The organism is Microbacterium sp. sgz311019 (assembly GCF_056135325.1).
Genome location: NZ_JBWAXO010000003.1, coordinates 230687 through 287576, shown reverse-complemented (window position 1 = coordinate 287576; position 56890 = coordinate 230687). Strand labels below are relative to the sequence as shown.

The window sequence follows — 56890 nt, the reverse complement described above, 5'->3', positions numbered from 1 at the left end:
CGCCCGTGAGTCCCACGACCGATCCGGGCGGGATCATCTGTGCGGCCATGCGGGCGATCCGCTGCTTCTCGGCCGTGCGCTGGTGGTTCTTGTAGCGCAGCGGGAGCTCGTACGCGACACTCAGCGGCGCCGCCCCGCCGCGGGTGCGGGTCAGCAGCCGCTGCTCGGCGAGGGCATCGAGGTCGCGACGCGCGGTCGCGGCCGAGATGCCGAGGGTGTCGACGAGCTCGTCGACCTCGACGCCGTCGGAGGCGGCGAGCAGCTCGATGATCGCCGCCAGGCGCTCCGCGCGCTTCACGAGGCCACCCGCAGCGGTGCGGTCTGAAGCGCGAAGAGCCGCATCATCCGCTCCGCCTCGCCGGCGACGGCGGCGCGCCCGGCGGAGACGTATCTGCGCGAGTCGACGATCGCGGGGTCGTCGTCGAGGGATGACCGGATGGCCCGGGTGAAGAAGCCGTTCAGGTGCGTCGACACATTGATCTTCGTCATGCCGGCGCGGATCGCGCCCGCAAGCACGTCATCGGCGACGCCGGACGACCCGTGGAGCACCAGTGGCACGTCGAGGGCGGTGCGCAGGCGCGCGATGCGCTCGAGGTCGAGGTGGGCGGTGCGGCTCGTCATGGCGTGCGATGATCCCACGGCGACGGCCAGGGCGTCCACACCGGTCGCCGCGACGAAGTCGCGGGCCTCGTCCGGATCGGTGCGGACGCCGGGAGCGTGGGCGCCGTCCTTGCCGCCGATCTCGCCGAGTTCGCCCTCCACCGAGACGCCGGCTGCATGGGCGGCGGCCACGACGCGTGCAGTCGAACGTACGTTCTGCTCGTAGGGCATCGTCGAGGCGTCGAACATGACCGAGCCGAAGCCCAGCGCGATGGCTTCGGCGACGAGCTCTTCGCGCTCGGCGTGATCGAGGTGCACCGCCACCGGGACGGAGGCCGCCGCGGCGACGGCGAGCGTCGCCGCTCCGATCGGGGCGAGCGCGCCGTGATAGTCCGCGCAGTTCTGCGAGATCTGCAGGATGACGGGCAGACCGGCCGCCTCCGCACCCCGGACGAGAGCCTCAGCGGTCTCGAGGTGGATCACGTTGAATGCGCCGATCGCGGTGCCGCGGTCACGGGCTTCCGCGACGAGGTCGCGGGCGTGGGCGAGGGTCATCGAGCCTCCGTCAGGGGAACTGTCTTCGAAAGTGAGAGCACGCCGATGCGCTCGGCGAGCTCGACGTGCAGAGGGGAGATCTCGCCGGCGACGGGCTCCAGCACCGCCGCGGCGGACCACGCGACCGCAGCCCGCAGGAGCGACTGCGGGTCGTCGACCCCCTGCGCGAGGAGGACGGATGCGGCGGCCACCGCCGCATCCCCCGCGCCGGTCGGATTGCCCGCGAGCACCTCGGGAAGGCGCGCGTGCAGCGGGTCGGCGTCCGGCCTCACGGCGAGCATGCCGTCCGCGCCGAGCGAGAGCAGGACGAGCCGAGTCCCGTACGCGAGCAGTGTGCCTGCCGCGGCGACCGGGTCATCGATCCCTATCGCCTCGGTCAGCTCGGCGCGATTGGGCTTCAGCACGGTGGCGCCGGCGCGGGCGGCGGCGAGGAGCGCGGCACCGGAGGTGTCGACGATCGAGGGGATGCCGAGCGCCGTCGCGATGCCGATGAGCTCGGGTATGAGCGTGCCGGGAGCGCCGGGCGGCAGGCTGCCGGAGACGACGAGGACCGCGGCGCGGGCCGCGGCATCCGTCGTCGCATCGAGGAGAGCGCGCCATCCGGCGCTTCCGGGATCGGTGCCGCGTTCGTTCAGGACCGTCGCGTCGCCCGTCGCGACATCCACGATCGCGACACTGCGCCGCGTCGGCGGGTCGACCGGGACGAGCACGTGGGGGATGCCACTCGCCTGCAGCTCCGCGGCGAACTCGGCGCCAGTCGGGCCGCCGACCGTCGTCACGGCGACGACCTCGGCACCCTGCTGCGCGGCCACGCGCGCCACGTTCAGGCCCTTGCCCCCCGCACGCGCACGCCCTGTGCCGACCCGGTGCGACTCGCCGACGGACAGGCTCTGGACGTGCCATGTCATGTCGAGTGCAGGATTCGGCGTGACGGTGACGATCAGCCCGGTCTGCGCGCCGCTCATGCCGCCGCATCCGATCGCTCGCGGGCGATGATCGCCGCTCCCAGGAGCCCCGCGTCCTCGCCCAGCTGGGCGGCCAGCAGCTGCGGTCGGCGATGGAAGCTCAGGCGCGCGTCGAGGCGCGTGCGCAGTGGTTCGAAGAGTTCGTCCCCTGCCCGTGAGAGCCCCCCGCCGACGACGACCGCCTGCGGCGCGAGCATCGCGGTCAGCTGCGCGAGCGAGAGCACGAGGGCGTCGATGGCGGCATCGACGACCGCGCTCGCGGTCGGATCTCCCGCGGCGGCCCGGGCGAAGACCTCCCGGGCTCCCTCGACGTCGCATCCGGAGAGCTCCGCATAGCGGCGCGCGATCGCGCCGGCCGAGGCGACGGTCTCCAGGCAGCCGTACGCGCCGCACGGGCACGCAGAGCCGCCGGCGACGGGGGAGTGGCCGATCTCGCCGGCATAGCCGCCGGCGGGATGCAGCCGTCCGTCCACGATGAGCGCGCCGGCGATGCCTGTCCCGATCACCATGACGAAGACGTCGTCGAACGCCCGGGCGCCGCCCACGAGATGCTCGGCCCACGCGGCCGCGCGCACGTCGTGGTCGAACGCGACGGGCATGCCGAGGGCGCTCGAGGCGAGCTCGCGGATCGGCGCATCGTGCCATCCCAGGTTGCTCGCGTACACGCCGATGCCGCGCGTCGAGTCGACGATGCCCGGCACGATGACCCCTGCCGCGGTCGGAGTCGCGTCGGGGAAGCGCGACGTCAGGTCTGCGGCGAGCTCGGCGAGCCGTGCCGCCAGCGCGACCGGCGTCTCGGAGCCGGCGAGGGGAGTCGGCGTGCGCTCGATGCCGAGGGCCCGCCCGTCAGCGTCGAAGAGGGCGGACTTGATGTCGGTCCCGCCGACGTCGAACGCGAGGATCGGCCGGCCGTCGCCGAGCGAGAGAGTCATGGTTCGAGGATGACAGAACGGGTCAGGGAGCGGGGCTGGTCCGGGTTCAGGTCCGCGGCGCGGGCGCGCTCGAGTGCGACGCGCTGCGCGCGCACGAGTTCGGCGAGCGGATGCAGCGACCCCTGCTCGAACCGGGCGCCCGTCGCCGACACCTGCGCGGCCAGGCCCTCGGGCGCGTCACCGAACTGCCAGGTCACGCGACCGGGGGCGGCGATCGAGATGGGTCCGTGCCGGTACTCCATCGAGGGGTACGACTCGGTCCACGACTGGGATGCCTCGCGCATCTTCAGCGCGGCCTCGTGGGCGAGACCGACCGTCCAGCCCTGCCCGAGGAAGGTGTACTGCTGGGCGCCGACGAGCTCCGGGTCGAGCTCCTCCGCGATGGCCCGCTCCGCATCGGCGATCGCCGGTGCCAGGTCGACGCCGAGCGACGAGAGCATGAGCGCGAGTGCCGTGGTGGCGAAGCGCGTCTGCACCACCGACTGCTCGTCGGCGAACGCCAGCAGGAGCGGCGTCTGGACGGCGGAGACGAGCGGGGACGACGCATCCCCGACGATCCCGATGGTCGACGCGCGGCCGGCGAGGCGGTCGGCGAGCTCGAGGACCTCGGTCGTCGTACCCGAGCGCGACAGCAGCACGACGTCGTCGTATCGCCGGTCGAGGACGAAGGCTTCGGATGCCGCGAACGCGTCGGTCTCGCCCAGCCCGGCGGATTCGCGCGCGGCGGCGTACGACTGCGCCATGAACCACGACGTGCCGCAGCCGACGACCGCGACGCGACGGCCGGCAGCCGGCATCCCCGCACGGGCGTCGTGGAGACCCGCGACCCTCGCCCACATCTCGGGCTGCGAGGCCAGTTCCCGCGCCATGTGCTCGGCGGGCCGGACGACGGTCTCTTCGTGGGTCATGTCTCTCCTCGACGGGTTATGGTGCAGGAACGAGCATACATTGTGCTTCAAAGTGATTGTAGCAATCCGGATCAATCACTTCTATGATCGAAACCTGCGCTGGTCGCCAGAGCCTTGGCAATATGCGCAGAGTCCTAACAAAATGGACTATAGGCAACGACGTCTCGCGACTGCACCTGCAGGAGGACGGTGACGGCGTCCCAGCACCACTCCCTTTGCCGAAGACAGTGAGGATGCAGCACATGAAGAAGACCCACCTGCTGGGAGGTGCCGCGATCGCGGCCACCGCAGCGCTCGCGCTCACCGGGTGCGGGTTCGGCGGCGGGACGGCCGGCAATGCGTCCGGCGGCGCCACGACACTCAACATGCTCGTTCCGAGCTACTCGGACAAGACGCAGCAGAACTGGGAGACCGTGATCGCGGGCTTCGAGAAGAAGTACCCCGACATCACCGTCAAGCTCCAGGTCGAGTCGTGGGACAACCTGCAGACGGTGATCACCACCAAGATCCAGGGCGGCCAGACGCCGGACATCTACAACGGCGGTCCCTTCGTCGGCTTCGCCTCCGACGGTCTGCTCTACAAGGCGTCCGACGTCGTCTCGAGCAGCACGATGTCGGACTTCCAGGAGGCCTTCGTCAAGAACGAGGAGTACAAGGGCACCGCGTACGCGCTGCCGTTCATCGCCTCGGCCCGCGCGCTCTTCGTCAACAACGACCTCCTGAAGCAGGCGGGCGTCGCGACGCCTCCGAAGACGTGGGACGAGGAGCTGGACGCCGCGGTCAAGATCTCGAAGCTCGGCAACGGCGTCGCCGGCTACGGCATGCCGCTCGGCTCGGAGGAGGCTCAGGCCGAGGCGGCCGTCTGGCTGTGGGGCGGGGGCGGCACCTTCGGCAACGCCGACAAGATCATGGTCAGCGACCCGTCCAACCTGCCCGGCGGGAACCAGATCAAGAAGATGATCGACGCCGGTGCGACCGAGAAGGACCCGGGCTCGACGAACCGCACCCCGCTGCTCGACATCTTCATCCAGGGCAAGATCGGGATGCAGGTGGGCCTGCCGCCGACCGTCGGCCAGATCAAGGCGAAGAACCCCTCCTTGAACTACTCCATCGTGCCGATCCCGACGCAGGACGGCAGCGCCATGACCCTCGGCGTCGAGGACCAGCTGATGGCGTTCAAGAACAAGACCGACAAGAAGGCCGCCATCCAGAAGTTCTTCGACTACTTCTACTCGCAGGATGTCTACGTGCCGTGGGTGAAGTCCGAGGGCTTCCTGCCCGTCACGAAGTCGGGAGCCACGGCCCTCGACAACGAGCCCGACCTGAAGCCCTTCCTCGAGGTGCTGCCGAGCGCGAAGTTCTACCCCTCGACGAACCCCAAGTGGGACGCGACGGATGCCGCGTTCAAGTCGCTCTTCGGGCAGATCCAGACGAAGCCGGCCAAGGACGTCCTCGACGAGATCCAGGCCGCGGCGGACAAGGGCTGACAACCGGAAAGGTTCGGTGACACGCGAATGAGCACCTCCACCGAGACGTCGCCGAACCAGGCGGGGGCGGCCGTCGGCCGCCCCCGCACCGGCAAGGCCGAATCCGCCGACCGGGTCCGCAAGCCCGGCGCGCGCGACCTGGTCGCGGCCCTCCCCTGGCTCGCCCCGGCCCTGATCCTCATCTTCGGCGTGGTGCTCTTCCCCGCCGGAGTCATGTTCTTCAACTCGACGCGGCGCATCGACATCGCCGGCATCGACAAGGGCTCCGTGGGCATCGACAACTACGTCGAGGTCTTCACGTTCCCCTACTTCTGGCCGATCTTCCTGCGCACGATCGTGTGGGTCGTCGTGGTCGTCGGCGTCACCGTCGTCCTGTCGCTCGGGCTCGCCCAGATCCTCAACAAGGCGTTCCCGGGCCGCCGCTTCGTCCGGATGATCGTGATCATTCCGTGGGCGGCATCCGTCGTCATGACGACGATGGTGGTGTTCTACGGTCTCGAGCCGTACTTCGGGGTCATCAACAAGCTGCTCTACGACATCGGGCTCATCGGCGACTCGCAGGGCTTCGGCTGGACCAAGAACCCGACGACGGCCTTCGGATGGTCGATCGCCGTCGCCGTCTTCGTGTCATTGCCGTTCACGACCTACACGATCCTGGCGGGACTCGCGACGGTGCCGACGGAAACGCTCGAGGCCGCCCGCGTGGACGGCGCGAGCCCGGTGCGCACCTACTTCACCGTCGTGCTGCCGCAGCTGCGCGCGGCGCTCGCGGTCGCCATCCTCATCAACATCATCAACGTCTTCAACTCGCTGCCGATCCTGCGGGTGATGACCGGCTCGATACCGGGTTACGACGCCGACACCTTCATGACCCTCATCTTCAAGTACATCCAGAACCAGCATCGCGTCGACGTGGCGAGCGCTCTGTCGGTGGTCGCGTTCCTGATCGTGATCGGGATCGTCGCGCTGTACGTGAAGATCGTCAAGCCGATGCAGGAGGCCTGAGCGATGACCGCCACCACTCTCCCCGCCCCCGCGGCGGGCGTCCCCCTGAAGGCCCGCAAGAAGCGGTACACGAGCGATCAGATCACGCTCTCCCGCGTGCTGTGGCGGATGCTGGCCGGTCTCGTGGTCGCGCTGTTCTTCATCCTCCCGTACCTGATCATGTTCTTCGGGTCGGTGAAGACGCAGGCGCAGATCCGTTCGGTCACTCCCACCTACTTCCCGACGGAGTGGCACTGGGAGAACTACCTGACGATGTGGTCGACGCCCGAGACGCCGCTCTTCCACAACCTCGTCTCGACCATCGTGATCTCAGTGAGTGCGACGATTCTCGTGCTGTTCGTCTCACTGCCGGCCGCGTACTACACGGCGCGCTACCGGTTCCCGGGGCGGCTCGTGTTCCTGTTCCTCGTGATCGTGACACAGATGCTGCAGCCGGCGGTGCTCACGTCGGGCCTGTTCCGCCAGTTCTTCGCCATGGGCCTGATCGACACGTGGACCGCGATGATCGTCATCAACGCCGCCTTCAATCTCGCGTTCGCGGTGTGGATCATGCACGCCTTCTTCGCCGGCGTCCCCAAGGAGATCGACGAGGCCGCGCAGATCGACGGCGCCGGGCGATTCACCGTGCTCTTCCGGATCAACCTGCCGCTGGTCTGGCCGGGCATCGTGACGGCCGTGGTCTTCACGTTCGTCGCGTGCTGGAACGAGTTCGCCGCATCCCTCGTCATCCTGCAGACCGCCGACAACCAGCCGCTGTCGGTCGCGCTGACCAAGTTCGTCGGTCAGTACGCGACGTCGTGGCAGTACGTGTTCGCGGTGTCGGTGGTCGCCGTCGTGCCGGTCGTCGTGCTCTTCATGCTCATCGAGAAGCGCCTCGTGGGCGGTCTCACCGCGGGCAGCGTGAAATAGCGACGCGGGCGTTCGGCCGGCCGTCGACGATCAGGCGAAGCGTCGGCGGCCGGCGAGCACACCGACGGTGATCGCGATCACCGCGAAGACGAGTCCCACCCAGGCGAGGCCCATGCCCCACCACGCGAGAGTCGCGGCGAGGTAGACGAGCAGTTCGACGACGGCGCGGACGAACGGATGCACGGCGAGCACGGCGCGCGGTGACACGAACAGCGCCCACACGAGGATGGCGAGCACGGGCGCGCCGATGCCGATGATGATGTTCCACGGCAGCGCGAACGCGGCGAAGCCCCAGAACGCGAGCGTGCCCAGCGCGAAGAGCTCGCAGAAGAACGCGAGCACATCCACCGCCGACAGCGGCGGGCGGGTGCCGGCGGGCAGGGCGCTCTCGGGCGGGTTCTCGGGCATCCCCCGATTCTACGGCGCGCCGCTGAGAGCGCCGATCGGAGGTGGCTGCCCGGTCTGGGCGTGCGGCGGGCTCCGGCGCGGTGGGCTCCCGGCCGGCAGGCTCCGGCGCGAGAGGCTCCGTGCGGCCGCTCAGGCCCCGCGCAGGAGATCGCCGATGGCGACCTGCAGCGTCGTCGCCCCCGGCACCAGGAAAGACACGGAGGCGTTCTGCACGACGTCTGCGACCTTGGGCGTGACGACGATCGTCGCGATGCCGTCCGCGCCGGCGACCCCGGTGCCGCGCACGAAGCCGCGGGCCATCGCGGTGACCGTCGCGCCGGGCGTCGTCCGGATCGTCGTGGTGAGGGTGACCGCGTTGCCGCTGTCGAGCGCGACCCGCACGCCGATCAGCGACGGGGCGACGGCGGTGGGAGGCGTCACCGGCGGTGTCGTCACCGGCGGTGTCGTGGGTGTGGTCGCCGGGGGAGCGGTGGGCGTCGCCGAGGGGGGCGGTGCCGCAGCGACCGGTGCAGATGCGACAGGCGCCGACGCGACGGGGGTCGTCGTCTTGGGCGTCGGTGCCACGGGCGCAGAGGGCGGGGCGACGACGACGGGCACGACGGGTGCGACCGGGGCGGTCGCCGTATCGGCGGGCGCCGTATCGTTCTCGGCCGATGCGGCAGGGGGAGCCGCGGCCCGAGCCTGATCCGCCGGAGCGGGATGAGGCTGGTTCGCCAGCACGAGGCCGAAGGCGACGGCGCCGGCGACCGCGACCCCCGCGGCGATGGATCCGACGGTCATGAACGACCATCCGGCTCGCGCCGTCGTGCCACCCGCCGAAGCGCCGGCGCCTGTTCCCGTCCCGGCATCCGCCAGCACCGCACCCGGGATGACGGCTGACGGCATCCCCGCCAGCGCGACGACCGACGCGCCGCCGCTCTGCAGTGACGCGAGGTAGGCCGTCGCTCCGCCGGCGCCGACGACGAGCGGGAGCACCACGAGCGCGAGCCGGCGCGAGACCTCCTTGGCCTCCGAGGCGACGATGGCGCAGCGCGCGCAATCTGCCAGGTGCGCCTCCACGCGGTTCCTCGCACGGATGCCGAGGTTGCCGCGGGCGTAGGTGCCGAGCTTCTCGATCGTGAACTGGCACTCCGAGCCGTCCTCGACGGACCTCAGGTGCGCCTGGATCCACGCCTCGCGCAGGCCCTCGCGTGCGCGCACGGCGAGCTGGGCCACGGCATTCGCGCTCATCCCGAGCAGTGCAGCCGCCTCGGCCGGCTTCAGCTGTTCGATCTCGGTGTACCAGAGCACCTCCTGCCATCGGGTGGGCAGGCTCCGGAACGCCTGGTTCGTGAGGCCCCGGTCGAGCGCCTCATCGGTCGCATGCGCGCTCGCCTCGGGATCCTCGACGGCGTCGAGCTCGTCGATCGCCGTCTCCCTGTTGGTGCGTCCCCATCCGGCGGCGGTGTTGCGGATGCTCGTGAAGAGGTAGGCGCGGAAGGCTCCGGTCGGCCCGCCGCCGCGCGTGATGGCCTGGAAGATGCGCGCGTACGCCTCCTGGACGAGGTCGTCGGCGTCGATGCTCGACGTGATGGCGCTCGCCGCGACGATGCCCGATCGGTAATGCCGGCGCCAGAGCTCGCCGTATGCGGAGGCGTCGCCGGAGCGTGAGCGCAGCACGAGATCGCCGTCGCTCATGTCGGTGAGCTCGGGCGCGGCGGGGCGGGCGTCCTCGGGTGACATGGTCCTCTGCGCGTCGCGCTGTTCGGGTGACGCGACCCCATCGATTCTGCCGTCGAAGGGATGCCGCAGCAAACCACGATGCCTGTATTCACGGGGGTTTGGGGGCCCGGCGAATTCTTTTTCAACTTTTTTCGAGAAGTCGCGTCATGGATCGCGAAGTTCCCCGTCTCATGGGGTGGAGACCGCACCCCGGAACGGGGGGATTCGTTTGGGGGCGGAGTGCGGAGCGGCGAGGTCACACGACACGTCCGCGGGGGCCCGGCCGGGCTCGGGGGGAGAACCGGCCGGCCCCGACTCCATCGCCGGGGACCCGGCAGAGAGCCCGGCGGATCCCCGGTTCGCGCACCCTGTACGGGCGCTCAGGCAGGGTCGCCGGCGACCCACACCGCCGTCACCCCGACCTCGGCGTCGAGCAGCACGGCGTCGGCGACGAATCCGGGATGCAGCGACCCGAGGTCGTGGCCGCGGCCGATGGCACGCGCGGGCACCCGCGTCGCGGCCTCGATGGCGTCGGCGAGCGGCACGCCGACCTCCTGCACCACGCGGCGAACGGCGGCATCCTGCGTGAGGGTCGATCCGGCGATCGACCCGCCGCCCTCGAGTCGGGCGACGCCGTCGACGACCTCGACCGTGAGCCCGCCGAGGACGTAGCGACCGTCGCCCGCGCCTGCTGCGGCCATCGCGTCGGTGATGAGCGCGATGCGCCCTCGCCCGTCCGCTGTCCGTCCGCCGGCGAAGGCGAGGCGCATGACGGCCGGGTGCACATGGATGCCGTCGGCGATGAGCTCGAGCGTGACCCGGTCGTCGGCGAGCGCCGCGGCGACCGGTCCGGGGGCCCGGTGATGGATGCCGTCCATCCCATTGAAGGCGTGCGTCAGGATCGTCGCGCCCGCGTCGAAGGCGCGCTGCGCGGTCTCGAAGTCCGCGCCGGTGTGGCCTACGGCGACCGCGACGCCCGCCTCCACGAATCGGCGCACCGCGTCGAGTCCGCCGTCGAGCTCGGGGGCGAGGGTCACCTGGCGGATGGTCCCGCGGCCCGCCTCGAGCAGCGTGTCGATGTCCGCAGCCGTCGGCGCGCGCAGCAGCGACTCGGTGTGTGCACCCTTGTGCGCGGGATCGAGGAACGGCCCCTCGAGATGGGAGCCGAGGATGGTGGCATCCGTCTCGGCGAGGTCGGCGACCATCGCGGCCCGCTCCGCCAGCGCGGGGATCGTCGCCGTGACGAGCGAGAGCACGGCGCGCGTGGTGCCGTGCGAGCGGTGGAGGGCTCGCGCCGCGGCCACCGCATCCGGTCCGTCGTCGAATGCGGCGCGCGCGCCCCCGTGCCCGTGGATGTCGACGAATCCCGGGGCGAGCAGTGCGCCCCGGCCGTCGACGGCGTCGTCGGGCCCGAGCGCGCGCCATCCGTCCCCGGACCCGGTCTCGACGACCAGCCCGGCGTCGAACGCCACCCAGCGATCGGCCCGGTCAGCCCGCCTCGCATCGTCGCGGCCGTCCTCCGCGAGACGGACGGAGTGGATGACGCGGTCCACCGTCACTTCGCGGCCCACTCGATCTCGGGCGAGACGAAGAAGTGGATGCCCTCGCGCGTCCACAGCGGGCCGAGCCGCCCGACCCGCGCGCGGAAGCCGTCCCACGTGCGTTCGCCGTGGCCCGCGGGCGCCGGCGACCATGCGATCTCTGCGGCCGAGGCCAGGCGGGGGAAGGCCATCTCGTCGATGTCTTCCGCGGTGCGCAGGGTCTCCGACCACAGCGGCGCCTCGACGCCGAGGATGTCGTGCTCGCCGATGCCGTCGACGATCTTCGTCGGCTCCCACGTGTACGACCGCTCGACACTGGTCGGGCCGTCGGCCCACGTGAGGCCCAGTGTCGTGGAGGCGTCGTACTTCATGTCGAGGTACGCGGCATCGGCCGGAGACATGATCACCTTCGCGCCGTTCTGCACGAAGGTGCGCGCCTTCGCGTCCGCGCCGTCGGAGGGCGTGGTGAAGCCCCAGTACTGCCCGACGGTCGTCGGCGCGAGTCCGCTCGACGAGCCCGCCTCGTGCCATGCGAGGGGGGTCTTGCCCGCGGCGGCGACGATCTTCGTCGCGCGCGCCATGAACGACTCGTAGTCGGCGGGCGCGATGCTGTGCGGCTCGTCTCCGCCGACGTGGATGTACGGCCCCGGGGTCATCTCGGCGAGCTCGCGCACGACGTCCTCGACGAATGCGTAGGTCTCCTCGTCGTGGATCTTCAGCGACGAGAAGCCCACGGCGTCGCCCGTGTACGGCTGCCCGGCGACGGGGATCTGCTGGTTGAACTTCTTCATCTCATCGGTGACGACCGGTGCTTCGGCGAGCTCCGGATAGGCGAGGCCGATGGCGTGGGTGTGGCCGGGCAGGTCGATCTCGGGAACGACCGTCATGTGCCGGGATGCGGCGTACGCCACGATGTCGGCGTAGTCGGCCTTCGTGTAGAAGCCGCCGGGGTCGCCGCTCATCGACGTCGTCGAGGCGAGCTCGGTGAGCGTCGGACGCGAGTCGATCCGGATGCGCCAGCCCTGGTCGTCGCTGAGGTGCAGGTGCAGGACGTTGAGCTTCAGCGACGAGGCGCCGTCGATGTAGTGCTTGACGACGTCGACGGGGAAGAAGTGTCGTGCCACGTCGAGCATGGCCCCGCGGTACGCGAACCGCGGGTGGTCGGAGATCTCGGTCGCCGCGGCCCGCCATGCTCCGTCGTGCTCGTGCAGCAGCTGCGTGAGCGTCTGCACGCCGTAGAAGAGGCCGGCCTCGTCGGCCCCCGTGATCGTGGCGCCGGCGGCGCTCACGTGCAGGGTGTACGACTCCTTCGCTCCACCCGGTGCGATGCGGAGCACGACATCGTGCGCGGACCCGCCGCCCGTCGTCGCCGTCAGCTGCAGTCCGGTGGCGGTGCCGAGCAGCTGGGCCGCGAGGCGGGCGGTGGTCTCGGCATCCGTCGTCTGCGCCCGGACCGACGAGGATGCGTCGAGCGTGAAGGGCGGGGCGGACGCATCCGCCTTCTGCGATGCCGGGAGGGGGACGACTGCGGTCACGGAGGTTCCTTCTTCGGAGGGCGTGCGGGATGCGGCGGCACCCGGTGTGCAGGCCGCCAGCGTCACCGCGGTCATGGCCAGCACGACGATACCGACCGCCGCGGCGCGCTTCATGTAAGGAAACCTAACAAATAGGCCCCGCGGCGGACAAGTGGCCTATCGACTATGCTCGGCTTGTCGCGACTGGCGTATGAGGTGGCCACCACCGGGGAGCGACTTCACGGCATTCGACCGCGCGCCTGGGCCGATGTGTTCTTTTACCGATCGCAGCCGTGAAGGGAAGCCATGACCGACCAATTCTTCAACGCCCCGCTCGCCGAGGTCGATCCCGAGATCGCCCAGGTGCTCGAGCGGGAGCTCGAGCGTCAGCGCGGCTACCTCGAGATGATCGCCTCCGAGAACTTCGTGCCCGTCTCGGTCCTGCAGTCGCAGGGCTCCGTGCTGACGAACAAGTACGCCGAGGGCTACCCGGGCCGCCGCTACTACGGCGGCTGCGAAGAGGTCGACGTCGCCGAGGAGCTCGCCATCCAGCGCGCCAAGGAGCTCTTCGGCGCCGCGTTCGCGAACGTCCAGCCCCACTCCGGTGCAACCGCCAACGCCGCGGTGCTGCACGCGATCGCCCGCCCCGGCGACACGCTGCTCGGTCTCTCGCTCGACCAGGGCGGCCACCTCACCCACGGCATGAAGATCAACTTCTCCGGCCGGCTGTACAACATCGTCGCCTACGGCGTGGACCCCGAGACCTCGGTCATCGACATGGACGAGGTGGCCCGCCTCGCCCGCGAGCACCAGCCGAAGGTCATCATCGCCGGCTGGTCGGCCTACCCGCGTCAGCTCGACTTCGCGCGGTTCCGTGAGATCGCCGACGAGGTCGGCGCCCTCCTGTGGGTGGACATGGCCCACTTCGCCGGGCTCGTCGCCGCAGGCCTGCACCCGAACCCCGTGCCGCACGCGCACGTGGTCTCGTCGACGGTGCACAAGACGATCGGCGGCCCCCGCTCGGGCTTCATCCTCACCAACGACGCCGACATCGCCAAGAAGATCAACTCGGCGGTCTTCCCGGGCCAGCAGGGCGGCCCGCTCATGCACGTCATCGCGGCCAAGGCGACGGCGTTCAAGCTGGCCGGCACGCCGGAATTCGCGGAGCGTCAGGAGCGTGTCCTGCGCGGCGCGCACATCATCGCCGAGCGCCTCGCGCAGCCCGACGTCGTCGAGGCCGGCATCGCCGTCCGCTCGGGCGGCACCGATGTGCACCTCGTGCTCGTCGACCTCCGCGACGCCGAGATCGACGGCAAGCAGGCCGAGGATCTTCTGCACGAGATCCACATCACCGTCAACCGCAACGCCGTGCCCAACGACCCGCGTCCGCCGATGGTCACGTCGGGTCTGCGGATCGGCACGCCGGCACTCGCGACCCGCGGGTTCGGGGATGCCGAGTTCACCGAGGTCGCCGACGTCATCGCGCTCGCGCTGCAGCCGGGGGCCGACGTCGAGGCCCTGCGCGCGCGTGTGGCCGCGCTGACCGCGGCCTTCCCGCTGTACCCGGGCCTGCAGCAGTAATGACGGCGCAGGTTCTGGACGGCCGTGCCGCGGCCGCGCGGATCTCGGCCGAGCTCACGGAGCGTGTGGCCGCACTCCGTGAGCGGGGCGTGGTTCCCGGCATCGCGACGGTGCTCGTCGGCGCCGATCCGGCATCGCAGCTGTACGTCGGCATGAAGCACCGGCAGTCCGTCGCGGTCGGGATGAACTCGATCCAGCGCGAGCTGCCGGCGGATGCGACGCAGGCCGAGATCGAGGCGCTGATCGACGAGCTGAACGCCGACCCGGCGTGCCACGGGTACATCGTGCAGCTGCCGCTGCCGAAGCACCTCGACACGGATGCGATCCTCGAGCGCATCGATCCCGCGAAGGATGCCGACGGCCTGCACCCCGTGAACCTCGGGCGGCTCGTCCTCAACGTCAACGGGCCGATCGACACGCCGCTGCCGTGCACGCCGCGGGGCGTGATCGAGCTGCTGCTGCGCAACGACTACGACCTGAAGGGCAAGCACGTGGTCGTCGTCGGCCGCGGGGTCACGATCGGACGCTCGATCGGGCTGCTGCTGACCCGTCGCGAGCTGAACGCGACCGTCACCCTGACGCACACGGGGACGGTGGATCTGCCGTTCTACCTGAGGCAGGCGGACGTCATCGTGGCCGCGGCCGGCGTGAAGCACCTGGTCCGCGCCGAGGACGTCAAACCCGGCGCCGCGGTGCTCGACGTCGGCGTCACGCGAGAGACCGATCCGGAGACGGGCAAGGCGCGCGTCTACGGAGACGTCGGGCCGGGAGTGGGCGACGTCGCGGGCTGGATCTCGCCGAACCCCGGCGGGGTCGGCCCGATGACGGTGGCGCTCCTCATGACGAACGTGGTCGAGGCGGCCGAGCGCACGCTCGCCTGATCGGCGGGGGTGGACCCCGTCAGTCCTGCGCCTCGACGGCGGCGAGCGCCTCGAGGGCTCCGCGCGTCGGTGCGACCTGGACGAGGCCGCGGTAGAGCGTGCGCAGCGCGGCGCGGTCGAGGACGCCCGTGCGGGCGCGATCGCAGTGCACGGACTGGATGGCCGCCTCGAGCTGGAAGCGGCCCGGCGGGCGGGCGCCCTGCGCGCGCGCAACGCCGTTCGCTCGATGGGCTCTGCGCAGGAGCGCCTCGCCCTCGGCGATGAGCTCCCGATCCCACAGCGCGGTGTCCTGCCGATCGAGGCGCGGCCAGGGATCGCCGACGCGCGCCGGCGCGCGCGACTGCGCGAGAGTCAGGAGCGCCGCCAGGCCCCAGGCCTCGGCATCCGTCTGCAGCAGGGTCGCGGTGAGCACGGCGAGCCAGCGCGCCTCGTCCGCGAGCGACGTGCGGACGTCCTGCTGGTCGAGCCAGTCCAGCGCGTACGCGCCGTAGATCGCCTCGAGGACGGCGGTCGTGCGAGCGGGCATGTCCGTGCGCGTGGGGAGGATGAAGGGGATGCCGGCATCCCGGATCTTGCGTTTCGCGCGCACGAGCCGCTGTGCCATCGCGGCGGGCTCGACGTCGAAGGCCGCCGCGATCCGCGCGGCGTCGAAGCCGAGCACCGCCTGCAGCATCAGGGGCGTCCGGATCGCGGGGTCGATCGCCGGGTGCGCGCACGCGAACATCAGCTCGAGGCGCCGATCGGGGATCGTGTCGCCCTGCTCGAGCAGCGCGGCCACGTTCACCCCGTCCGGGAGCGCAGCCGCCGCCTCGTCCAGCGGTGAGCTCGTGCGGCGCGCGGCGGAGCCGAGCACGTCGCGCAGTCGGTTGCGGGCCACGGTGAGCAGCCATCCTTCCGGATTGTCCGGTACCCCGGTACCGGGCCAGAGCTCCAGCGCGCGCTCGAGCGCGTCGCCGAGGCAGTCCTCCGCCAAGGCCAGGTCGCCCGTGCCGCCGGCCAGGAGGGCGACGAGCCGGCCATACGACGCGCGAACCGCGCGTTCTGCGGCGGCCGCCGCATCCACTCCGGCCGTCACCATGCGGTCAGTGGACGGGTGCGGCGCCCCGCCAGGCGCCGTCGGCGAAGCGCGTGGCCACAGGGCGGACCTCGACGCCGCCCCACGCCACCGCGGGCGCCTTCGACGCCCAGTCGATCGCCGCGTCGAGGTCGTCCACCTCGATCACGAACGAGCCGCCGAGCTGCTCCTTCGTGTCGGCGTAGGGACCGTCCTGCACGACGAGCTGGCCGTCGCGCAGCCGGACGGTGGTGGTGACGGCGGAGGGCTGGAGCACCTCGGCGCTGCGCAGCACGCCCGCGGCGTCGAGCGCCTTGGCGTACTCGTCGAACGCGCGCATGCCCTCGGCCAGGGCCTCGGGGCCGAGCTCGTCGCCCGTCATCTCGGCGTACTGCAGGAGAAGCGTGTATCGCATGATCCGTCCTTCCATGGGGATGCTGACGCGATGATGACGATCCAGGGAACCTCTGATCGACACGAGCTTCTCATGAAAGTGCGGGCCGGCCGAGGGGGGTCGGACCGGCCCGCTGCGACGGCGACTCTCCGGGGAGAGCCGCCGCCGCATTCAGCCGCGGGAGGCGGGGCCGGTCGCTGGGGTGACTTCGATGGCCCGCTCGATCTCCTGGCTGAAGCTGTTGCCCGCCGTGTCCGTCGCGGTCGTGCGGAGGTCGATCCATCCACCGGCGTCCGAGACGGGCAGGGCTGCGGAGTACGTGGCGACGTACGCGCGCCCTTCGGCGAAGATGTCGCTCGGCGGCTCACCCGGACCGGACGTGTCGCGTGACGTGAGGGTCAGGGGCACCGCGACCCATGCGCCGCCCGCGGCGCGCATCTCGATCGTCGTCGTCTTGATCGCGCCGCTGCCGGCGGCGCCGGCGAGGTGGCCGACCTCGAGGTGCAGCGGCAGGGCGGCGCCCTTCTTGCGGTTCGCGCCCGCGGCGCCGGCGGCATCGAGGTCGACGCCGTAATACGCCTGGATGAGCGGCTGCAGCACATTCGACCAGTCGTCGGAGGTGCCGGTGGAGGTGAAGTTCCACTCCGTCACCGTCTTAGTGGACGACGGCATCAGCGCACCGTTCTGCGTGGTGGTCACCACGGCGCGCACCTTGCTCGACCCGTCGGGCATGTCCCAGTAGTTCGTGTCGGGCCACGGCGACTGCTTCACGAGCACGCCGTCGACGTAGAGGTCGGTGTCGATCGTGCCCGACGGCACCGGTTCGGACATCTCGAGCACCCCCGTGTGCTGGACGTCGCCGCCGTCGCTCCAGGCGGGGATGTTCAGCAAGAGGCCCGACCCGGCGCGCGCCGGTGCCCAGTACCCCTGGCCGACATACGGACGGATGATGGGTCCGAAGAAGGCGGCGGTCGTCCGCTCGCCCGCCGTGTAGTGCCGCAGCACGTCACGGATCACCCAGCTCCCCTCGAGGGTCGCCGTGCTCTGCGACCACCCGACGGACGGATCGATCCAGTCGGTGCGGACCAGTCCCCGCGCCATCGGCATGGGCAGGCCGAAGCCGTACACGCCGGTCGGCTCGAAGTCCCACCGGAACTCGCTGATCTGATCGCCCTTCTTCCCGTAGAACGTCGTGTCGACGCGCGCGAGCTTGCCCGGCCGGTAGGCGAGGTCGTTCGGGACGCGGCCGTCGCTGTAGCGGACCAGATCCCAGACCTCGCTCGAGTACGGCTCGCCGGTGGCATCCACCGATCGTCGCGGGTGCTTCGCGAGATCGGCGAGCAGCGCCCGGCCCTGGACCCCGCTGATGCCGGCGACGGGGATGCCGACGGTCGTCAGATAGTCGTCGGCGCCGACCCACTCGCTGAACTCTCCGTCCGCGTCGTCCGCGATGACGAGGAGCCTGACCCCCGCGGCGGCGGCATTCGCCGCCTGCTGCATCGTCGACATGCTCGACGACCGGGTCACGACGGCCACCTGTCCGCCCGCGTGTGCGGCTTCCAGAGCAGCGGGGCTTCCGTCGCCGGCGGCGACGGCGGTCGACTGGAGGCGACCATCGAGCGGCGTAGAGCCGTTCTGCGGGATCACATCCAAGGCGGTGCCGCCGACGGTCAGATCGAGTCGGGCGTGTGACAGGCGCCAGCGCGTCGTGAAGTCGAAGTGCTTCGCGCCCGGCGCATCCATCGGCTGCGCCCACATCTCGTCGATCCACACCGGCTCGAGCGCGCCGTTCTTGAAGTCGTCGATCGAGACGTCCATGCGCCGGACGAGCTGCTCGAGCCCCTTCTTGCCGACGTCGACAGTGACCTGCTTGGCCTTGCGCGCGTCGAGCGCGACGGTCTTGTCGCTCGTGAGAGACACCGACGGGTCGCCCACGTAGACGTTGGCGAGCGTGTCGGGCGTGCGGTTCACGTCCATGAACGTGGTGACCGCATAACGGCCTGCGGGCAGCCGCAGGGTCGTCTTGCCCGAAACCTCCGGGAGGTAGTACTCGCCGGTGTCGAAGTCGTAGATGGTCGGGAAGACGTCCAGCGGCTCGCCGGCGAAGCCGGTCGCCGTCAGCGTGAGGTCGTAGTGCGCGGACTCGGTGACCAGGCCGAGGGCCGTGCGGGCGACGGGTGCGCCGCCGACGGAGGCGATCAGCATCCCGGAGTGCTGGGTGCCCGCCTTCACCGCGCCGGGGTCGGCGGTGATCGAGACGGAGCGCGTCTGGCCGGCGGGGATGTCGAGCGTCTTCGCGTCGAGCGCGAGCGCGGCGGAGTCGTCCGACCCCCCGGCGCCGGGCGTGCTGTCGAGGAAGGATGCCGAGAGGGCGACCGTCACCGGCTGCGCCGTGCGGTTCGTGTACTCGACCTTGCGCGTGACCGGCGTCGGGGTGGCGCCCCAGGAGACCATCCCGAAGTCGCCGGATCCAGAGGCGATGACGGGCGTGTCGACGGCGGTGGCGACATCCAGCGCACCCGTGCCCGCCTGGTAGGAGCTCAGCCCGACGTCCTTGGCGCTGCTCACGACCGCGGCGCGCAGCTGCGCCCCGGTGTACGCGGGATGCTGCTGCTTGACGATCGCCGCCGCACCGGCGACGTGCGGCGTCGCCATCGACGTGCCGCTCATCGTGGTGTAGAAACCTTCGCCGGCGGAGTCGGCCGACCGCGCGGCCGTGATGTTGTTGCCCGGCGCGGCGATGTCCGGCTTGAGCGCACCGGAGCCTGCGAGCGGGCCCATGTTCGAGAACCACGAGAGGGCGCCGCTCGGGTCGTCGACGGAGCCGACGGTGAGGGCGCCGGCGGCCGAACCGGGCGAGCCCATGCGCTCAGCCGCGCCGTCGTTGCCGGCGGCGACGACGAACAGGGTGCCGGTGGACGCCGAGATGTCGTTCAGGGCCTGGTCCATGAGGTCGGTGCCGTCGGAGGGAACGGAGGAGCTGAGGCTCATCGACACGATGGGGGCGTGTGCGGCGGCCCATTCCATGCCCGCGATCACCCACGAGTCCTGGCCGGAGCCGTCTGCGCCGAGGACTTTGCCGACGAGGAGGTCGGCGCCGTCCGCGACGCCGCGATGCGTGCCGCCGTCGGCTGCACCGGTGCCCGCGATCGTCGACGCCACGTGCGTGCCGTGTCCGTTCGGGTCGGACGCGACCTCCTCGCCGGGAACGAAGCTGGTCGACGTGCCGAGCACGCGACCAGCGAGATCAGGATGGGTGTCGTCGTAGCCCGTGTCGAGCACGGCCACGGTGACGCCCGTTCCGGTGAGTCCCTCGGCCCAGGCGTGCGGGGCGCCGATCCACGGCACGCTCGAGTCGAGCGTGGCCTTGACCTTGCCGTCGAGGTGGATCGCCGCGATGCCGCCGCTCAGGGTGGGCTTGGCGCTGAATGCCGAGGGGCCGGTCGTCAGGGCCGTCCACGTCGCCGCCGCGGCGGCATGGTCCGCCGTCGCCGCCGCGCCGTCGATGCTGTGGAGGGGCACGCCCACGTCGATGCCCGGCACGGCGGCGCCGGCTTCGAAGAGCTGCGGGCCCTTGTCGAGTTCGAGGATGACGGGGGTGGCCTTCACGTGCGCGTCGTCGTACCCGTCGGCGATGAGCCGGGTGACGTCGAACAGGTCGTGGTCGAGCACGCCGGCGGCGAGGTAGCGCTGGGCGACGTCGGGGATCACGAGCAGGTCGCCCTTGACGACGATCGTGCGGTACCCGGCACCCGGGGTCACGGTGTCGACGTCCACCGTCTGCTTGCCTCCTGCCAGCGTCTTCACGTGAACGCGATCGCCGGTGATCAGCGTGACCGTGTGATCGGCGGGCGCGCCCGCGGTCGCGGCGGAGTTCTTCGCCGGCGCCGGGGCGCTGCCGCCGGGTGCCTTCGCTGTCGCGGCCGTGGCGGGGGAGGACAGGCCGATGCCGCTGACGGCGATGGCGAGGGAGCAGACCAGCGCGGCGATGGCGCGCGGTCCGCGCGGGTGGGATCGGGATGCTGATGGCATGGGGATCGGGGGGCACCTCTCGTCGGGATGGTTCCACCGTCACACGGCGGTGGCATAAAGTACTGGCGGGGATATGCCCAGGCGGTTATCCGCCACTCGACCTATGGAAAGGCCGACATGCTGGAGGCCATCGGGCTGGGGGACGACCACACGGCGGTGTACCGCGGCGTGCTCGGCCTGCCGTCGGCGGATGTGGAGCAGATCGCCCAGACGGCATCCCTCTCGGTGCGGCAGGCGCGTCGCATCCTGGACGAGCTCGAGGAGCTCGGGCTCATCGCGCGCCAGGCGTCCTCACCGGGACGGCTCGTCGCCTCGCCGCCCGCGGTCGCCCTGCTGCCGATCCTGCGCGAGCGGGAGCGCCGCCTCGCCGCCTCGCACGAGGCGCTCGTCCAGCTCAGCGATCTGTACCGGCAGGGCGCGGCGCAGCGCGAGGTCCCGGACGTCGTCGATGTGGTGCTCGGGCCTGAGGCCGTGGTCCAGCGCCTCGCGCAGCTTCAGGCGTCCGCCGAAGAGCAGGTGTGCGTGTTCGTCCTGGAGGACGTCGCACTCGTGTCGGGTCCTGACAACGTCGAGGAGGACCTCGCACTCGCGCGCGGCGTCCGCTACCGCGTGGTCGCGGAGCGCGCCGTGCTGGAGCGCCCTGGTTTCGTGGAGACGGTCCGCGAGCTGGAGCCGTTGGGCGAGGAAGTGCGGATCGTGCCGGAGCTGCCCACGCGGCTCTTCATCGCCGACCAGGCGATGGCGCTGCTGCCCATGTATTCGCGGGGCGAGCGCAGGATCTCCGGCGGACTGCTGGTGCACCCGAGCGGGCTCCTGGACCTCGTCATCGACACGTTCGAGCGGACCTGGCGGTCGGCGCCGGTGCTCGCCGCATCCACCGGTGCCGTCGTCGACCGGACGATCACGCCGCTCGACAGCGAGCTGCTGGCGCTCCTGCTGCTGGGGCTCACGGATGCGGCCGCCGGCGCGCAGCTGGGGGTCTCGCTGCGCACGGTGCAGCGGCGGGTGGCCGAGCTCATGGACGAGGTCGGAGTCACCACGCGCATCCAGCTGGGCGCCGAAGCGGTCAGGCGCGGCTGGGCCTGAGCCGGAGCGCGCGCGTGGCGCTGCTCGGCGGTGAGGCCCCCTGCGGTCCCGCCCGCCTCAGGCACGGCGGCGCGGGAGACCGCAGTCAGTACGAGGGGCGATCGCTCTCCGCCGGCGCAGGGATGAATCGGGATGCGAGCGCCTCCGACCCGCGCGCGAGCATCGCCACGTCGGCGTTCACGGCGACGAAGGCCGCGCCGTCGGCGATGTAGCCGTCGGCGATGACCGGGTCGAACGCGTTCACGCCGACCGGTTTGCCCGCGGCCCTGACGGCCTCGAAGGTGCGCCGGACGGCGGCGAGGACGTCGGGATGCGTCTGCTGCCCGAGCACGCCGAGCGAGGCGGCGAGATCGGCGGGGCCGACGAACACGGCATCCACCCCGTCGACGGCGGCGATCTCCGCCGCATTCTCGACCGCCTCCGCCGACTCGACCTGGACGATGAGCGAGACGTGGTCGTCGGCATCCTGGAGGTATCCGTCGACGCGGTTCCAGCGCGCCGAGCGCGAGAGCGACGAGCCGACCCCGCGGCGCCCCCGAGGCGGATAGCGCACCGCGGCGACGAGCTCGCGGGCCTGCTCGGCGGTCGACACCATCGGCACGATGATGTTCTGCGCGCCGATGTCGAGCACCTGCTTGAGGATGACGTCGTCGCCGTGGGGCACGCGCACGACCGGCGCGACCGGGTACGCGCCGACCGCCTGCAGCTGTGTGAGGACGGACTCGAGGGTGTTGGCGGAGTGCTCCATGTCGATGAGCAGCCAGTCGACCCCGGAGCCCGCGAGGATCTCGGCGATCAGGGGCGAGCCCGAGCACGCCCACAGCCCGATGAGCGTGCGGTCGGACGCGGCGAGGCGCTCGCGGATGGTGGTGCTCAAGTGAAGTGGCATGTGATGGTCCCCAATGGTCCGTAGTCGCACAGCACGGTGTCGCCGCGGGAGACCCACATCGGCCGCGTGAACGAGCCGGCCAGGATGATCTCCCCGGCCTCCAGTCTGGCGCCGTGCTGGTGGAACTTGTTCGCGAGCCACGCCACGCCGACCGCGGGGTTCCCGAGGACGCCGGCCGCGACGCCGGTCTCCTCGATCTCGCCGTTGCGGGAGAGCACGCCGGGCACCCAGGGCAGGTCGACCTCGTCGAGGCGCTTGCGCGTGTCGCCGAGGACCATCGCGCCGTAGGCGGCGTTGTCGCTGATCGTGTCGACGATGGTGCGGCCCTCCAGCTCGATGTGCGAGTTCAGCACCTCGAGGGCGGGCACGACGTAGTCGGTCGCACGCAGGACGTCCTCGAGCGTGCAGTCGGGTCCCGCGAGCGGCTCCTTGAGCGCGAAGGCGAGCTCGACCTCGATCCGCACGTTGGAGAAGTCGTCGAAGGGGATGCTCGATCCGCTGGCGTAGACGGTGTCGTCGAACATCACGCCGTAATCGGGCTCGGCGATGCCGGTCGCCTGCTGCATCGCCTTGGACGTCAGCCCGATCTTGCGGCCGACGATCCGGTGCCCCTCGGCGAGGCGCCTGTCGCGCCATACGCCCTGGATCGCGTACGAGTCCTCGACCGTCGCATCCGGATACCGCGCGGTGATGCGCGGGATCACGCTGCGGGTGCGGCCGGCCTCGGCGAGCTCCCCGGCGATCTGTGCGATGGCCTCGGGTTCGAGCATCCGTCCTCTCCTCACAGCTGGTGGCCGAGCTTGTACTCGCCCTGCTTCCACTCCGGCATGGATGCTTCGCCCTCGTCGGGCCGCGTGTAGCTGAAGCCGTCGGCGCCGATGGTGACCGCCATCTCGGAGGTGTCGGTGCGGGCGATCACCGGCTGCGGGTTGCCGTCGAGGTCGAGGACGAGCGAGGCGTCGGTGTACCAGGACGGCACGACCGGGTTGCCCCACCAGTCCCGGCGCTGGTTGTCGTGCACGTCCCACGTGACGACGGGGTTGTCGGGGTCGCCCGTGTAGTAGTCCTGCGTGTAGATCTCCACGCGGTGGCCGTCGGGATCGCGCAGGTACAGGTAGAACGCGTTCGACACGCCGTGGCGGCCGGGGCCGCGTTCGATGGCGTCCGAGCGGCGCAGCGCGCCGAGCTTGTCGCAGATCGCGAGGATGTTGTGCTTCTCGTGCGTGGCGAACGCGACGTGGTGCATGCGGGGGCCGTCGCCGCCGGTCATCGCGGTGTCGTGCACCGTCGGCTTGCGGCGCATCCATGCCGCATAGACGGTGCCCTCCTCGTCCTGGATGTCCTCCGTGACGCGGAAGCCGAGATCCTGCATGTACCCCACCGCGCGCGGGACGTCCGGGGTGACCTGGTTGAAATGGTCGAGGCGCACGAGCTCGCCCGGCGTGTGCAGGTCGTACCGCCACGAGAGGCGCTCGACGTGCTCGGTCTGGTGGAAGAACTCGTACGGGAAGCCGAGGGGGTCGACGACCCGCACCGAGTCGCCGATGCCCCTGGTCCAGCCGTCGGGGTTGCGGCGCACGTCGCACCCGAGCTCGGTGTAGAAGGCGACCGCTCTGTCGAGGTCCTGAGGGGTGCGCACGCGATACGAGAACGCGGCGACCGCGGCCACCGGCCCCTGGCGCAGGACGAGGTTGTGGTGGATGAACTCCTCCGTCGAGCGGAGGTGGATGGCCTGGTCGTCCTCCTCGGTGACGTAGAGCCCGAGCACGTCGACGTAGAACTCGCGCGAGGCGAGCAGGTCGGTGACCACGAGCTCCATGTACGCGCAGCGCAGCACGTCCGGCGGGGCGGCGGCGGGCGTCGGCACCGGGTCGGCGGAGTGGATGGGCGCCTCCTGGCTCACGTAGAAGCCCGAGGAGGTGAGGGTCATGTCCTTGCGGTCGGTCATGTCAGCGTCCTTGCTGGTGTGTTCGGCGGTCAGTTCTTGCCGAAGGTCGGGTTGTGGACCTTGCCGAGCGTGATGTGCACGGCCTGCTGGTCGGTGTAGAAGTCGATCGAGCGGTAGCCGCCCTCGTGGCCGAGACCCGAGGCCTTCACGCCGCCGAAGGGCGTGCGCAGGTCGCGCACGTTGTTCGAGTTCAGCCACACCATCCCGGCCTCGACGGCCTGGGAGAAGTTGTGGGCGCGCGTGAGGTCGTTCGTCCAGATGTAGGCGGCGAGGCCGTACCTCGTGTTGTTCGCGAGGGCGAGGGCCTCGTCATCCGTGTCGAACGGCGTGATCGCGACGACCGGGCCGAAGATCTCCTCCTGGAAGATCCGCGCGTCCGGGCTGACGTCGGCGAACACCGTCGGGGCGACGAAGTTGCCGCTGTCGAAGCCCTCGGGCCGGCCGCCGCCGGCGACCAGGCGCCCCTCGCCCTTGCCGATCTCGACGTAGCTCATGACCTTCTCGTAGTGCTCCGGGTGCACGAGCGCGCCGACCTCGGTCGCGGGGTCGTGCGGGTAGCCGACCCTGACGCGCTTCGCCTGCGCCGCGTACTTCTCCACGAACTCGTCGTACACGTCGCGCTGGACGAGGATGCGGCTGCCCGCCGTGCAGCGCTCGCCGTTGAGCGAGAACACGCCGAAGATGGTGGCATCGATCGCCGCGTCGAGGTCGGCGTCGGCGAACACGACGGCGGGCGACTTGCCGCCGAGCTCCATCGAGAGCCCCTTGAGGTAGGGCGCGGCGTTGCCGAAGATGATCTGCCCCGTGCGGCTCTCACCGGTGAAGGAGATGAGCGGCACATCGGGGTGCTTCACGAGGGCGTCGCCCGCATCCTCTCCCAGTCCGTTCACGAGGTTGAAGACGCCCTGGGGCAGGCCCGCCTCTTCGAAGATGCCGGCCCAGAGGGATGCCGACAGCGGCGTGAACTCCGCGGGCTTGAGAACCACCGTGTTGCCCGTGGCGAGCGCCGGTCCGAGCTTCCACGACTCGAGCATGAACGGCGTGTTCCACGGCGTGATGAGTCCGGCGACGCCGATCGGCTTGCGGTTGACGTAGTTGATCTGCCGGCCCGGCACCTTGAACGTGTCGTCGGCCTGGGCGACGATCAGGTCGGCGAAGAAGCGGAAGTTCTCCGCCGCACGCCGTGCCTGGCCGAGCGCCTGCGTGATCGGAAGGCCGGAGTCGTACGACTCGAGCTCGGCGAGCCGGGCGTCGCGCGACTCGACGATGTCGGCGATCTTGTGCAGCACGCGCGAGCGCTCGCGGGGGAGCATGCGCGGCCAGGGTCCCTCGCGGAACGCGCGGGTCGCTGCCGCGACCGCCGCATCGATGTCCGCCTTCTTGCCGGCGGCCGCCTGCACGTACACCTCGTTGGTCACGGGGTCGAGCACGTCGAAGGTGTCGCCGTCGACGGAGTCGACGAACTCGCCGTCGATGTAGTGCCGGATGCGGCTGGGCAGATCTGCGGGGACGTGGCCGCCGGTCGTCGGTGTCATGGGTGCTCCTGTCGGATGGCGTGGTCGTGGCGCGCGGCGAGGAAGGCCTCGAGCGTGCGCCCGCGGTGGTCGCGCGCGGCCAGCTCGATATCGATCGGGTCGGCGCCGGTGCGGATGAGGTCGAGGATCTCGGTGTGCTCCTCGACCGAGTGGTGGGCCCGGCCGGGAACGAAGGCGAACGTGGAGTCGCGGAGGTTCGCGAGCCGTCCCCAGCCTCGGTGCACGAGGTCGAGGATGTGCGGGTTCGGGCACGGCTCGTACAGGACGGAGTGGAACTGCTGGTTCAGCTGCGTGAACACATGCGCGTCGAAGTGCTCGAGGAGGCGCTGCATCCGGTCGTTGACCTCGGCCGCCCGGTCGAGGTCCTCGGCGGTGAGGAGCGGGGCCGACATCGCGGTCGCGGCCCCCTCGACGAGCCCGAGGGTCTGCATCGTGAAGACGTACTCGCTCTCGTCGACGACCGTGACGCGCGCGCCGACGTTGCGCTCGAATGTGACGAGCCCCTCGGCCTCGAGGCGGCGGATCGCCTCGCGCACCGGCACGACGCTCATCTCCAGCGCCTCGGCGATCGGCGCGAGGACGAGCCGGTATCCGGCGCCGAACTCGTTGCGGGCGATGCGCTCACGGATCCACACGTAGGCGCGCTCCGACTTGCTCGCGCTGTCGGTCGACGCGGTCACGACCGCTCCTGCTCGTAGCGGGCGCGCCACTGCGCGTTCATCGGGAAGAGCCCGTCGACCTCGTGGCCTTCGCGCACGCGGTCGGCGACCCAGGCATCCTCCTCCTCCTGCGCGAGGGCCGCATCGGCGACCTCCTCGGCGATCCCGGGCGGGATGACGATGACACCGTCGTCGTCGCCGACGATGATGTCGCCGGGCTCGACCGTGGTGCCGCCGCATCCGATCGCCACGTCGACGTCCCACGGGACGTGCTTGCGGCCGAGGACGGCGGGATGGGCGCCGTTCGAGAAGACCGGGATGCCGACCGCGGCCACGGCCGCGTAGTCGCGGACGCCGCCGTCGGTGACGATGCCCGCCGCTCCGCGCGCGTGGGCGCGGAGGGCGAGGATGTCGCCGAGCGTGCCCGATCCCGTCTCGCCGCGGGCCTCGATGACGATGACCTCGCCCTCGCCGACGGCGTCGAACGCGCGCTTCTGCGCGTTGTAGCCGCCGCCGTGGCTCTGGAAGAGGTCCTCGCGGCCCGGGACGAAGCGCAGGGTGCGCGCGGTGCCCACGAGCTTCACACCGGGATGCATCGGCCGCACGCCGTCGACCGTGACGTTGTTCAGCCCGCGCTTGCGCAGCTGACCGGAGAGACCCGCGACCGGGACCGCCTCGAGCTTCGCCCGCAGCTGCGGGGTGAGCGTGGGCGTCTCGGCGGGCAGGCCGGCGGCCGCGCGCGATCCCCAGGCCTCCGCGCGCTGCAGGTCGTCGACCTGGGGGAGCGACCCGACCTCGGCGTCGAAGGCGCCGGAGCCCTGCACCACGTGCGTGACGAGTCGGCCCGTGCTGCGGTCGCCGGTGGAGACCTCGACCTCGACGACGTCGCCCGGCTGCACGACCGATGAGCCGGCAGGCGTGCCCGTCAGGATGACGTCGCCCGTCTCGAGCGTGAAGTGCTGCGAGAGGTCGGCGACGAACTGCGCGAGCGGGAAGATGAGCCCCGCGGAGGTGTCGTCCTGCACGAGTGCGCCGTTCACCCACGTGCGCAGGCGCACGTCGGCGGGGTCGACGGTGCGCGCGTCGATGAGCTCGGGGCCGAGGGGCGTGAACCCGTCGCCGCCCTTCGACCGCACGTTCGACCCCTTGTCGTTCGCGCGCAGGTCGTACAGCCCGAAGTCGTTCGCGGCGGTCACCCAGCCGACATGGCTCCAGGCGTCGGCCGGCGGGATCCGGCGCCCCGGCGTGCCGATGACCAGCGCGATCTCACCCTCGAAGGCGAGCAGCTCGGTGCCCTCCGGTCGTTCGATTGTCGAACCGGATGCGGCGACCGAGCTCGACGGCTTCAGGAAGTAGCTCGGTGCCGCGGGGCGGCGGCCGCGCTGATCGGCGCGGGAGGCGTAGCTCAGGTGGATCGCGACGATCTTCCCCGGGCGGGTGGGGAGTGCGGCGAATCGGGGATCCGACGCGTCCGTGGAACGGCTGTCCGTGCTCATGAGCTCCCTCACCCTCAGCGTTGTATCTGAAATCGTATACGATCCAAGTCGCCGCGACAAGGACGACTTACGCCGCCGGGCCGATCAGGAGCCGAGTGCCTCGCGGATGCCGTTGGCCGCCTGCGTGAGGCGCGCGGCGAGCTCCTCCGGCGCATGCGTGCTCGCGAGGTAGACGACCGCCACCGCGACAGGGGGGCGACCCCGAAGGGGTAGCGGCACCGCGACCGAGCGCAGTGACGAGATGACCTCGTCGTGGCTCTGGGCGTACCCGCGGGCTGCCGCGTCGGCGATCTGCGCGGCATCGGCGCCCTCAGGCCACTGCCCAGGCGGCAGCTGCGCGAGGATCGCCCGCCCGGGCGCGCCGACCGCGACAGGATGCCGGGAGCCCGGTCGCTGGGCGACGGATGCGACGGCGTGCCGCGGCTCGACGCTCATAAGGGTGACGCTCTCGTCGCGGTCGAGGATCGTGAGGAAGCAGGTCATCGCGAGGTCGTTCGCGGCCGCGGTGAGCTCGGGCAGCGCCTCTGCCTGCAGGTCGTGGGCCACGCCGGCCGCCAGGGCCGCGAGGCGTGAACCGAGCTCCACGCGTCCCGAGCCGTCGCGTGCGACGAGGCCGTGGTCCTCGAGCGTGCGCAGCAGGCGATAGGCGACGGAGCGGTGCACGTCCAGCCGGCGCGCCACCTCGTCGATCGTGAGCGGCTCCCGCGCGTCGGCGAGGATCTCGAGGATCCGGATGCCGCGGCTCAGGGTCTGCGATGCGGGGGCATCGGCCATCGGCATCCCTCCGTCGGGTCTTGTCCGGGTCGCCCCGGTCATCTACGATCTGTTCAATAGTAGAGCAGTGAGTTCGATAATAGAACAACAGCTCGAACACGACAAGGACCGCCTGACAGCGGGCGCAAGGAGGCTCCCCATGCAGTTCCACCACCACGGCTATGTGTCGGGCGACCCGCGCGTGTTGCCTGCTGCGGGGACCGGCATCGACCGGCCCGCCGAGCTGCCCGACGAGATGGACGTCCTCATCGTGGGCTCCGGCCCGGCCGGCATGCTGCTGTCCGCCCAACTCTCGCGCTACCCCGACGTGACGACGCGCATCATCGAGCGCCGCGACGGCCGGCTCGTGCTGGGTCAGGCCGACGGCATCCAGCCCCGCAGCGTCGAGACGTTCGACGCCTTCGGCTTCGCGGAGCGGATCATCGCCGAGGCCTACAACATCGGCTGGATGAACTTCTGGGGGCCCGACCCCGAGAACGTCGACAACATCATCCGCACGGCGCGCACCGAGGACTACGCGTTCCAGATCAGCGAGTACCCGCACCTCATCGTCAACCAGGCGCGTGTGCTCGACTACTTCGCCGAGGCTGCGGCGCACGGACCAGGGCGCATCGTGCCCGATTACGGTGTCGAGTTCCTCGGTCTCACGGTGCAGCCCGAGCACGTCGATGTGCAGGTCCGCTACACGTCGGGTCCGCGCGGGGGGGAGGAGCGCACGGTCCGCGCGAAGTACGTCGTCGGCTGCGACGGGGCGCGCAGCGGCGTGCGCGAGGCGATCGGCCGCAAGCACATCGGCGGCATCTCGGCGCACGCGTGGGGCGTCATGGATGTGCTGGTCAACACCGACTTCCCGGATTGGCGCACGAAGTGCGCGATCAACGCGGAGGCGGGCAACATCCTGCTGATCCCGCGCGAGGGCGGCTACCTCTGCCGCGTGTACGTCGACCTCGGCGCGGTCGCCGAGGACGACGACCACCACGTCCGCTCGACGCCCATCGAGGCGATCATCGCCAAGGCGAACGACATCCTGCACCCCTATTCGCTGGATGTGAAGCAGGTGGCGTGGTCCAGCGTCTACGAGGTCGGGCACCGGGTCACCGACAAGTTCGACGATGTGGATGTGGATGCCGACCACGCCCCGCGCGTCTTCCTCACCGGGGACGCCTGCCACACGCACTCGGCGAAGGCCGGGCAGGGCATGAACGTGTCGATGCAGGACGGCTTCAACCTGGGCTGGAAGCTGGGGTCGGTGCTCACCGGCCGCAGCCCCGAGTCGCTGCTGTCGACCTATTCGGCGGAGCGGCAGCCGGTCGCCCAGCAGCTCATCGATTTCGACCGGCAGTGGTCGTCGCTGATGGCGCGCAAGCCGGAGGAGATCGAGGACCCGCAGGAGCTGGCCACCTTCTACCTCGGCACGGCCGAGTTCCCGTCGGGCTTCATGACGCAGTACGGGCCGTCGATGATCGAGGGCTCCTCCGAGTATCAGGAGCTGGCGGCCGGATTCCCTCTGGGCATGCGGTTCAAGTCGGCCGAGGTCGTTCGCGTGGGTGACGGCAACGTCATCCATCTCGGTCACCACGCCAAGGCGGACGGCCGCTGGCGGATCTACGCGTTCGCGGACGCCTCTCGCGCGGCGCTCTCGGAGTGGGCGTCGAGGGTGCCGTCGCTGATCTCGCGCTACACCCCGGAGGACGGGGATGTCGATGCCGTCTTCGACGTCAAGGTCGTCTACCAGGACGGGTTCGAGGACGTCGACCTCGGGGCTGTGCCTTCGGTCTTCCTTCCGCGCACGGGCCCGCTCGGGCTGATGGATTGGGAGAAGGTCTACGCGGCCACGCAGTCGACCGGTGCGACGCCGTCGATCTTCGACGAGCGTGGGCTGTCGGGCGACGGCGTCGTCGTGGTCGTGCGGCCGGATCAGTACGTCGCCGCCGTGCTGCCGCTGACCGCGCACGCCGAACTCGCGGACTTCTTCGGGGGATGCCTGCTTCCCGTGTGAGCCGTGGTTTCCTACGAGGATCGCCCGCCGACGACGGTGCGATTCGTCTCCGCATTGCCGGCGGGCGCCTCAGCACAGGACACCGACCCGCCGCCCTTCTGGATCGTCGGCGTGAGCGCCTACCCCTCGCGCGACGCCGTCTCGTCATCCTCAGGCGGCCGAAGAGACAGGCGGATCGACGAGTGAACATACGCCACCACCGCCATTGCGTACACGCCGATGTAGAGGACTTCGATCGCGGGTACGGCGAACGGCGCCACGAGGTAGCCCAATGCCGCGAGGAAGAAGTAGATGGCCAGGAGGTAGCCCGCGACGGGGCGCTCGGTCATCCGCCACCACGCGCGAGGAGGCGCCACCGCCTCGCTGGCCCCCCGGAAGGAACGCGCACCCACAATCAGCAGCACCACGCCGACCGCAAGCGCGACGAGCTGCGCCGCGACCTGCGACACCGCGAACATGAGGGCGATTCCGATCAGCAGGATCACGATGATCGACACGACGATGTACCCGATTTTCGCCGGGCCCGATTTGATGCGCACGTCCACCATCGTCTCCCACGGGACACCCGAGCCTCAGCGGAGGTCGAGGAGCCGCTTCAGCTTGCCCTCGCTCCGGGGCAGCGACCCGACCGGGGCGGCGACCACCGTCACCGTCGAGCCGATCCGGGCCTTGATCTCGAGCTGCAGTCGCACGCAGGCGGCATCCACCGCCGACTCCGCGGCCGCGGCATCCGGCTCGATCCGGATGGTGAGCCGATCGAGCTGGCCCTCGTGCGTCAGTTCGAGCAGGAAGTGCGGCGACAGGTCGGGGACTGCGAGCGCGATCTCCTCGATCTGCGTCGGGAACAGGTTCACGCCGCGCAGGATGATCATGTCGTCGTTGCGCCCGGTGATCTTCGCCATCCGGCGCATCGCCGGCCGCGCCGTTCCGGGAAGCAGCGTCGACAGGTCGTGCGTGCGATACCGGATGACGGGCATCGCCTGCTTCGTGAGCGTCGTGAACACCAGCTCGCCCTGCGTCCCGTCGGCAAGCGGCATCCCGGTCTCCGAATCGACGATCTCGGGGAGGAAGTGGTCCTCCCACACCGTGGGGCCGTCCTTCGACTCGACGCACTCGCTCGCGACGCCGGGCCCGATGATCTCGGACAGCCCGTAGATGTCGCACGCGTCGAGGTCGAGCGCCTCCTCGATCGTGAGGCGCATCTGGTCGGTCCACGGCTCGGCGCCGAGGATCGCGACCTTCAGCGACGTGTCGCGCGGATCCATCCGGGCGCCCCGCATCGCATCCACGATGGTCAGGAGGTAGGTCGGCGTGCACATGATCGCGTCGGGCCGGAAGTCGCGGATGAGCTGCACCTGCCGCGCCGTGTTGCCGCCCGACATCGGCACGACCGTGCATCCGAGCGCCTCGATGCCGGCGTGCGCGCCGAGCCCTCCCGTGAACAGGCCGTAGCCGTACGCGTTGTGCACCATCTCCCCCGGCCGGACGCCGGCGGCCCGGATCGACCGCGCCATGAGCTGGGCCCACGTGTCGAGATCCTCGCGCGTGTAGCCCACCACCGTCGGGCGCCCGGTTGTCCCGCTGGAGGCATGGATGCGCAGCACCTGCGCCCGCGGGACGGCGAACATGCCGAACGGGTACTCGGCGCGGAGGTCGTCCTTGGTCGTGAAGGGGAGCTTTTCGACATCCTCGAGCGCGCGGATGTCGTCGGGGTGGACGCCGGCGGCATCGAACGACCGCGTGTAGAACGGCACGTTCTCGTAGGCGTTGCGCACGGTCTCCTGCAGGCGCCGCAGCTGCGTCGCCTCGAGCTCGTCGCGCGACATCCGCTCGCCCTGGTCGCGAAATGCGTCGTCGAGCACGGCGGAGTGCGTCATGGCATGTCCTTCTCGGGGATCGACCGGTCGATCACGGGCCGGTCGGGTACGGGGCGCCGTGTGGTGAGGCTGCGGCCGCGGAACTCCGCGACGGTCCGGCCGTCGTCGGCCTCGACGCGCACGTCGTAGACGCCGGATCGGCCGACCAGCGAGCGCCGCTGCGCGGTGGCGGTCAGGACCTCACCCTCGTGGGCCGAGGTCAGGAAGACGATGTCGGCGCCGGCGGCCAGGGTGACGGCATCCGTCTCGTTGCACGCGAGCGCGAACGCCGTGTCGGCGACCGCGAACACGAGGCCGCCGTGGATCACGTGGAAGCCGTTGAGCATGTCGGCCCGGACGCGCATGCGCACGACCGCCGCACCGGGGGAGGCGCTGGCGACCTCGATGCCGAGCATCGCCGACGCCTGGTCTGCGGCGATCATGTCGCGGGCGTGCGCGGTGGCGAAGACGTCGTCCATCGGCCCTCCATCGGGTCAGCAACTGTGTCATCATGGTGACGAACGAACGTTCAGTAAGTCAAGGATGACGACCATGCCGACCATACTTCGCGAGGACGATCGGCCGGACCGTCTCCGCATCCGACTGCATCGGCCCGAGGTGCGAAACGCCATCGACCTCGAGACCGTCAAGGCCCTCCACGCGGTGTGCGACGAGCTCGAGCGGACTCCGCGCATCCTGATCCTGTGCGGCTCGGACGGCGTCTTCGCCTCGGGGGCCGACATCGCCGAGCTCCTGCAGCGCAGCCGCGACGACGCCCTGCAGGGCATCAACTCGCACCTCTTCGATCGCGTCGCACACCTGCCGATGCCCGTCATCGCCGCCGTCGACGGATGGGCGCTCGGCGGCGGAGCCGAGCTCGCGTACGCCGCCGACATCCGCATCGCCAGCGACCGCGCGCGCTTCGGCAATCCGGAGCCGTCGCTCGGCATCGTCGCCGCCGCCGGAGCGACCTGGCGCCTGCCCCGCCTCGTCGGCGAGCCCCTCGCCAAGGAGATGCTGCTCGTCGGCCGGATCATCGACGCCCAGGAGGCGCTCGCGGCGGGTCTCGTCTCCGCGGTGCATCCGCCGGAGATGCTGGATGCCGCGGCCGACGCCGTCGTCGACCGCATCGCCTCCCACGACCCGCTCGCCATCCGCCACACCAAGCGGCTCATGGGCCTGCCGTTCGAGGCGCATCCCCGTGCGGACGACGACGCGCAGGCGGAGTGCTTCGTGTCGCCGGCGAAGCGGGAGCGGATGACGGCTTTCCTCGAGAGGCGCAGGGCATGAGCCTGCCCTCCGTCGTCGGCGTCGTCGGCGCCGGCCGGATGGGCGTGGGCATCGCGCACGTGTTCGCCGTGGCGGGCTCCGACGTGAGGATCCTCGACGCGGATCCCGCGGCCGTCGCGCGGGCCGAGGCCACGATGGGCCGGTACGCCATCCGGGCGGGCGGTGATCGGGATCCCGCGGCCGTCACGTTCGTGGGCGACGTCCAGGCCCTGGCGGGCGCCGACCTCGTCATCGAGGCCGTCCCGGAGGATGCGGACCTCAAGCGCGCGGTGCTCGCCGAGGTCGAGGCGGCCGTCGGCCCGCAGGCGTGGCTGGCGTCCAACACGTCGTCGCTCTCGATCGACGCGCTCGCGGCGGCGCTGCGGCGGCCCGAGCGGTTGTGCGGCCTGCACTTCTTCAACCCGGTGCCGTCGTCCGCGCTCGTCGAGATCGTGCGGGGCACGATGACCCACCACGACCTCGTCGTCGCGGCGCGCGAGTGGGTCGCCTCGCTCGGCAAGACGGCGATCGTGGTGCGCGACTCGCCGGGTTTCGCGAGCTCGCGGCTGGGACTCGCGCTCGGGCTCGAGGCGATCCGCATGGTCGAGGAGGACGTCGCGTCGCCGGCGGACATCGATGAGGCGATGGTGCTCGGGTATCGGCATCCCATGGGTCCACTGCGCCTGACCGACCTCGTGGGACTGGACGTGCGCCTCGGCATCGCCGAGCACCTGCACCGCGAACTGGGCGAGCGATTCGCCCCGCCCGACCTGCTGCGCCGGATGGTCGCCGAGGGCCGCCTCGGTCGCAAGACGGGCCGCGGATTCTACGAATGGAGTGAGGAATGAGCACGACCACCACCGCGCCGGTCATGAGCTGGATCGCCGGCGCATGGGCCGCCGCGCCCTCCGGGGACGAGGTCGAGCTGAGGGATGCCGCGACCGGGATGCTCGTCGCGACCGCCGGGGGAGCGCCCGACCTCGCCGCCGCCGTCGACTACGCCCGCACGGTCGGGCAGGCGTCGCTCGGCGGCCTGCCGTTCCACCGCCGGGCGCTCATCCTCAAGTCGCTCGCGCAGGCGCTCACCGCCGCCAAGGACGACCTGTACGAGATCAGCGCGCGCACCGGTGCGACGGCGCGCGACAGCATGATCGACATCGACGGCGGCATCGGCGTGCTCTTCACCTACGCCTCGAAGGGGCGGCGCGAGCTGCCGAACGCCACGACGCTCGTCGACGGCGCGCCCGAGTCGCTCTCGCGCGACGGCAGCTTCGGCGGCCAACATCTGTGGTCACGGCTGCCCGGAGTCGCATTCCAGGTCAACGCCTTCAACTTCCCGGTGTGGGGAATGCTCGAGAAGTTCGCTCCGGCCTTCCTCGCCGGCGTCCCGTCGATCGTCAAGCCGGCGACGCCGACGGCCTACCTCACGGAGGCCGCGGTACGGGTCATGGCAGACTCCGGACTCCTGCCCGATGGATCGCTCCAGCTCGTCGTGGGGCAGGCGCACGGCTTCCTCGACCTGCTCGATGCGAGGGATGCGGTCGGCTTCACCGGCTCGGCATCCACCGCTCGCATCCTCCGCCGCGACGACGCCGTCACCATGCGCGGAGTCACCCTGACGACCGAGGCCGACTCGCTGAACGCCGCCATCCTGGGGCCTGATGTCGAACCGGGCTCGGCCGACTTCGACGCCTTCGTCGCCTCGGTCGTGACCGAGATGACGGCGAAGGCCGGTCAGAAGTGCACGGCCATCCGTCGCGTGATCGTGCCGGACGGTCGGGTGGACGCCGTGATCGACGCGGTGCGTGCCCGGCTCGAGGCCAAGGTCGTCCTCGGCGACCCGCGCGCGGAAGGCGTGACGATGGGCCCCCTCGCGTCGCTCGACCAGCGGCGAGAGGTTCGCGACCGGGTGGCCGAGCTTCTCGACGGCGGCGGGGAGATCGTCGTCGGAGGGCTCGAGTCGCCGGAGGTCCTGCGCGCCGACGGCACGACGGGTCCCGAGGATGCGGGGGCGTTCCTGCGGCCCATCCTGCTGCGGTTCGCGGATGCCGACGCTGCCGTCGTGCACGCCATCGAGGCGTTCGGGCCCGTCGCATCCGTCATCGGCTACGCCGACGTCGCGGACGCCGTGCGCCTCGCCAACCTCGGCGACGGATCGCTCGTCGCCACGGTGTGCTCCACCGATCCCGACACGGTCGCCGCGCTGGTGGCGGGGATCTCGCCGTTCCACGGCCGCGTGCTCGTGCTCGACGCCTCCGTCGCCCGCACCTCGACGGGCCATGGCTCGCCGGTGCCGCACCTCGTCCACGGCGGCCCCGGACGCGCGGGCGGCGGGACGGAGCTCGGCGGCATCCGCTCGGTGCTGCACTACATGCGCCGCACGGCGCTGCAGGGATCGCCCGACGTGCTGACCCGGCTCACCGGTCAGTGGCGCGGCGGCGCCGCCGCGGAAGCCGGCATCCATCCGTTCCGGAAGTCTCTCGCGACGCTGCGCGTGGGCGATCAGCTCGCGTCGGACCTGCGCGAGGTCACCCTCGACGACATCGAGCATTTCGCCGAGTTCACGGGCGACACCTTCTACGCCCACATGGACGAGGAGGCCGCTGCGGCCAACCCGTTCTTCCCGGGGCGCGTCGCGCACGGCTACCTGCTCCTGTCGTTCGCGGCGGGCCTCTTCGTCGATCCGGCCCCGGGTCCCGTGCTCGCGAACTACGGGCTCGAGAACCTGCGGTTCCTCACCCCGGTCTCGCCGGGCGACCGGGTGCGCGTGACGCTCACGGCCAAGCAGATCAGCCCGCGCGAGAGCGAGGACTACGGCGAGGTGCGGTGGGACGCCGTGATCCAGAACCAGGACGACGAGATCGTCGCGACCTACGACGTGCTCACGCTGGTCGCGAAGGCGGGCTGAGGAGGGCGGCGACTCAGCTCATGAACGGCTTCAGCGCGTTCGCGTACGCCTTGTAGCCCGACGGGTTGGGGTGGAACGCGTCGAAGTTCGGGTCCGTCAATGACCCGTTGAAGTCGTTGATCCACGGCACGGCGTTGCCTATGGCGTGCCCGGCGAACTGCCCGGTCACATCGACGTAGGTCGCGCCGGCCGCGGTAGCGCCGGCCTGGATGGCGGCGTTGAGCACCGGGATCGCCTGGTCGACCACCGCTGCGGCGGGACCGTACTTCGAGGGCAGCGAGAACAGCAGCGGATAGCCGGTGACGACGACCGTGGCGCCCGGCGCGCGCGTGTGGATGGCGGCCACCGTCGCCGCGACGTCGCTCGGGACGGCGGCGAGCGCGGCATTTCCCTGGGCGATCGCGTTCGCGCACGCGGCCTGCTGCTCCGGCGACGGCGGGGCGGCGAAGCAGAGCACCATGATGTCGTAGAAGCCCACGTCATCGCCTCCGACGGTCAGGGTGACGAGCTGCGTCGTGGGCGACAGCCGCGGCACCTGCGTCGTCGTGACATCGGCAGTGGTCGCGCCGATGCATGCCAGGTCCTGCGTGAGCTGGATCCGGGCGATCCCCACGAGGCGCTCCGGGTAGCCGTTCGGGCTGTGCCCGCACGCATTGTCGTACCCGCCGCCGCCGAAGCCGGCGGCGTACGAGTCGCCCAGAGCGGCATACGAGACCGGGGACGGCGCTGCAAGGGCCGGGCCGGCGGCGACGAGCGAGCCCGCGACGAGTGCAGCGGCGGCGGCCAGTGAAGCGAAGGTGCGTGAGATGTGCATGACGACTCCCCAGTGATCGGATGCGGACGGGCGGCACGATACACCCCTGTATCCGCGCGCGATAGGGGTCAGGATGCCCGCAGGCCGTCCATCGCGACAGAGACGAGGGTGTCCTCCAGCGCCTCCGGCGAGAGGGGACCGTCGGGGTGGTACCACTCGACGAGCGAGTTGATCATGCCGAACAGGAGCCGCGAGGTCGTCCCCGAGTCGAGGTCGGCACGGAGCGAACCCTCGGTGTGCGCCGCATCCACCAGCGCGGAGAGGCGGTGATCCACGGCGCGTCGGCGGCGCAGCGCCTCGCGCTCGACATCCGTGTTGCCGCGCACGCGCAGGAGCAGCGTGACGGCGGGGAGCTCGGCGACGAGTGCGCGGACCGCTCCGCGCAGGGCGGCTTCGAGGCGCTCGGCCGCAGAGCCGGGCAGGGCCTCCGCATCCGCGATCTCGCCCTCGAGCGCGTCCAGTGCGCGGGAGAGGGCGCGGTCGAGCAGCTCCTCCTTGCCGCTGACGTGGTAGTACAGCGCGGACTTGCTCGTGCCGAGCCGATCGGCCAGCACGCTGATCGACGTCGCCTCGTAGCCCCGCTCGTTGAAGGTCGCGACGGCGACGTCGAGCACGGCGTCGAGGTCGTACGGGGGTCGGTCGGTGCGCCCGTTGCCGCGGCGGAAGGCGCCCGCCGCCTGATTCCCCGCCTCGTTCCGAGGCCGACCGGCCGTGTTGTTGGACATGGCACAAGAGGCTATCATTACTGAACGACCGGTAAGTAGGTCCGGATCGAGGAGGATCGATGGATGCCGTGCTCTCTCGCGAGACGGACGACGCCGCAGGGCAGGAGCGGTTCGACGAGCTGATCGCCGCGGACTCCCGCGTCGAGCCCGCCGACTGGATGCCGGATGCCTACCGCAAGACGCTGATCCGGCAGATCTCGCAGCACGCGCACTCCGAGATCATCGGGATGCAGCCCGAGGGCAACTGGATCACGCGCGCCCCCAGCCTCAAGCGCAAGGCGATCCTCATGGCGAAGGTGCAGGACGAGGCCGGGCACGGGCTCTACCTCTACGCCGCAGCGCAGACCCTCGGGATCACGCGCGACCGGATGACCCAGCAGCTCATCGACGGCACGGCGAAGTACTCCTCGATCTTCAACTACCTCACCCCGACGTGGGCCGACATGGGCTCGATCGGCTGGCTCGTCGACGGCGCGGCCATCTGCAATCAGGTGCCGCTGTGCCGCGCGTCGTACGGCCCGTACGCCCGGGCCATGATCCGCATCTGCAAGGAGGAGTCGTTCCACCAGCGCCAGGGCTTCGAGATCCTGCTCGCGCTCTCGCACGGCACACCGGAGCAGAAGGAGATGGCGCAGGAGTCGGTGAACCGCTGGTACGCGCCCGCGCTCATGATGTTCGGACCGCCGGACGACGCATCGCCGAACTCCGCGCAGTCGATGGCGTGGAACATCAAGCGCTTCTCGAACGACGACCTGCGTCAGCGGTTCGTCGACATGATCGTGCCGCAGGCCGAGATCCTCGGGCTGACGCTGCCCGACCCCGACCTGAGGTGGAACGAGGAGACCGGGCACTGGGACTACGGCGAGCTGGACTGGGACGAGTTCAAGGAAGTGCTGCGAGGCAACGGGCAGGCCAACGCCCTGCGGGTCGCGACCCGTCGTGCAGCCCACGACGAGGGCGCGTGGGTGCGCGACGCCGCCGCGGCATACGCCCGCAAGCACGCGACGCGGATGGCGGAGGTGGCGTGATGGTGACCGATCCGGCCGAGGAACCCGAGGTCTGGCCTCTGTGGGAGGTGTTCATCCGGTCGTCGCGGGGCCTCAGCCACGTGCACGCCGGCTCGCTGCACGCGCCCGACGAGACGATGGCCGTCCGCAACGCCCGCGACCTCTACACCCGACGCGGCGAGGGCGTGTCGATCTGGGTGGTGCCGTCATCCGCCATCACCACCTCCGATCCCGACGCGCGCGGCGAGTTCTTCGAGTCGCCGGCGGGCAAGGACTACCGGCACGCGACGTACTACACGGCGTCCGAGGGGGTGCCCCACCTGTGAGCCGTGCCGTATTCCCCACGCCCCCTCCACACGGCGCTGGCGCGCCGCGCGGAGCCTCCGGGCGCGTGGGCCCACCCGCTCCCGCCACGGTCGGCGAGATCGCCGACGAGAGGACCGCGGCCTACGCCCTGGGCCTCGGCGACGACGCGCTCATCCTCGCGCAGCGGCTCGGCGAGTGGATCGCCCACGCCCCCGAGCTCGAGGAGGACGTCGCCCTCGGCAACATCGGCCTCGACCTGCTCGGCCACGCGCGCGGCTTCCTCACCTACGCCGGATCGGCGTGGGGCAAGAGCGAGGACGACCTCGCCTACTTCCGCGACGAGCAGGAGTTCCGGTCGAGGTGGCTCTTCGAGCAGCCGAACGGCGACTTCGCGCAGACGATCGCCCGGCAGCTGCTCGTGTCGGCGTATCTTGTCGCGCTGTACGACCGGCTGCAGGCATCCGCCGACCCGACGCTGGCCGCCATCGCCGCGAAGGCGGCGAAGGAGGTCGCCTACCACCTGGACCACGCTGTGCAGTGGACCATCCGCCTGGGTGACGGCACGGACGAGTCGCACCGACGGATGCAGGCCGGGCTCGTCGCGATGTGGCCGTACGTCGACGAGCTCTTCTCCGACGATCCGGCGGCGGATGCGGCGCCGGCCGGCGTCGCCGTCGACCCCGCGACGCTGCGCGCGGCGTTCGACGCGGTCGTGCTGCCGGTGATCGCGGAGGCCACGCTCGAGGTTCCGACCGTGCCGGCAGCCCGCGCGCGGGGGCGGTTCGGCATCCATTCTCCGCACCTGGGGCACCTCCTCCCCGAGATGCAGGTGCTCGCCCGCAGGCACCCGGGAGCGATCTGGTGAACGTCCGAGAGCTGGTCTCCACGATCCCCGATCCCGAACTGCCGATGGTGTCGATCGCCGACCTCGGCATCCTGCGGGACATCCGGGAAGACGACAGCGGGTTCGTCGTCGAGATCACGCCCACCTACTCGGGATGCCCCGCGGTGGACGCGATCCGCGACGACATCGTGCGGACCCTCGATGCGGCGGGCGTGCCCGGACGCGTCGACGTCGTGCTGAGCCCCGCGTGGACGACGGACTGGATCACCGACACCGGTCGGCGGGCCCTCGCCGACGCCGGCATCGCGCCGCCGGCACCGGGAGCGGGTTCGCGCGCCGGCACGCGGGTATCCCTGGGCCTCGGCATCCGGTGCCCGCGGTGCGGGTCGCTGCACACGCGCGAGCTGTCGCACTTCGGATCCACCGCGTGCAAGGCCCTGTGGGTGTGCGAGCGGTGCCACGAGCCGTTCGACCGGTTCAAGGAGCTGCATTGAGCCTGCCGGGCGACACGGCGACGAGGCGCCGCGCCACCTTCCACACGCTCGAGGTGGCGGCGGTGCGGCCCCTCACCGAAGACGCGATCGAGGTCGCCTTCGCGGTGCCGCCGGAGCTCGCGGATGCCTACTCCTACGCGCCCGGACAGTACGTGGCCCTGCGGACGACGCTCGAGGGCGACCAGCTGCGGCGCAGCTACTCCATCTGCCAGGCGCCCCAGCCGGCGATGCCTGAGAAGGGACAGCCCGGGGTTCTCAAGGTCGCCATCAAGCGCGAGCTCGGCGGCGTCTTCTCGAGCTGGGCGCTGAGCGAGCTCGCGCCCGGCATGACCCTCGACGTGATGAGCCCGGAGGGCAGGTTCACCCCGCACGTCCGGACCGATCGCCCCGCCCGCTTCGTCGGGGTCGCAGCCGGCAGCGGGATCACGCCGATGATGGCCGTCATCGCGCACACCCTCCGTGAGCGGCCCGCCGACACGTTCGACCTCGTCTACTCCAACCGGACGGCGATGGATGCGATGTTCGTCGACGAGCTGGCCGACCTCAAGGACCGCTGGACCGCCAGGCTCGGCATCCATCACGTGCTGACGCGGGAGCGCCGCAGCGCCGACCTCATGTCGGGACGATTGGATGCCGACCGCCTCCGCCGCATCTTCGAGGACGTCATCGGCATCGAGGGAGTCGACGAATGGTTCCTGTGCGGGCCGTTCGAGCTCGTGCAGACGTGCCGCGACCTGCTCGCCTCGCTCGGGGTCGACCCGCACGCGGTGCGGTACGAGCTGTTCACGACCGACCGTCCCGAGCGGCCCTCCGGCCAGCACGGGGCGCACGTGCCCGTCGCCGCCCCCGATGGGGTGCATCGCATCGCGTTCCGCCTCGACGGCATCACGAGCACCGTCACCTCACCGGTGCACTCGCGCGAGACCGTGCTCAACGCCGCGCTGCGCGTGCGCGGCGACGTGCCCTTCGCGTGCGCGGGCGGGGTGTGCGGCACATGCCGCGCGAAGCTCGTGCGCGGCGAGGTCGACATGGAGGAGAACTACGCGCTCGAGCCCGACGAGATCGCGAACGGGTTCGTGCTCACCTGCCAGTCCGTGCCGATGACACCCGAAGTGGAAGTGGACTACGACACATGATCGAGCTCACGCGAGACGGCGATGTCGCCGAGATCGTCCTGAACGCCCCCGAGAAGCTGAATGCGCTCGACCTCGCCGGCATCGGCGAGCTGGATGCCGCGTTCCGCGAGGCGACCGGCGCCCGCGCGGTCGTGCTGCGGGGCGAGGGCCGGGCCTTCTGCGCCGGGCGCGACATCGGGGGCGTCGACCCTGCGACGGATGACGTGCCCGGCTACCTCGGCGCGACCGAGGCCCTGATGCGACGCATCTCCGGGTTCCCCGCGCCGACCTTCGCGGCCGTGCAGGGCGCGTGCCTGGGCGTCGGGCTCGGGCTCGCGATCGCTGCCGACGTCGTCTACGTCACCGACGACGCCAAGGTCGGCTCGCCGTTCGCGAACCTCGGCGCGCTCCTCGACTCGGGCGGGCACTCCCTGCTGTTCGAGCGGCTCGGCGCGCATCGCGCGTTCGACCTCATCTACACGGGTGAGCTGATCTCGGGGAGGGATGCCGTGACTGCGGGCCTGTTCTCCCGGTCGATGCCCGCGGACGAGCTCGTGGAGTTCACCCGCGAGCGCGCGCGGCGCGCGGCGGCAGGTCCGACCCAGGCGTTCCTCGCCTCGAAGCGTGTGATCGCCAGGCTGCGCGATGCGCGGCTGTGGGATGCCGTGCACGCCGAGACGCACGAGCAGGAGGCGCTGCGTCACACCCACGACTACGTCGAGGGGTTCGCGTCGTTCCAGGAGAAGCGCAAGCCCGAGTTCACCGGGGAGTAGTCTCAGGTGCCCGAGAGGGCCGTGACCAGAGGCGCCAGGCGCTCGGAGAACTCGTCCGGGACGGTGATGAACGAGACGCCGGTCGCCGCGCGCAGCGCGGACAGGGCAGCCGCATCCCGGGCGGAGTCGCCGGACAGCAGGCCGACGGCTCCGGACTCGCGCAGCGACTCGGGTGTGAGCCCGGCGTTGCGACGCATCCACTCGGGCACGTCGTCGCCGACGCCCACGACCTGAAGCGCCAGCTCGAGCGGCGGCCGGTCGGCCGGGGTCGCCGCGCGCACCCGGGCCACCACCTCGGCGACGGCGGCGGCATCCGCGGACGGCGCGAGGGGGAGCGCGAGGGTCTGCGCGTGCCGGCCGGCGATCCGCATCATCCGGTCGCCCGGGGCGGCCATCGTGAGGTGCAGGCTGTCGCCGAGCGCGCCCCGGAGCGCGGCGACGGTCGCCTCCACATGGTCGACCCGCTGCCCGGGCGTTCCCCACGGCACGCCGAGGGCCTCGGCATCCCTCTCTCCACCCGGCCGGCCCGCGCCGATCCCGAGCTCGACGCGGCCCTCCGCCAGCTCCGCCAGCGTGCGGGTCTCGCGCACCGTCGCCGCGGCGGAGCGCAGGGGAGCGGCGAGCACCCACGTGCCGACATGCAGCGTCGTCGTCGCGGTCGCCGCAGCGGCGAGAGTGGGGAAGGGCGACGGCGTCCAGAGCGTGTCGGGCGTCAGCAGCGCGGAGTACCCGTCGGCCTCCAGGCGGGAGGCCGTGTCGCGCCACAGGCGCCCGGGACCGCGAACGGCGACCACGGCGCCGAATCGGAAAGGTGTCATCGCCACAGCCTCGCGCGGTCGACAGCCCGGCGCATCCTCCCGCGGAAGACACTCCGAAGCATCCCGGCGGAGGACGGTTCTACGAGTCTGTCAAGAAGGCTGATTCTTGACGCAGCCCCGGACGGAAACTCGACTGGTCTACCGATAGGGCCGGGTACCCTGGACCCTCGGTGCCCGCGAACACGCAGGGAGCACCGCATCCCCTCCACGAATCTGCACACCCGCACGAAAGGGACGACGTGGTCGATCGACAGCACACCGATGACTGGGCGGCGCGAGAGGAGCTCGCCGAGCGGATGATCCCCATCATCGGGCGGCTGTACCGCAACCGGGGCGTGGTGACCTCGCTGCACGGCCACCGGATCATCAACCTCTCGGCCATCGGCCTGCTCGAGGTGCACGAGCGCGTGAGCCAGCTCGGCCACGATGAGCTCGATCCGGCCGAGACGCTCGCCGTCCTCGCCGCGCTCGAAGATCTCGCACCCGGCGCCGCCTCGATCGACGTCGGCCGGCTCTGCGCCGAGGTGCGCGCGAGCGACGACGCGGCGATGGATGTCCTGTCCGCGCAGCTCGAGGACATCCTGCCCGGCAGCGACGACGAGGATGCCGCGGCCGGCGCCGACGTCGTCCTCTACGGCTTCGGCCGCATCGGGCGCCTGCTCGCCCGCATCCTGATCTCCCATGCCGGGGGCGGCAGCGGCCTGCGACTGCGGGCCATCGTCGTCCGCAAGGGCGGGCAGAACGACCTGCAGAAGCGCGCCAGCCTGCTGCTGCGGGACTCGGTGCACGGCCGCTTCCACGGCACGGTGTCGATCGACGAGGACGCGCAGCAGATCATCGCCAACGGGACGCGTGTCCAGGTGATCTACGCCGACGACCCGGCATCCATCGACTACACCGCCTACGGCATCTGCGACGCCGTCGTCGTCGACAACACCGGCCGGTGGCGCGATGAGGAGGGCCTTTCGCAGCACCTCCGCTCCGCCGGCGTCGCCCGCGTGCTGCTCACCGCGCCGGGCAAGAGTCCGCTGAAGAACATCGTGCACGGCATCAACGACGACACGATCGCGCCGGAGGACCGCATCCTGTCCGCCGCATCCTGCACGACCAACGCGATCACGCCCGTGCTCGCCGCGATCGACGAGGCCTACGGCGTCGTGAAGGGCCACGTCGAGACGGTCCACTCGTTCACGAACGACCAGAACCTGATCGACAACTTCCACAAGGGCGACCGCCGCGGCCGCTCCGCCGTGCTGAACATGGTCATCACCGAGACGGGTGCCGCGAAGGCCGTGGCCAAGGCGCTGCCGCAGCTCGAGGGCAAGCTGACCGGCAGCTCCATCCGCGTGCCCACCCCGGACGTGTCGCTCGCGGTGTTGCACCTGACGATCGCCCGCCCCGCGACCAAGGACCAGGTCAACGACTACCTGCGCCGGATCTCCCTGCACTCGCGGCTGCGCCAGCAGATCGACTACGTGGAGTCGCCCGAGGTCGTCTCGACCGACTTCGTCGGCTCGCACCGAGCGGGCATCGTCGACGGCCTCGCGACGATCGCCGACGAGGACACCCTCATCCTCTACGTCTGGTACGACAACGAGTTCGGGTACTCCTGCCAGGTGATCCGCGTGCTGGAGAAGATGGCCGGCACGCATCCGGTCGTGCGGCCCGCCCGCCGCGAGGTCACGCTGGCGAGCTGACGGTCTCGGGCCCGATCAGGAGTTCACGCGGATGATCTCCTGCTGGTAGGGCGCGATCACCTCGCCCGAGATCCGGCAGTCAAGTAGCAGGTAGGGGCGCTCGTCGGCGGGAGTCGCCGCCCAGGATGCCAGTCGGTCGAGGTCGGAGAGCTCGCGCACGACAACGCCCTCGGCGCCGACGGCGGCGGCGAGGCCGGCGAAGTCGACCTCCGGGATGCGCATCGGATCCTCGGCGAGGCCCTTCAGGCCGTAGAGGTTGACCTCGGCGCTGTAGGCGGCGTCGTTCCAGACGACGGCGATGCCTCGACCGGCAGCCACGCGCACCGCGGATTCGAGGTCGGCGAGCGCCATGAGCCCGCCGCCGTCGCCCGTCGTGAGCACGACGGTCGCGTCCGGCTGGGCGAGTGCGGCGCCGGGCACCGACGGCCAGCCGAGGCCGATCGACTGATAGGCGGTGCCGACCATGATCATGCGATCGGGGGATGCAACGGGCCAGTACATGTTGGCCCAGCCGATGAAGTGGCCCCCGTCGGACACCACGACGCGGTCCTCCGGCAGCAGCTCGCCGAGGCGCTTCGCGACCGACCGCGGGTCGAGGCGCCCATCGGGCGCCAGGCCGTCGCCCGGCTCGCGCTCGCGGAGGGGCGCGAGGTCGACCGACTCCCGCCAGCCGCTCGGCGTCGCGCCGAGGAGGTCGAGCTCCGCCACGAGGGCAGAGGCGACGACCGCGGCGTCTCCGCGGACGAATCCGCCGACGTGGGGATGCGTCGCGGTCGGCGCGACGTCGACCTGCACGACGCGTGTGCCCGGGGCGAACAGGTCGCCGAAGCGCATCGTGAACTGATTGAGGGATGCGCCGAACACGACGGCCACGTCGGCCTCGCGCACGAGCGCCATCGCGCCGTCCGCGCCGAAGCCGCCCGTCACCCCGAGGTCGAACTCGGCCGCCGGGAAGACACCGCGGCCGAGCGCCGTGGATGCGGTGATCGCGCCCGTCGCATCCGCGAGCGCGCCGAGGGCCTCACGGGCGTCGGAAAGCCATGCGCCGCGCCCCGCGAGGAGGAACGGCCGCGTCGCCCCGGCGAGGTCACGCGCGAGGGATGTGATGGATGCCGCCGCGAACGCGCCCGCCGGCGTCAGGGGAGCGGGCACGCGAGGCTCGGGCGCCACGGGCACGGAGCCGGCGTCCAGACGCGCGACGTCGTAGGGGATCGCGAGCACCGTCGGCACCCGGTAGGTGAGCGCATGCTCGATCGCGATGACGGTGGTGGCCGCGGCATCCGCCCGCCCGACCGTGTAGGTGCGCGCACCGACGGCCGACGCCATCGCGATCTGGTCGACGTCCCACGGCCGCGGGCCTGAGGTGGGCTCGTCGCCGACGACGAGCACGAGCGGCACGTGCGCCTGCACGGCCTCGGCCAGGGCCGTCAGGGTGTTGGTGAAGCCCGCGCCGTACGTGGCGGTCGCGGCGGCGATACGGTTCGACGCGCGGAAGAACGCGTCGGCCGCGACCACGGCGCCCGCCTCGTGGCGCACCGCGGTGTAGCGGGCGGGCGTCTCGCGCTCGAGCGCATCGAGGAAGTACGCGTTGCCGTTGCCCATCACGCCGAAGACGTTGTCGATGTGGCGGGCGAGCGTGACGGCGACGTGGGCGGAGACGGTGGGCATGGCGAAGCCTTTCGAGACAGGGACGGGGAAGATCCGTATGTATCTCGCGCCTCTGGCGCTGCGTGCTCCTTTTGCGAGCACCGGCCTGGGTCTCTTGAGACCCCGTGGACTCGGCCGGACGCCGTCAGTCTAGCGGGTGACGCGCACTCGGCCCGGGGCCGGTGTCAGTCGAGGTCGAGCTCGACGCCGTGGCGGAGGGCCCGGACGTGCACGGCGGTCAGGTCGGCCACGACGTGCGCCGCCCCCTGACCCTGCGCGCGCTCGCCGACGCCGATCACGGTCATACCTGCGGCGAGCGCCGCGGCGATGCCCGTCTCGGAGTCCTCGAACACGACGCAGTCGGCAGGCTCCACGCCCAGCAGCTCGGCCGCCCGCAGGAAGCCCTCTGGATCGGGCTTGCTGCGCAAGACATCCTCCGCCGTGATGCGCACGATCGGCATCTCGAAGCCCGCGGCGCCCATGCGGGCCGTCGCAAGCGGCACGTCCGCGGACGTGACGAGCGCGTGCGGGGTGTCGCCCAGGGCCTCCAAGAGCTCAGCCGCACCCGCAATCGCGACGACGCCGTCGGTCTGCTCGGCCTCGAGCTTCAGGAGCTCTGCGTTCTCGGCCGCGTTGATCGACGGATCGCGGTCGGGCAGCAGAATCGCCATGCTCTCGTGTCCCTGGCGACCGTGGATGACATCGAGCACCGCGCCGTCGTCGACGCCGTGCGAGGCCGCCCAGTCCAGCCAGAGCCGTTCGACGACGGCGGTGGAGTCGACGAGTGTGCCGTCCATGTCGAGGAGGACGGCGCGGGCGGTGAGGATGCGGGCCATGCTCTTCATCCTGTCAGTCGGGGCGGGCGGCGTTGATAATATACGATCCTCGATCGGCCCGCAGTAGGGTGGAGCACATGTCCGACTCGCGGTTTCCGAAGTCCGTCTACGGCGTCGGCGACGAGCCGGATCCGCGATTCAGCCTGGCCAACGAGCGCACGTTCCTCGCGTGGATCCGCACGTCGCTCGCGCTCGTCGCGGTCGGCGTCGCGATCGAGGCGCTGGCGGCGCCCATCCATCCGCCCCTGCGGTTCATCGCGGCGATCCTCTTCATTCTGCTCGGCCTGATCGCCGCCGCATACGCGTGGCTGAGTTGGAGCCGCACGGAGCGGGCGCTCAGGCTCGCCCAGGCCCTGCCGGGCCTCGCGATCGGGACGGTGCTCGTCGCAGGTCTCGTGCTCGCCGTGCTCCTCGTCGTGGTGGGCATGTTCCTGTGACGGCGCGATGACCGGCACACCGATCAACCGCCCCTTCGATCCCGGGCTCCAGCTCGAGCGGACGCTGCTCGCGTGGCGTCGCACCTGCCTTGCGCTCGCGGTCGGCAACGCCGCCGCCATCCGGTATCTCATCGTGCTCCTCGGGCCCTGGGCCATGCTCGTCGGCGTGTTCGGGCTGGTGCTGGCGCTCGTCGCGTGGGTGCTGTGCACGCTGAGGTACCGGCAGGCGCACCGTCGACTCACCGACGTCGCCGAGCTGGTCTCGAGCGGTAGGCTCCCGCTGCTCATGACGCTGTCGGTCCTGGCGCTGGGGCTTGCCGCCATCGGCCTCACGATCGACATCGCCGTGCGCTGAGGGTCGGGTGCCGGAGCCGGTCCGCGAGGAGCGCGAAAGGGGATGATCGGGGGATGATGCACGTCCATCGCGTCGCGGCAGCGGCACCCGCATCCGGGCCGCCGGTCCTCCTCGTGCACGGGCTCGCCTCTCGGGGGCGTGTCGACTGGCCCGATGCCGAGTGGGCGGCGCCCCTCTCGGAGGCGGGCCGGGACGTGCTCGTGGTCGACCTCCCCGCGCACGGCCGGTCGGAGCGACCGAATCGCCCGCTGGCGGCGGCGGACATCGTCGACCTCCTCGCCGGCGTCGTCGAGGACGCGGGCGGCACCGTCGACGTCGTCGGATACTCGCTCGGCGCGCGGCTCGCCTGGGCGCTGGCAGCGCGCGGCGTGGTGCATCGCGCCGTCCTCGGCGGCCTCGAGCCCGTCGACCTGCTGCGGCGGGTGGATCTGGATGCGGCCCGCACGGCGATCGCCGGCGGTCCGGAGCCGGCGGACCCTCTCACACACGCCGTCGCGCGCATGGCGCGACTCCCGGGCCTCGACCCTGCGGCCGTCCTCGACCTCGTGCAGGGCATCGCGGCCGAGCCGTTCGACCCGCGCGCCGATCCGCCGGGAGTGCCGGTGCTGCTGCTCGCCGGGGTGGACGACCCGGTCGTGCGAGGGATCGACGAGCTCGCCGCGGTGCTCCCGGATGCGCGCGTCCTCCGTGTGCCGGGCGATCACCTGAGCGCCCTCCACACGCCCGAGTTCCGCGCTGCGACGTTCGACTTCCTCGGCTTCTGAGCCGCCGTCGCTGTCGGAGGCGGCTGGCATCATTGCCGGGTGGACCTCGCGACCCTCCGATCCGAACGCCTGCGCTCGCAGCGCCTGAGCGCCCCCGCGGCGACGATCCTGGATGCGGCGACCCACATGCTCGCCGTGCAGAGCCAGGAGTTCTGGGGCGGCCGCTGGGCGCTCGCGACCCGGACGAAGGGCGAGCCGACGATGCGCGACGTCGACGCCGCCTTCGATTCGGGGGCCATCGTTCGGGCGTGGACCATGCGCGGTACCCTCCACACCATCCCGGCACGCGATCTGGCCTGGGTGCTGCAGGTGACGGGCGAGAGGCAGCTCAAGCAGGCGGCATCCCGTCATCGCCAGCTGGGACTCGACACCGAGACCATGCTGCGCGCGGAGCGCGTCGTGCTCTCCGTGCTGGCGGGAGGCGGGCAGGCGAGCCGGCCCGAGCTGTTCGCCGAGCTCGATCGGCAGGCGGCGATCGACCCGACCGCGCAGCGCGGCATCCACATCCTGTACGCGCTCGCGGTGCGCGGGCTGATCTGCCAGGGACCCGTCGTCGAGCGCGCCACGGGCATCGCGCGCGAGCAGCGGTTCGTCCTCGCCGACGAGTGGGTGACGGATGCGGCCACCCCCGCCGACCCGCTGGCCGAGCTCTTCCGCCGCTACGTCGACGGCCACGGGCCGGCCGGTGCCGAGGACTTCGCGTGGTGGTCGGGCCTGCCGATCACCGTCGCCCGGCAGGCGGCCGCGGCCGCCGGTGCCGCATCGGGTCTCGACACCGTCGAGGTGCCCGGGGGCGCCGTCGCGTGGGTGTCGACGCCGCGTCCGCGGCGTTCGCGCGGCATCGATGTGTTCGCGCTGCCGCCGTTCGAGGAGTACTTCATCTCCTATGCCGACCGCACGGTGCCCTGCGCGCCGGAGTTCCTCGCGCCCGTCGGGCCGGGATCGAACGGAATGGTCCGGCCGATCCTCGTGTCGCGCGGTGAGATCGTCGGCGTGTGGACGCACTCTCTCGCCGTGGGCCGACACCGCGACGACCCCGTCCCCGAGCTGCTCGCTCCCGGCGCGGCGACCGACGCGGAGATCGCGGCGGCGCTGGAACGGTACGCCGCCTTCGTCTCCGGCTGAGCCGGCCGCCGATCGACTGCGACGCGCGCAGGCGGCCTCCGACATGGCATTTCTCGGGCGCGGCTATGCGTGCTCGGTGGGCGCCCTGTGCGAATCCATTCAGAGCCGCGCCCTCCCGCCCGCGGAAATCCGGCCGCCACGGCCGCACGGAGCTGGAGCGACATGCATTCCACAATCGGCATGTAGCCGTCGATCCCCGGAATTCCGGGGCGGAGCGTGGCACGGACTGTTGCGGAGTTTCTGTATCAGAAGTCTTGACGGGGAGTTCTTCAGGGGCGTAGACCTGCCATCTGTATCCGCGTGCAGGGCGCGGATCACACCGGTGGTACTGGGCTAGGGGAGGCCTTGGTGCACACGAAGTCGGCTGGAGCGGCGTTGCGCGCTGCGAACAGGTCACGGCGCCCACGGGCCCACGGCCTGGTCGTGCGTGCGACTTCGTTCTTCGCTGCGCTCGTCACCGCGTTCGCCCTGTCGCTTCCGACGACGGCGCAGGCGGCTGAGCCCGACGCGGTGCACCCCGCATCCACCTCGACCCCCGCGGCGGCGACGCTCGCCGTCCAGGACCAGCAGTTCGTCCAGTACGTCGATGCGTCGATCGCCGTCTCGCAGGCCATCGCCCACCGCGCGGCCTACGAGGCCGCGTACAAGCAGTACCTCGCCGCGAAGGCCACCTACGACGCCGCGGTGCGGCAGGCCCACGCCAACGCGTCCCGCCGCGGCGTGAACTCCCGGCAGGCGTCGCGGTCGTCGACCAAGAGCACCTTCGTGCTCGCTCCGCCCCCGACGCACGCGGCCCCGATCACCACCCCCACGACATCGCCGACGACGACGACGTCGCAGATGAACTGCACCCGGTCTGCGGACGGGAACTCCGTCACGTGCACGTCGGGGACCGGCTCCCACACGGGAAGCGGTTCGTCGGGCTCCGGCTCGACGGGCTCCGGCGGCTCGACGGGGTCCACGGGGTCCACCGGCGCCACCGGATCGGAGGGCTCCACAGGATCGACCGGCTCGACGGGATCGACCGGCTCCACGGGATCGACGGGCTCCACGGGATCGACGGGGACCACCGACACGGGGTCGACCGGCACCGGTTCGACCGGCACGCCGGATCCGACGCCGTCCCCGCTGATGGCCGCCTCGTCGCCCGCAACGCCGGTGGACGCATCCGCCGCCCTCACGCAGGCCCAGCTCGACGCCGCGGTCGCCCAGGCGAAGTCCGAGTGGCTCGCCGTCGACCCCGGCGCGAGCTTCGCCGGCTTCAGCGCGTCGGTCGGAAGCCTCGGCACCGGATGGCTCGGCAGCGAGGACTCCGGTGCCGTCGTCATCGACGGCACCGCGGCAGGCTGGGGCTGGGACGTCTCGTTCCCGTCCGATCCTTCGGCGCACATGAGTCTGCTGACGGTGGTCCGTCACGAGCTCGGCCACGTGCTCGGCCTGACGCACACCGCCGGCACCGTGATGACCCCGACGCTCTCGGCCGGCCAGAGCTACCCGGTCGACGGCTCGCTGCTGCCGAAGCCGGCACCCGCTCCGGCTCCTGCTCCCGCGCCGGTCACAGCGACCGCTGCCGCGACGTCCACGGACCCGACGGCGCCCGCCCCGACGACGGCACCTGCGCCGACGGCGACGACCGACCCGACGGCGCCCGCGCCGACGACGGCTCCCACCGACCCGACCGCGCCGGCGCCCACGACCACCACGGACCCGACAGCATCGACGTCGTCCGCTCCCGCGCCGACCACGGCGCCGACGGACCCGACGGCTCCGACCGCGCCCACGGTTCCTGCTCCGACGACGGACACATCCGCGACGAGCGCACCGGCGGCGCCCGCCGCAGGCCCGTCGCCGTGGGTGCTCCAGCTGGCCACCGGCACCGGCACCCTCGCGTTCCACGCCGACGGCACGGTGACGTTCACGACCGTCGCCGGCACGCAGGCCGTCGCGCTGGCGTCGGTCAGCGAGATCGACGTCCTCGGCGGCCACGACGACACGCTGATCGTCGACCGCGGTCTGGTGGACCCGGCGGTGGCGATCCGCTTCGACGGCGGCACCGGCTACAACTCGCTCGACTTCGCCGGCACGACGTCGGGAATGAGGTCCGTGCCGATCGATCACCACTCCGGCACGATCATCCTCGACCGCACGACCGTCCAGTACGCGGAGATCGCGCCGATGACGAACTCCGGAACGGCTGCGGCTGCGCTCTTCGACTTCGGCAGTGCCGACGACACCTGCACGCTGAACTCGCCGTCGAGCGGGCAGCTGCAACTGGCCTGCGACAACATGGAGACGACGAGCTTCGCCGACCCGTCCACGTCGCTGACGATCCAGGGCACGGGCAACGACATCCTGCACATCGCCGGTCAGGTCGACATGGCCGCCGCGGCCCTCACGGTCGCGTTCCGCCAGATCTTCCTCGACAGCGGTGCCGATCTCACCGCCGGCGACGTGTCGCTGACGGCATCGCAGACGGTCACCGGGGGAGTGAAGAACGTCATCGGATGCCTCGGCAACGGCACCATCGCCACTCACTGCGCCGACACCGCCGTGACCCTGACGAACGCCACCGTGCACGCCGCGAGCCTCACGATCGCCGCGACGTCGAACGTCACTCCGGACTCGTTCTACGGGATCATCGTGCACGACCACGCGGCCGTCTCGATCACCGACGGCTCGATCGACACCGGCACCGGCGCCATCGCCATCACGGCCAGCGCCACGGTTCCGACGTTCACCGCGAACGAGAAGTACACCGACAACATCGTCTTCGACGACTCCGCGACGATCACGATCGGCGGAGCCGCTCGGGTCACGGGCAACGGGATGACGTTCACGTCGACGTCGAGTCTCACCGGCACGGCGAACCCGGGAGCCGACGCGAGCAAGGACGAGAGCGGCAACGGGGCCGACGGCAACGCGCAGAAGGATGCCGCGGTCGCCACTGTCACCGTCTTCAGCACGTCGATCACGAAGCTCACCGACACCGCGAGCCTCGGGGCGACGGGAGATGCGACCCTCGCCGCGGTCAACGACGTCACGGTCAACGCGACGGCGGATGCGAGCGCCGCGACCGCCGGAGCCGGCATCGCCGTCATCTACGTGAACCAGGACACCGAGTCGTTCATCGACTCCCACTCCGCGACCGCGATCACCGCGAAGGACCTCGCCGTCAACGCGGACAGCACCCTGGGGGCGGCGTCCACCGCCAACACCAGCGCCAAGGGCTCGACGCAGAACGACAAGACGGCGAACGACCCGAGCCGCGCGAACGGCAATTCCAAGACCGCCGACGGGAACGTCGACCTCACCGCCGCACTCGCCGTGGTCGTCCTCACCGGCGGCACCCACGCGTACATCGCCCCGGCATCCGGCACCGTCACGATCACCACCACGGGCGGCACCCAGAAGATCCACGCGGGCGCCGTGAACACCGACGCCGCCAGCGCAACCGGCGGCAACGCGGACGGCTCGGGAGGTGCGGGCGCCGTCGGCGTCGGCGTCGCCGTCGACGTCGGGGTCTTCACCACTGAGGCCTACCTCGGCACCGGCGCGACCCTCAACGCCACGACCCTCACGATCGAGGCCGTGCAGCCCACGAGCAGCGGGCAGTCGGCGTACACCGCGACCGCCGTCTCGGGCGCCGCCGGCAGCAGCGGGGACTCGGTGAGCGTCGCCGGCTCCGTCGCCGTGAACGTCGTCGTGCTGAAGACGCTCGCCGAGGTCCGCGGGAACTCCACCGCGAACGCGGCCCTCACCCTCACGGGCGGCTCGGACGTCAAGGACACCGCCACCGCGACCTCGAAGAAGGACGGCACCGGCAACTCGGTCGGCATCGGCGCCTCGGTCGCGATCGACATCGTCAACGACACGACCAACGCGGGTCTCACGACGAGCGGCATGCTGACCGGGGTGAACGCCCTCACGATCCGCTCCAAGACCAACAGCGTCAGCGACACCGAGGCCACGAGCGGCGCCTCCGGCGGCAGCAGCCTCGTCTTCACCGCTGTGGTCGCCCTCGGCGTCGACAACGTCACGACTTCCGCGGGCTTCGCGGCCGGCTCCGCACTCACCACCGCCGGCAAGATCGACGCGCAGGCCGATCAGACCGCCAAGGCGACGACCAAGGCGACGGGTGCGACGGATGGCGGCAACCTCGCCATCGGCGCGGCCGTGGCGATCACGCTCGCCGACCACGAGGCCGACTCTTCGACCGGTCGCACCCTCACAGCGAACAGCGGGAACGTGTCGTTCGCGGCCCACGGCTCGAGCGACAGCGACACCGAGGCGACGGCCAGCGCCAAGGGCGCCAAGGGCGAGAAGTCGGGCTCCGACCCGAGCGGCGACACCTCGTCGGTGAACGACAAGGGCGACAAGCAGGCGTCGTTCGCGAACGGCTCGTCGACCGCCAAGGGCGGCAAGGGCACGAAGACCTCGACGCCGTCGGCATCCACCGGCGACGGCGGCGGCTCGAAGATCACCGTCGCCGCGGCCGTCGCGTTCAACCTGATCGACTCGTCGTCCACGGCACGGCTGGCGGACGGCCGGAGCATCACGTCGACCGGCGGCACAGTGACGCTCGCGACGACGAACACGACGCACGCGAAGTCGATCGCGAACGGCACCGCGAGCACGGGCTCGTCGCTGACGATCGGCGCGGCGGTCGCCATCAACCTCGTCGACATCACGAACGACGCATCCGTCGGAGTCGGCAGCACCGTCACGGCGGCCACCGGCGTGACACTGTCCGCCATCATGAACACGGTCCCGGACGGGACGCACACGATCGACGCGGAGGCCACCTCGGGCGCCTCGAGCTCCGACGGCACGCTGGGACTCGCGGGATCGTTCGCCATGAACCTCGAGAACGCGACGACGACCGCGCAGGTGCACGCCAACCCGCTGGGCGGCGGCGGTGTCATCATCACCGGCACCGGCGACCTCGCCATGACGGCGACGTCCAACGGCAGCAGCAAGACCGCCGCCACCGCGAACCAGTCGGGCGGCGCGACCCTCGGCATCGGCGCCTCGGTCGCGCTCAACCTCGTCAACAACGACGTCTTCACCGGATTCGACCTCACCGGGACCCCGGCCAACGGCCCTCCGGTGACCGGAGCCCGCAACATCACTCTCACGTCCTCCAACACCGATGCGCTGACGAACGAGACCGATGCGGGTGGCCAGGGTGGCAAAGTCACCATCACGCCCTCCGTTGCGGTATCGATCGCGAACGAATCGTCTGTCGCCGCTTTCGGCGCCGGCCCCCTGGTCACCGCCACGGGTGCCATCACCGCCTCCGCGACCTTCACGGGTGCTGTCACCACCACGGCGAAGGGCGACACCACCGTCGGCAGCACCGCCGGCATCGGCCTGTCGCTGGCTCTCGCGATCGTGAACCACACCGTCGACGCCCACACCGCGCGCAGTCTGCACGCCACCGGGGCGATCGGGTTCACGGCGACCGGCAGCTCCCAGACGACGAGCGAGGCGGAGGCCGCGACCTCCGGCGCCAAGGACGACGGCAGCGGCGAGGACTCGAACAAGAAGGCCGACAACAACCTCAAGAACGCGAACAAGACGCAGAAGGACAACAACGCGGCCGGCAAGGACTCGGGCAAGACCTCGACGCCGAAGGACGGCACAGCCGACGGGCAGGACAACAGCAGCTCCAGCTCGCCGTCGCTCTCGCTCGCCGCGGCTCTCGCGATCAACATCGTCACGACCATCAGCACGGCGTACATCGCCGACGGGCTGACGATCACGTCCGACACCGGGGTCCTGACCCTCAAGAGCTTCGCGCACACGGATGCCTCGGCCCACGGCAAGGGCGACAGCACGGCGAAGGCGGCCGTCGGCATCGGCGTCGGCGTCGGAGTGAACTCGGTCGACATCACGAACCGCGCCACGACCGGCGCATCCACCGTCGTCGCGACCGGGCTCGACGCCGAGGCCGGCATCACCGACCTCGGCGACCCGAACAACCACGACGTGCTGCGTCACTGGAACGGCACGAGCTGGGATGTCATCGATCGCGGCAAGGATCTGCCCGGTCCGTATGCGGGCCAGTACTTCCGGCTCACCGCCGACGACGGCTCGAACGGCAAGGGCGTCTATCAGTACTCCTCGGGCGGCAGCTGGGGCAGCTCGGTGCTCAGCGGCGACGTGCAGGAGAAGGACAAGCTCACCGACTGCGACCACTCGACGAGCCCGGCCTTCTGCGTGCTGAGCGTGCCGAACGCGGGACACC

General features: G+C 71.2%; 49 protein-coding genes and 1 riboswitch (2 of these 50 cut by a window edge). Of the genes, 22 read left to right on the top strand and 27 right to left on the bottom strand.

The window, feature by feature from the left end:
- The 5 genes in view from AC0NZN_RS06670 to AC0NZN_RS06650 are tightly spaced (each overlapping or abutting the next) and all read right to left on the bottom strand, a layout consistent with a single transcriptional unit that may run on beyond the window.
- A protein-coding gene (locus AC0NZN_RS06670; RefSeq protein WP_474591498.1) for a DeoR/GlpR family DNA-binding transcription regulator crosses the window boundary here: on the bottom strand, window positions 1–298 show its 5' end (the start). 491 nt of this gene lie to the left of the window's left edge; 298 of the gene's 789 nt are visible here — the first part of the coding sequence; it begins with the start codon at window positions 296–298; its stop codon lies beyond the left edge, outside the window.
- Window positions 295–1155, bottom strand: a complete 861-nt coding sequence (locus tag AC0NZN_RS06665; RefSeq protein ID WP_474591497.1) for a class II fructose-bisphosphate aldolase — start codon at window positions 1153–1155, stop codon at window positions 295–297. Before AC0NZN_RS06665 ends, AC0NZN_RS06670 begins: the two co-directional genes overlap by 4 nt.
- Entirely contained in the window at window positions 1152–2120 is a 969-nt protein-coding gene (locus tag AC0NZN_RS06660) for a 1-phosphofructokinase family hexose kinase (protein WP_474591496.1), read from the bottom strand. The genes AC0NZN_RS06665 and AC0NZN_RS06660 overlap by 4 nt, the downstream gene beginning before the upstream one ends.
- Entirely contained in the window at window positions 2117–3052 is a 936-nt protein-coding gene (locus AC0NZN_RS06655) for an ROK family protein (RefSeq protein WP_474591495.1), read from the bottom strand. The genes AC0NZN_RS06660 and AC0NZN_RS06655 overlap by 4 nt, the downstream gene beginning before the upstream one ends.
- A complete protein-coding gene (locus tag AC0NZN_RS06650; protein WP_474591494.1) occupies window positions 3049–3960 on the bottom strand; it encodes an SIS domain-containing protein in 912 nt (303 codons plus the stop codon). The genes AC0NZN_RS06655 and AC0NZN_RS06650 overlap by 4 nt, the downstream gene beginning before the upstream one ends.
- Window positions 3961–4202: 242 nt before the next feature.
- Here AC0NZN_RS06650 and AC0NZN_RS06645 point away from each other — a divergent pair, with 242 nt between their 5' ends.
- The 3 genes from AC0NZN_RS06645 to AC0NZN_RS06635 are packed head-to-tail and all read left to right on the top strand — an operon-like array spanning window position 4203 to window position 7361.
- Window positions 4203–5447: an extracellular solute-binding protein gene (locus tag AC0NZN_RS06645; RefSeq protein WP_474591493.1), complete on the top strand. Its 1245-nt coding sequence runs from the start codon at window positions 4203–4205 to the stop codon at window positions 5445–5447.
- A 27-nt stretch (window positions 5448–5474) separates the two neighbouring features.
- Complete coding sequence (locus AC0NZN_RS06640) at window positions 5475–6452, top strand: carbohydrate ABC transporter permease (RefSeq protein ID WP_474591492.1); 978 nt, start codon at window positions 5475–5477, stop codon at window positions 6450–6452.
- A 3-nt stretch (window positions 6453–6455) separates the two neighbouring features.
- Window positions 6456–7361 carry a carbohydrate ABC transporter permease gene (locus tag AC0NZN_RS06635; protein ID WP_474591491.1) on the top strand — a complete coding sequence of 302 codons (906 nt, stop codon included), beginning with the start codon at window positions 6456–6458 and terminating at the stop codon, window positions 7359–7361.
- A 30-nt stretch (window positions 7362–7391) separates the two neighbouring features.
- Here AC0NZN_RS06635 and AC0NZN_RS06630 read toward each other — a convergent pair whose 3' ends face one another.
- The 4 genes from AC0NZN_RS06630 to AC0NZN_RS06615 all read right to left on the bottom strand — a co-directional run bounded on the left by AC0NZN_RS06630 (window position 7392) and on the right by AC0NZN_RS06615 (window position 12660).
- Window positions 7392–7769 carry a YrdB family protein gene (locus tag AC0NZN_RS06630; protein WP_474591490.1) on the bottom strand — a complete coding sequence of 126 codons (378 nt, stop codon included), beginning with the start codon at window positions 7767–7769 and terminating at the stop codon, window positions 7392–7394.
- A gap of 129 nt (window positions 7770–7898) precedes the next feature.
- A complete protein-coding gene (locus AC0NZN_RS06625) occupies window positions 7899–9491 on the bottom strand; it encodes a sigma-70 family RNA polymerase sigma factor (RefSeq protein ID WP_474591489.1) in 1593 nt (530 codons plus the stop codon).
- 359 nt (window positions 9492–9850) lie between these two features.
- On the bottom strand, window positions 9851–11023 hold the full coding sequence (gene nagA / locus AC0NZN_RS06620) for an N-acetylglucosamine-6-phosphate deacetylase (RefSeq protein WP_474591488.1): 1173 nt from the start codon (window positions 11021–11023) through the stop codon (window positions 9851–9853).
- A gap of 2 nt (window positions 11024–11025) precedes the next feature.
- Window positions 11026–12660: a beta-N-acetylhexosaminidase gene (locus AC0NZN_RS06615; RefSeq protein WP_474591487.1), complete on the bottom strand. Its 1635-nt coding sequence runs from the start codon at window positions 12658–12660 to the stop codon at window positions 11026–11028.
- Between the two features lie 55 nt (window positions 12661–12715).
- A riboswitch (ZMP/ZTP riboswitch) is annotated at window positions 12716–12798 on the top strand.
- 33 nt (window positions 12799–12831) lie between these two features.
- Here AC0NZN_RS06615 and glyA point away from each other — a divergent pair.
- A complete protein-coding gene (glyA, locus tag AC0NZN_RS06610; protein WP_474591486.1) occupies window positions 12832–14106 on the top strand; it encodes a serine hydroxymethyltransferase in 1275 nt (424 codons plus the stop codon).
- Window positions 14106–14987, top strand: a complete 882-nt coding sequence (locus tag AC0NZN_RS06605) for a bifunctional methylenetetrahydrofolate dehydrogenase/methenyltetrahydrofolate cyclohydrolase (RefSeq protein WP_474591485.1) — start codon at window positions 14106–14108, stop codon at window positions 14985–14987. The genes glyA and AC0NZN_RS06605 overlap by 1 nt, the downstream gene beginning before the upstream one ends.
- A 19-nt stretch (window positions 14988–15006) precedes the next feature.
- On the opposite strand, the gene AC0NZN_RS06600 is transcribed toward AC0NZN_RS06605, so the two are convergent.
- The 3 genes from AC0NZN_RS06600 to AC0NZN_RS06590 all read right to left on the bottom strand — a co-directional run bounded on the left by AC0NZN_RS06600 (window position 15007) and on the right by AC0NZN_RS06590 (window position 20467).
- On the bottom strand, window positions 15007–16065 hold the full coding sequence (locus AC0NZN_RS06600) for an RNA polymerase sigma factor (protein WP_474591484.1): 1059 nt from the start codon (window positions 16063–16065) through the stop codon (window positions 15007–15009).
- Window positions 16066–16069: 4 nt separating this feature from the next.
- Window positions 16070–16456, bottom strand: coding sequence for a YciI family protein (locus AC0NZN_RS06595; RefSeq protein ID WP_474591483.1), 387 nt, complete (start codon window positions 16454–16456; stop codon window positions 16070–16072).
- A gap of 150 nt (window positions 16457–16606) precedes the next feature.
- Entirely contained in the window at window positions 16607–20467 is a 3861-nt protein-coding gene (locus AC0NZN_RS06590) for a S8 family peptidase (RefSeq protein ID WP_474591482.1), read from the bottom strand.
- A gap of 117 nt (window positions 20468–20584) precedes the next feature.
- On the opposite strand from AC0NZN_RS06590, the gene AC0NZN_RS06585 reads away from it, so the two are divergent.
- Complete coding sequence (locus tag AC0NZN_RS06585) at window positions 20585–21553, top strand: TrmB family transcriptional regulator (RefSeq protein ID WP_474591481.1); 969 nt, start codon at window positions 20585–20587, stop codon at window positions 21551–21553.
- 85 nt (window positions 21554–21638) lie between these two features.
- On the opposite strand, the gene AC0NZN_RS06580 is transcribed toward AC0NZN_RS06585, so the two are convergent.
- The 7 genes from AC0NZN_RS06580 to AC0NZN_RS06550 form a co-directional block, all read right to left on the bottom strand.
- Window positions 21639–22442 (bottom strand): HpcH/HpaI aldolase family protein, encoded by an 804-nt coding sequence (locus AC0NZN_RS06580; RefSeq protein ID WP_474591480.1) that lies wholly within the window; start codon window positions 22440–22442, stop codon window positions 21639–21641.
- On the bottom strand, window positions 22427–23212 hold the full coding sequence (locus tag AC0NZN_RS06575; RefSeq protein WP_474591479.1) for a 2-keto-4-pentenoate hydratase: 786 nt from the start codon (window positions 23210–23212) through the stop codon (window positions 22427–22429). The genes AC0NZN_RS06580 and AC0NZN_RS06575 overlap by 16 nt, the downstream gene beginning before the upstream one ends.
- Window positions 23213–23223: 11 nt before the next feature.
- Window positions 23224–24390, bottom strand: a complete 1167-nt coding sequence (gene hpaD, locus AC0NZN_RS06570) for a 3,4-dihydroxyphenylacetate 2,3-dioxygenase (RefSeq protein ID WP_474591478.1) — start codon at window positions 24388–24390, stop codon at window positions 23224–23226.
- A 29-nt stretch (window positions 24391–24419) separates the two neighbouring features.
- Window positions 24420–25925, bottom strand: coding sequence for a 5-carboxymethyl-2-hydroxymuconate semialdehyde dehydrogenase (hpaE, locus tag AC0NZN_RS06565; protein WP_474591477.1), 1506 nt, complete (start codon window positions 25923–25925; stop codon window positions 24420–24422).
- A complete protein-coding gene (locus AC0NZN_RS06560; RefSeq protein ID WP_474591476.1) occupies window positions 25922–26605 on the bottom strand; it encodes a GntR family transcriptional regulator in 684 nt (227 codons plus the stop codon). The genes hpaE and AC0NZN_RS06560 overlap by 4 nt, the downstream gene beginning before the upstream one ends.
- Entirely contained in the window at window positions 26602–28080 is a 1479-nt protein-coding gene (locus AC0NZN_RS06555) for a fumarylacetoacetate hydrolase family protein (RefSeq protein ID WP_474591475.1), read from the bottom strand. The genes AC0NZN_RS06560 and AC0NZN_RS06555 overlap by 4 nt, the downstream gene beginning before the upstream one ends.
- Before the next feature lie 84 nt (window positions 28081–28164).
- Window positions 28165–28860: an IclR family transcriptional regulator gene (locus tag AC0NZN_RS06550; RefSeq protein ID WP_474591617.1), complete on the bottom strand. Its 696-nt coding sequence runs from the start codon at window positions 28858–28860 to the stop codon at window positions 28165–28167.
- A 133-nt stretch (window positions 28861–28993) separates the two neighbouring features.
- On the opposite strand from AC0NZN_RS06550, the gene AC0NZN_RS06545 reads away from it, so the two are divergent.
- Window positions 28994–30853 carry an FAD-dependent monooxygenase gene (locus AC0NZN_RS06545; protein WP_474591474.1) on the top strand — a complete coding sequence of 620 codons (1860 nt, stop codon included), beginning with the start codon at window positions 28994–28996 and terminating at the stop codon, window positions 30851–30853.
- A gap of 119 nt (window positions 30854–30972) precedes the next feature.
- Here AC0NZN_RS06545 and AC0NZN_RS06540 read toward each other — a convergent pair whose 3' ends face one another.
- From AC0NZN_RS06540 to paaI, 3 genes are read right to left on the bottom strand one after another with little or no spacing between them, the layout of a single operon-like run.
- Window positions 30973–31392, bottom strand: a complete 420-nt coding sequence (locus AC0NZN_RS06540; protein ID WP_474591473.1) for a hypothetical protein — start codon at window positions 31390–31392, stop codon at window positions 30973–30975.
- Window positions 31393–31425: 33 nt separating this feature from the next.
- Window positions 31426–32730, bottom strand: a complete 1305-nt coding sequence (gene paaK / locus AC0NZN_RS06535) for a phenylacetate--CoA ligase PaaK (protein WP_474591472.1) — start codon at window positions 32728–32730, stop codon at window positions 31426–31428.
- Window positions 32727–33188: a hydroxyphenylacetyl-CoA thioesterase PaaI gene (paaI, locus tag AC0NZN_RS06530; RefSeq protein WP_474591471.1), complete on the bottom strand. Its 462-nt coding sequence runs from the start codon at window positions 33186–33188 to the stop codon at window positions 32727–32729. The genes paaK and paaI overlap by 4 nt, the downstream gene beginning before the upstream one ends.
- Before the next feature lie 64 nt (window positions 33189–33252).
- On the opposite strand from paaI, the gene AC0NZN_RS06525 reads away from it, so the two are divergent.
- Genes AC0NZN_RS06525 through paaZ form a run of 3 tightly spaced genes read left to right on the top strand, consistent with a single transcriptional unit; the run spans window position 33253 to window position 36886 of the window.
- Window positions 33253–33999 (top strand): enoyl-CoA hydratase/isomerase family protein, encoded by a 747-nt coding sequence (locus AC0NZN_RS06525; RefSeq protein ID WP_474591470.1) that lies wholly within the window; start codon window positions 33253–33255, stop codon window positions 33997–33999.
- Window positions 33996–34826, top strand: coding sequence for a 3-hydroxyacyl-CoA dehydrogenase family protein (locus AC0NZN_RS06520; protein ID WP_474591469.1), 831 nt, complete (start codon window positions 33996–33998; stop codon window positions 34824–34826). The genes AC0NZN_RS06525 and AC0NZN_RS06520 overlap by 4 nt, the downstream gene beginning before the upstream one ends.
- Window positions 34823–36886, top strand: a complete 2064-nt coding sequence (gene paaZ, locus AC0NZN_RS06515) for a phenylacetic acid degradation bifunctional protein PaaZ (RefSeq protein ID WP_474591468.1) — start codon at window positions 34823–34825, stop codon at window positions 36884–36886. The genes AC0NZN_RS06520 and paaZ overlap by 4 nt, the downstream gene beginning before the upstream one ends.
- A 13-nt stretch (window positions 36887–36899) precedes the next feature.
- Here the strand turns inward: paaZ and AC0NZN_RS06510 are convergent, their stop codons facing one another.
- Together AC0NZN_RS06510 and AC0NZN_RS06505 are read right to left on the bottom strand one after the other, a co-directional pair.
- Window positions 36900–37700, bottom strand: a complete 801-nt coding sequence (locus AC0NZN_RS06510; protein ID WP_474591467.1) for an SGNH/GDSL hydrolase family protein — start codon at window positions 37698–37700, stop codon at window positions 36900–36902.
- 68 nt (window positions 37701–37768) lie between these two features.
- A complete protein-coding gene (locus AC0NZN_RS06505) occupies window positions 37769–38425 on the bottom strand; it encodes a TetR/AcrR family transcriptional regulator (RefSeq protein ID WP_474591466.1) in 657 nt (218 codons plus the stop codon).
- 59 nt (window positions 38426–38484) lie between these two features.
- Between AC0NZN_RS06505 and paaA the strand changes: the two genes are divergently transcribed.
- The 6 genes from paaA (at window position 38485) to AC0NZN_RS06475 (ending at window position 42964) form a co-directional block, all read left to right on the top strand.
- A complete protein-coding gene (gene paaA, locus AC0NZN_RS06500; RefSeq protein WP_474591465.1) occupies window positions 38485–39453 on the top strand; it encodes a 1,2-phenylacetyl-CoA epoxidase subunit PaaA in 969 nt (322 codons plus the stop codon).
- Complete coding sequence (gene paaB / locus AC0NZN_RS06495; protein ID WP_474591464.1) at window positions 39453–39758, top strand: 1,2-phenylacetyl-CoA epoxidase subunit PaaB; 306 nt, start codon at window positions 39453–39455, stop codon at window positions 39756–39758. Before paaA ends, paaB begins: the two co-directional genes overlap by 1 nt.
- A gap of 65 nt (window positions 39759–39823) precedes the next feature.
- Window positions 39824–40603, top strand: coding sequence for a 1,2-phenylacetyl-CoA epoxidase subunit PaaC (paaC, locus tag AC0NZN_RS06490; RefSeq protein WP_474591463.1), 780 nt, complete (start codon window positions 39824–39826; stop codon window positions 40601–40603).
- A complete protein-coding gene (paaD, locus tag AC0NZN_RS06485; protein WP_474591462.1) occupies window positions 40600–41076 on the top strand; it encodes a 1,2-phenylacetyl-CoA epoxidase subunit PaaD in 477 nt (158 codons plus the stop codon). Before paaC ends, paaD begins: the two co-directional genes overlap by 4 nt.
- Window positions 41073–42212: a 1,2-phenylacetyl-CoA epoxidase subunit PaaE gene (paaE, locus tag AC0NZN_RS06480; protein WP_474591461.1), complete on the top strand. Its 1140-nt coding sequence runs from the start codon at window positions 41073–41075 to the stop codon at window positions 42210–42212. The genes paaD and paaE overlap by 4 nt, the downstream gene beginning before the upstream one ends.
- Entirely contained in the window at window positions 42209–42964 is a 756-nt protein-coding gene (locus tag AC0NZN_RS06475; protein WP_474591460.1) for an enoyl-CoA hydratase/isomerase family protein, read from the top strand. Before paaE ends, AC0NZN_RS06475 begins: the two co-directional genes overlap by 4 nt.
- Window positions 42965–42966: 2 nt before the next feature.
- On the opposite strand, the gene AC0NZN_RS06470 is transcribed toward AC0NZN_RS06475, so the two are convergent.
- Window positions 42967–43782 carry an LLM class flavin-dependent oxidoreductase gene (locus AC0NZN_RS06470; RefSeq protein WP_474591459.1) on the bottom strand — a complete coding sequence of 272 codons (816 nt, stop codon included), beginning with the start codon at window positions 43780–43782 and terminating at the stop codon, window positions 42967–42969.
- Window positions 43783–44078: 296 nt separating this feature from the next.
- On the opposite strand from AC0NZN_RS06470, the gene AC0NZN_RS06465 reads away from it, so the two are divergent.
- Window positions 44079–45479 (top strand): glyceraldehyde-3-phosphate dehydrogenase, encoded by a 1401-nt coding sequence (locus AC0NZN_RS06465; RefSeq protein ID WP_474591616.1) that lies wholly within the window; start codon window positions 44079–44081, stop codon window positions 45477–45479.
- A gap of 15 nt (window positions 45480–45494) precedes the next feature.
- Here AC0NZN_RS06465 and AC0NZN_RS06460 read toward each other — a convergent pair whose 3' ends face one another.
- Both AC0NZN_RS06460 and AC0NZN_RS06455 read right to left on the bottom strand, forming a co-directional pair.
- Entirely contained in the window at window positions 45495–47147 is a 1653-nt protein-coding gene (locus tag AC0NZN_RS06460) for a thiamine pyrophosphate-binding protein (protein ID WP_474591458.1), read from the bottom strand.
- A 164-nt stretch (window positions 47148–47311) separates the two neighbouring features.
- Complete coding sequence (locus AC0NZN_RS06455) at window positions 47312–47962, bottom strand: HAD-IA family hydrolase (protein ID WP_474591457.1); 651 nt, start codon at window positions 47960–47962, stop codon at window positions 47312–47314.
- 77 nt (window positions 47963–48039) lie between these two features.
- On the opposite strand from AC0NZN_RS06455, the gene AC0NZN_RS06450 reads away from it, so the two are divergent.
- The 5 genes from AC0NZN_RS06450 to AC0NZN_RS06430 all read left to right on the top strand — a co-directional run.
- On the top strand, window positions 48040–48399 hold the full coding sequence (locus AC0NZN_RS06450) for a YidH family protein (RefSeq protein WP_474591456.1): 360 nt from the start codon (window positions 48040–48042) through the stop codon (window positions 48397–48399).
- Between the two features lie 7 nt (window positions 48400–48406).
- Window positions 48407–48754 carry a DUF202 domain-containing protein gene (locus AC0NZN_RS06445; RefSeq protein WP_474591455.1) on the top strand — a complete coding sequence of 116 codons (348 nt, stop codon included), beginning with the start codon at window positions 48407–48409 and terminating at the stop codon, window positions 48752–48754.
- A gap of 53 nt (window positions 48755–48807) precedes the next feature.
- Window positions 48808–49518 (top strand): alpha/beta fold hydrolase, encoded by a 711-nt coding sequence (locus AC0NZN_RS06440; RefSeq protein WP_474591454.1) that lies wholly within the window; start codon window positions 48808–48810, stop codon window positions 49516–49518.
- A gap of 39 nt (window positions 49519–49557) precedes the next feature.
- Window positions 49558–50643: a winged helix DNA-binding domain-containing protein gene (locus AC0NZN_RS06435; protein ID WP_474591453.1), complete on the top strand. Its 1086-nt coding sequence runs from the start codon at window positions 49558–49560 to the stop codon at window positions 50641–50643.
- A 423-nt stretch (window positions 50644–51066) separates the two neighbouring features.
- Window positions 51067–56890, top strand: partial view of a beta strand repeat-containing protein gene (locus tag AC0NZN_RS06430; RefSeq protein ID WP_474591452.1) — the beginning only. 24323 nt of this gene lie beyond the right edge of the window; 5824 of the gene's 30147 nt are visible here — the first part of the coding sequence; its start codon is at window positions 51067–51069; the stop codon falls past the right edge of the window.

Bases quoted from the DNA above. Each gene is read 5' to 3' on its own strand.
- paaA (WP_474591465.1), top strand. From the start codon at position 38,485: ATGGATGCCGTGCTCTCTCGCGAGACGGACGACGCCGCAGGGCAGGAG.
- AC0NZN_RS06450 (WP_474591456.1), top strand. From the start codon at position 48,040: ATGTCCGACTCGCGGTTTCCGAAGTCCGTCTACGGCGTCGGCGACGAG.
- AC0NZN_RS06575 (WP_474591479.1), bottom strand. From the start codon at position 23,212: ATGCTCGAACCCGAGGCCATCGCACAGATCGCCGGGGAGCTCGCCGAG.
- AC0NZN_RS06645 (WP_474591493.1), top strand. From the start codon at position 4,203: ATGAAGAAGACCCACCTGCTGGGAGGTGCCGCGATCGCGGCCACCGCA.
- AC0NZN_RS06595 (WP_474591483.1), bottom strand. From the start codon at position 16,456: ATGCGATACACGCTTCTCCTGCAGTACGCCGAGATGACGGGCGACGAG.
- AC0NZN_RS06445 (WP_474591455.1), top strand. From the start codon at position 48,407: ATGACCGGCACACCGATCAACCGCCCCTTCGATCCCGGGCTCCAGCTC.
- AC0NZN_RS06470 (WP_474591459.1), bottom strand. From the start codon at position 43,782: ATGACACCTTTCCGATTCGGCGCCGTGGTCGCCGTTCGCGGTCCCGGG.
- AC0NZN_RS06655 (WP_474591495.1), bottom strand. From the start codon at position 3,052: ATGACTCTCTCGCTCGGCGACGGCCGGCCGATCCTCGCGTTCGACGTC.
- AC0NZN_RS06630 (WP_474591490.1), bottom strand. From the start codon at position 7,769: ATGCCCGAGAACCCGCCCGAGAGCGCCCTGCCCGCCGGCACCCGCCCG.
- AC0NZN_RS06660 (WP_474591496.1), bottom strand. From the start codon at position 2,120: ATGAGCGGCGCGCAGACCGGGCTGATCGTCACCGTCACGCCGAATCCT.
- AC0NZN_RS06585 (WP_474591481.1), top strand. From the start codon at position 20,585: ATGCTGGAGGCCATCGGGCTGGGGGACGACCACACGGCGGTGTACCGC.
- AC0NZN_RS06545 (WP_474591474.1), top strand. From the start codon at position 28,994: ATGCAGTTCCACCACCACGGCTATGTGTCGGGCGACCCGCGCGTGTTG.
- AC0NZN_RS06465 (WP_474591616.1), top strand. From the start codon at position 44,079: ATGATCCCCATCATCGGGCGGCTGTACCGCAACCGGGGCGTGGTGACC.
- AC0NZN_RS06460 (WP_474591458.1), bottom strand. From the start codon at position 47,147: ATGCCCACCGTCTCCGCCCACGTCGCCGTCACGCTCGCCCGCCACATC.
- AC0NZN_RS06615 (WP_474591487.1), bottom strand. From the start codon at position 12,660: ATGAAGCGCGCCGCGGCGGTCGGTATCGTCGTGCTGGCCATGACCGCG.
- AC0NZN_RS06440 (WP_474591454.1), top strand. From the start codon at position 48,808: ATGATGCACGTCCATCGCGTCGCGGCAGCGGCACCCGCATCCGGGCCG.
- paaB (WP_474591464.1), top strand. From the start codon at position 39,453: ATGGTGACCGATCCGGCCGAGGAACCCGAGGTCTGGCCTCTGTGGGAG.
- AC0NZN_RS06580 (WP_474591480.1), bottom strand. From the start codon at position 22,442: ATGCCACTTCACTTGAGCACCACCATCCGCGAGCGCCTCGCCGCGTCC.
- AC0NZN_RS06600 (WP_474591484.1), bottom strand. From the start codon at position 16,065: ATGGTGACGGCCGGAGTGGATGCGGCGGCCGCCGCAGAACGCGCGGTT.
- paaK (WP_474591472.1), bottom strand. From the start codon at position 32,730: ATGACGCACTCCGCCGTGCTCGACGACGCATTTCGCGACCAGGGCGAG.
- AC0NZN_RS06550 (WP_474591617.1), bottom strand. From the start codon at position 28,860: ATGCCGATGGCCGATGCCCCCGCATCGCAGACCCTGAGCCGCGGCATC.
- AC0NZN_RS06640 (WP_474591492.1), top strand. From the start codon at position 5,475: ATGAGCACCTCCACCGAGACGTCGCCGAACCAGGCGGGGGCGGCCGTC.
- hpaE (WP_474591477.1), bottom strand. From the start codon at position 25,925: ATGACACCGACGACCGGCGGCCACGTCCCCGCAGATCTGCCCAGCCGC.
- AC0NZN_RS06455 (WP_474591457.1), bottom strand. From the start codon at position 47,962: ATGGCCCGCATCCTCACCGCCCGCGCCGTCCTCCTCGACATGGACGGC.
- AC0NZN_RS06635 (WP_474591491.1), top strand. From the start codon at position 6,456: ATGACCGCCACCACTCTCCCCGCCCCCGCGGCGGGCGTCCCCCTGAAG.
- AC0NZN_RS06525 (WP_474591470.1), top strand. From the start codon at position 33,253: ATGACGACCATGCCGACCATACTTCGCGAGGACGATCGGCCGGACCGT.
- AC0NZN_RS06475 (WP_474591460.1), top strand. From the start codon at position 42,209: ATGATCGAGCTCACGCGAGACGGCGATGTCGCCGAGATCGTCCTGAAC.
- AC0NZN_RS06590 (WP_474591482.1), bottom strand. From the start codon at position 20,467: ATGCCATCAGCATCCCGATCCCACCCGCGCGGACCGCGCGCCATCGCC.
- AC0NZN_RS06605 (WP_474591485.1), top strand. From the start codon at position 14,106: ATGACGGCGCAGGTTCTGGACGGCCGTGCCGCGGCCGCGCGGATCTCG.
- AC0NZN_RS06520 (WP_474591469.1), top strand. From the start codon at position 33,996: ATGAGCCTGCCCTCCGTCGTCGGCGTCGTCGGCGCCGGCCGGATGGGC.
- paaZ (WP_474591468.1), top strand. From the start codon at position 34,823: ATGAGCACGACCACCACCGCGCCGGTCATGAGCTGGATCGCCGGCGCA.
- hpaD (WP_474591478.1), bottom strand. From the start codon at position 24,390: ATGACCGACCGCAAGGACATGACCCTCACCTCCTCGGGCTTCTACGTG.
- AC0NZN_RS06625 (WP_474591489.1), bottom strand. From the start codon at position 9,491: ATGTCACCCGAGGACGCCCGCCCCGCCGCGCCCGAGCTCACCGACATG.
- AC0NZN_RS06665 (WP_474591497.1), bottom strand. From the start codon at position 1,155: ATGACCCTCGCCCACGCCCGCGACCTCGTCGCGGAAGCCCGTGACCGC.
- AC0NZN_RS06510 (WP_474591467.1), bottom strand. From the start codon at position 37,700: ATGCACATCTCACGCACCTTCGCTTCACTGGCCGCCGCCGCTGCACTC.
- AC0NZN_RS06555 (WP_474591475.1), bottom strand. From the start codon at position 28,080: ATGAGCACGGACAGCCGTTCCACGGACGCGTCGGATCCCCGATTCGCC.
- AC0NZN_RS06650 (WP_474591494.1), bottom strand. From the start codon at position 3,960: ATGACCCACGAAGAGACCGTCGTCCGGCCCGCCGAGCACATGGCGCGG.
- paaI (WP_474591471.1), bottom strand. From the start codon at position 33,188: ATGGACGACGTCTTCGCCACCGCGCACGCCCGCGACATGATCGCCGCA.
- glyA (WP_474591486.1), top strand. From the start codon at position 12,832: ATGACCGACCAATTCTTCAACGCCCCGCTCGCCGAGGTCGATCCCGAG.
- AC0NZN_RS06505 (WP_474591466.1), bottom strand. From the start codon at position 38,425: ATGTCCAACAACACGGCCGGTCGGCCTCGGAACGAGGCGGGGAATCAG.